Annotated in this window: 37 protein-coding genes and 9 pseudogenes; 19 read left to right on the top strand and 27 right to left on the bottom strand. The window is 35.0% G+C overall.

What is annotated here, in order from left to right:
• Window positions 1-205: 205 nt before the first annotated feature.
• The 5 genes and pseudogenes from HMPREF0493_RS05310 to HMPREF0493_RS05290 all read left to right on the top strand — a co-directional run bounded on the left by HMPREF0493_RS05310 (window position 206) and on the right by HMPREF0493_RS05290 (window position 5223).
• Window positions 206-706: an Rgg family transcriptional regulator gene (locus HMPREF0493_RS05310; RefSeq protein WP_338085301.1), complete on the top strand. Its 501-nt coding sequence runs from the start codon at window positions 206-208 to the stop codon at window positions 704-706.
• Between the two features lie 137 nt (window positions 707-843).
• Window positions 844-1905, top strand: coding sequence for a class III bacteriocin (locus tag HMPREF0493_RS05305; protein ID WP_006352289.1), 1062 nt, complete (start codon window positions 844-846; stop codon window positions 1903-1905).
• A gap of 76 nt (window positions 1906-1981) precedes the next feature.
• Window positions 1982-3289, top strand: coding sequence for an SLAP domain-containing protein (locus HMPREF0493_RS05300; RefSeq protein WP_228117003.1), 1308 nt, complete (start codon window positions 1982-1984; stop codon window positions 3287-3289).
• Between the two features lie 14 nt (window positions 3290-3303).
• Window positions 3304-3660: pseudogene (locus tag HMPREF0493_RS05295) on the top strand (tyrosine-type recombinase/integrase); the annotation flags it as partial.
• 285 nt (window positions 3661-3945) lie between these two features.
• Window positions 3946-5223: an ISL3 family transposase gene (locus tag HMPREF0493_RS05290; RefSeq protein ID WP_006352286.1), complete on the top strand. Its 1278-nt coding sequence runs from the start codon at window positions 3946-3948 to the stop codon at window positions 5221-5223.
• A gap of 72 nt (window positions 5224-5295) precedes the next feature.
• Here HMPREF0493_RS05290 and HMPREF0493_RS05285 read toward each other — a convergent pair whose 3' ends face one another.
• A complete protein-coding gene (locus HMPREF0493_RS05285) occupies window positions 5296-6063 on the bottom strand; it encodes a CPBP family glutamic-type intramembrane protease (RefSeq protein ID WP_133286292.1) in 768 nt (255 codons plus the stop codon).
• A gap of 103 nt (window positions 6064-6166) precedes the next feature.
• Window positions 6167-6388: a hypothetical protein gene (locus HMPREF0493_RS08095; protein ID WP_006352284.1), complete on the bottom strand. Its 222-nt coding sequence runs from the start codon at window positions 6386-6388 to the stop codon at window positions 6167-6169.
• 279 nt (window positions 6389-6667) lie between these two features.
• Between HMPREF0493_RS08095 and HMPREF0493_RS05280 the strand changes: the two genes are divergently transcribed.
• Window positions 6668-6853: a hypothetical protein gene (locus HMPREF0493_RS05280; protein ID WP_006352283.1), complete on the top strand. Its 186-nt coding sequence runs from the start codon at window positions 6668-6670 to the stop codon at window positions 6851-6853.
• On the top strand, window positions 6816-8744 hold the full coding sequence (locus HMPREF0493_RS05275) for an FIVAR domain-containing protein (protein ID WP_006352282.1): 1929 nt from the start codon (window positions 6816-6818) through the stop codon (window positions 8742-8744). Before HMPREF0493_RS05280 ends, HMPREF0493_RS05275 begins: the two co-directional genes overlap by 38 nt.
• A 32-nt stretch (window positions 8745-8776) precedes the next feature.
• Here the strand turns inward: HMPREF0493_RS05275 and HMPREF0493_RS08090 are convergent, their stop codons facing one another.
• From HMPREF0493_RS08090 to HMPREF0493_RS05260, 4 genes are all read right to left on the bottom strand, one after another.
• Entirely contained in the window at window positions 8777-9268 is a 492-nt protein-coding gene (locus tag HMPREF0493_RS08090) for an MFS transporter (RefSeq protein ID WP_006352281.1), read from the bottom strand.
• A 1052-nt stretch (window positions 9269-10320) separates the two neighbouring features.
• Window positions 10321-10794 (bottom strand): carbon-nitrogen hydrolase family protein, encoded by a 474-nt coding sequence (locus tag HMPREF0493_RS08855; RefSeq protein WP_228117011.1) that lies wholly within the window; start codon window positions 10792-10794, stop codon window positions 10321-10323.
• Window positions 10795-10846: 52 nt separating this feature from the next.
• Window positions 10847-11047 carry a nitrilase-related carbon-nitrogen hydrolase gene (locus tag HMPREF0493_RS08850; RefSeq protein WP_006352279.1) on the bottom strand — a complete coding sequence of 67 codons (201 nt, stop codon included), beginning with the start codon at window positions 11045-11047 and terminating at the stop codon, window positions 10847-10849.
• Window positions 11048-11056: 9 nt separating this feature from the next.
• Window positions 11057-11245 carry a hypothetical protein gene (locus HMPREF0493_RS05260; protein WP_248616641.1) on the bottom strand — a complete coding sequence of 63 codons (189 nt, stop codon included), beginning with the start codon at window positions 11243-11245 and terminating at the stop codon, window positions 11057-11059.
• A gap of 329 nt (window positions 11246-11574) precedes the next feature.
• Here HMPREF0493_RS05260 and xerS point away from each other — a divergent pair, with 329 nt between their 5' ends.
• Complete coding sequence (gene xerS, locus HMPREF0493_RS05255; protein ID WP_006352277.1) at window positions 11575-12669, top strand: tyrosine recombinase XerS; 1095 nt, start codon at window positions 11575-11577, stop codon at window positions 12667-12669.
• A gap of 496 nt (window positions 12670-13165) precedes the next feature.
• Window positions 13166-14785 (top strand): glycoside hydrolase family 13 protein, encoded by a 1620-nt coding sequence (locus HMPREF0493_RS05250; RefSeq protein WP_006352276.1) that lies wholly within the window; start codon window positions 13166-13168, stop codon window positions 14783-14785.
• Window positions 14786-14840: 55 nt separating this feature from the next.
• Here the strand turns inward: HMPREF0493_RS05250 and HMPREF0493_RS05245 are convergent, their stop codons facing one another.
• Window positions 14841-15962 (bottom strand): NAD(P)-dependent alcohol dehydrogenase, encoded by a 1122-nt coding sequence (locus HMPREF0493_RS05245; RefSeq protein ID WP_006352275.1) that lies wholly within the window; start codon window positions 15960-15962, stop codon window positions 14841-14843.
• A gap of 200 nt (window positions 15963-16162) precedes the next feature.
• Between HMPREF0493_RS05245 and HMPREF0493_RS05240 the strand changes: the two genes are divergently transcribed.
• Window positions 16163-17155, top strand: coding sequence for an AraC family transcriptional regulator (locus HMPREF0493_RS05240; protein WP_006352273.1), 993 nt, complete (start codon window positions 16163-16165; stop codon window positions 17153-17155).
• Here HMPREF0493_RS05240 and HMPREF0493_RS05235 read toward each other — a convergent pair.
• The 8 genes and pseudogenes from HMPREF0493_RS05235 to HMPREF0493_RS09055 form a co-directional block, all read right to left on the bottom strand.
• Window positions 17152-17373, bottom strand: coding sequence for a homoserine O-acetyltransferase/O-succinyltransferase family protein (locus tag HMPREF0493_RS05235; protein WP_228117004.1), 222 nt, complete (start codon window positions 17371-17373; stop codon window positions 17152-17154). The genes HMPREF0493_RS05240 and HMPREF0493_RS05235 overlap by 4 nt on opposite strands.
• Window positions 17374-17399: 26 nt before the next feature.
• A pseudogene (locus HMPREF0493_RS05230) lies at window positions 17400-17679 on the bottom strand (alpha-hydroxy-acid oxidizing protein); the annotation flags it as partial.
• 75 nt (window positions 17680-17754) lie between these two features.
• Window positions 17755-19116 (bottom strand): DHA2 family efflux MFS transporter permease subunit, encoded by a 1362-nt coding sequence (locus HMPREF0493_RS05225; protein WP_006352270.1) that lies wholly within the window; start codon window positions 19114-19116, stop codon window positions 17755-17757.
• A gap of 598 nt (window positions 19117-19714) precedes the next feature.
• Window positions 19715-20647, bottom strand: a complete 933-nt coding sequence (locus HMPREF0493_RS05220; protein WP_006352269.1) for a Ppx/GppA family phosphatase — start codon at window positions 20645-20647, stop codon at window positions 19715-19717.
• A 79-nt stretch (window positions 20648-20726) separates the two neighbouring features.
• Window positions 20727-22916 (bottom strand): annotated as a pseudogene (locus HMPREF0493_RS05215) (RNA degradosome polyphosphate kinase).
• Window positions 22913-24454, bottom strand: a complete 1542-nt coding sequence (locus tag HMPREF0493_RS05210) for an exopolyphosphatase (protein ID WP_040457274.1) — start codon at window positions 24452-24454, stop codon at window positions 22913-22915. The pseudogene HMPREF0493_RS05215 and the gene HMPREF0493_RS05210 overlap by 4 nt, the downstream one beginning before the upstream one ends.
• 179 nt (window positions 24455-24633) lie before the next feature.
• Window positions 24634-24888: a hypothetical protein gene (locus HMPREF0493_RS08075; protein ID WP_006352265.1), complete on the bottom strand. Its 255-nt coding sequence runs from the start codon at window positions 24886-24888 to the stop codon at window positions 24634-24636.
• Window positions 24889-25109: 221 nt separating this feature from the next.
• Window positions 25110-25247 (bottom strand): annotated as a pseudogene (locus HMPREF0493_RS09055) (ABC transporter substrate-binding protein); the annotation flags it as partial.
• Between the two features lie 140 nt (window positions 25248-25387).
• Between HMPREF0493_RS09055 and HMPREF0493_RS05200 the strand changes: the two are divergent.
• From HMPREF0493_RS05200 to HMPREF0493_RS05185, 4 genes are all read left to right on the top strand, one after another.
• Entirely contained in the window at window positions 25388-25720 is a 333-nt protein-coding gene (locus tag HMPREF0493_RS05200) for a pyridoxamine 5'-phosphate oxidase family protein (protein WP_040457271.1), read from the top strand.
• Between the two features lie 165 nt (window positions 25721-25885).
• Window positions 25886-27253, top strand: a complete 1368-nt coding sequence (gene brnQ / locus HMPREF0493_RS05195; RefSeq protein WP_006352262.1) for a branched-chain amino acid transport system II carrier protein — start codon at window positions 25886-25888, stop codon at window positions 27251-27253.
• A gap of 59 nt (window positions 27254-27312) precedes the next feature.
• Window positions 27313-27579 (top strand): TSUP family transporter, encoded by a 267-nt coding sequence (locus tag HMPREF0493_RS05190; RefSeq protein WP_006352261.1) that lies wholly within the window; start codon window positions 27313-27315, stop codon window positions 27577-27579.
• Window positions 27576-27905: a hypothetical protein gene (locus HMPREF0493_RS05185; RefSeq protein WP_335621974.1), complete on the top strand. Its 330-nt coding sequence runs from the start codon at window positions 27576-27578 to the stop codon at window positions 27903-27905. Before HMPREF0493_RS05190 ends, HMPREF0493_RS05185 begins: the two co-directional genes overlap by 4 nt.
• 48 nt (window positions 27906-27953) lie before the next feature.
• Here HMPREF0493_RS05185 and HMPREF0493_RS05180 read toward each other — a convergent pair whose 3' ends face one another.
• From HMPREF0493_RS05180 to HMPREF0493_RS05155, 4 genes and pseudogenes are all read right to left on the bottom strand, one after another.
• Window positions 27954-28676: a hypothetical protein gene (locus HMPREF0493_RS05180; protein ID WP_006352259.1), complete on the bottom strand. Its 723-nt coding sequence runs from the start codon at window positions 28674-28676 to the stop codon at window positions 27954-27956.
• Between the two features lie 45 nt (window positions 28677-28721).
• Window positions 28722-29026 (bottom strand): annotated as a pseudogene (locus HMPREF0493_RS05175) (DUF6176 family protein); the annotation flags it as partial.
• Window positions 29027-29778: 752 nt separating this feature from the next.
• Window positions 29779-30126, bottom strand: a pseudogene (locus HMPREF0493_RS05165) (AAA family ATPase); the annotation flags it as partial.
• Between the two features lie 590 nt (window positions 30127-30716).
• Window positions 30717-32288, bottom strand: coding sequence for an ATP-binding cassette domain-containing protein (locus HMPREF0493_RS05155; protein ID WP_040457267.1), 1572 nt, complete (start codon window positions 32286-32288; stop codon window positions 30717-30719).
• Between the two features lie 100 nt (window positions 32289-32388).
• Here HMPREF0493_RS05155 and HMPREF0493_RS05150 point away from each other — a divergent pair, with 100 nt between their 5' ends.
• A complete protein-coding gene (locus HMPREF0493_RS05150) occupies window positions 32389-33240 on the top strand; it encodes a helix-turn-helix domain-containing protein (protein WP_006352252.1) in 852 nt (283 codons plus the stop codon).
• A gap of 214 nt (window positions 33241-33454) precedes the next feature.
• Here the strand turns inward: HMPREF0493_RS05150 and HMPREF0493_RS05145 are convergent, their stop codons facing one another.
• The 6 genes and pseudogenes from HMPREF0493_RS05145 to HMPREF0493_RS05115 form a co-directional block, all read right to left on the bottom strand.
• The gene (locus tag HMPREF0493_RS05145; RefSeq protein WP_006352251.1) at window positions 33455-35038 is read right to left on the bottom strand and encodes an ATP-binding cassette domain-containing protein; all 1584 of its coding nucleotides are present in this window, start codon (window positions 35036-35038) and stop codon (window positions 33455-33457) included.
• Window positions 35035-36630, bottom strand: coding sequence for an ATP-binding cassette domain-containing protein (locus tag HMPREF0493_RS05140; protein ID WP_006352250.1), 1596 nt, complete (start codon window positions 36628-36630; stop codon window positions 35035-35037). The genes HMPREF0493_RS05145 and HMPREF0493_RS05140 overlap by 4 nt, the downstream gene beginning before the upstream one ends.
• A gap of 198 nt (window positions 36631-36828) precedes the next feature.
• Window positions 36829-38473, bottom strand: a pseudogene (locus HMPREF0493_RS05135) (peptide ABC transporter substrate-binding protein).
• Window positions 38474-38890: 417 nt separating this feature from the next.
• Window positions 38891-39268 carry a type II toxin-antitoxin system PemK/MazF family toxin gene (locus HMPREF0493_RS05130; protein ID WP_006352247.1) on the bottom strand — a complete coding sequence of 126 codons (378 nt, stop codon included), beginning with the start codon at window positions 39266-39268 and terminating at the stop codon, window positions 38891-38893.
• Window positions 39268-39510: an AbrB/MazE/SpoVT family DNA-binding domain-containing protein gene (locus HMPREF0493_RS05125; protein WP_006352246.1), complete on the bottom strand. Its 243-nt coding sequence runs from the start codon at window positions 39508-39510 to the stop codon at window positions 39268-39270. The genes HMPREF0493_RS05130 and HMPREF0493_RS05125 overlap by 1 nt, the downstream gene beginning before the upstream one ends.
• A gap of 613 nt (window positions 39511-40123) precedes the next feature.
• Window positions 40124-40705, bottom strand: coding sequence for an MDR/zinc-dependent alcohol dehydrogenase-like family protein (locus tag HMPREF0493_RS05115; RefSeq protein ID WP_006352244.1), 582 nt, complete (start codon window positions 40703-40705; stop codon window positions 40124-40126).
• 121 nt (window positions 40706-40826) lie between these two features.
• On the opposite strand from HMPREF0493_RS05115, the pseudogene HMPREF0493_RS08760 reads away from it, so the two are divergent.
• The 3 genes and pseudogenes from HMPREF0493_RS08760 to HMPREF0493_RS05100 form a co-directional block, all read left to right on the top strand.
• Window positions 40827-40976 (top strand): annotated as a pseudogene (locus HMPREF0493_RS08760) (MFS transporter); the annotation flags it as partial.
• Between the two features lie 78 nt (window positions 40977-41054).
• Window positions 41055-41303 carry a type II toxin-antitoxin system PrlF family antitoxin gene (locus HMPREF0493_RS05105; protein WP_006352242.1) on the top strand — a complete coding sequence of 83 codons (249 nt, stop codon included), beginning with the start codon at window positions 41055-41057 and terminating at the stop codon, window positions 41301-41303.
• Window positions 41303-41647: a type II toxin-antitoxin system PemK/MazF family toxin gene (locus HMPREF0493_RS05100; RefSeq protein ID WP_006352241.1), complete on the top strand. Its 345-nt coding sequence runs from the start codon at window positions 41303-41305 to the stop codon at window positions 41645-41647. The genes HMPREF0493_RS05105 and HMPREF0493_RS05100 overlap by 1 nt, the downstream gene beginning before the upstream one ends.
• Before the next feature lie 132 nt (window positions 41648-41779).
• Here HMPREF0493_RS05100 and HMPREF0493_RS05095 read toward each other — a convergent pair whose 3' ends face one another.
• Window positions 41780-42466 carry an endonuclease III domain-containing protein gene (locus tag HMPREF0493_RS05095; RefSeq protein ID WP_006352240.1) on the bottom strand — a complete coding sequence of 229 codons (687 nt, stop codon included), beginning with the start codon at window positions 42464-42466 and terminating at the stop codon, window positions 41780-41782.
• A 136-nt stretch (window positions 42467-42602) separates the two neighbouring features.
• Window positions 42603-42806 (bottom strand): bacteriocin immunity family protein, encoded by a 204-nt coding sequence (locus HMPREF0493_RS08375; protein ID WP_262361730.1) that lies wholly within the window; start codon window positions 42804-42806, stop codon window positions 42603-42605.
• Between the two features lie 329 nt (window positions 42807-43135).
• Between HMPREF0493_RS08375 and HMPREF0493_RS05085 the strand changes: the two are divergent.
• Window positions 43136-44328: pseudogene (locus tag HMPREF0493_RS05085) on the top strand (amino acid permease); the annotation flags it as partial.
• Between the last annotated feature and the right edge of the window lie 262 nt (window positions 44329-44590).

The raw sequence follows: 44590 nt of genomic DNA, 5'->3' as shown, positions 1-44590 counted from the left end.
TTTCATTGAAAAAAAGAAATACAAAGATTAATAAATTAATTGGTCCAAAATTCAAAGAAATTAGAAAAAAACAAGCATGTATCTCTTAAGGAATTGGCGCAAAAAACCGGAGTAAAATAAAGTACAGGAATTAAAAGACTATACTAATGAATTACTTAGCGCGTATTATCAAGAAAATGATAATTACTTACGATCTGAGTATTTAATTAGAGTAGCCAATGCCGCTAACTATTACATGGACTTAACTGATAAAGAGTTTAAGGCGGAATTGACTCAATGCTTTAAAAATATTAATTATTTGTTTGAAAAAGAGATAATTTTATTTGGTGATGTGCAATTATTATTAGATACCACTACTGTCTATAGATTAGCGAGAGAATTAGCCAGTAAAATGTATGGTAGAGATTTAGTAACAATGAGTGTCAGCATAACTCTGCTTAATGCAGTGTTTGTTTTAATCAAAAGAAAAGCAACAGATGAAGCAAGAAAAGTATTGAATGCAACATGTCAGTTGAACTTCTCAACCAATGATTTATTAACCGCGACAAGAATCAAATTTCTGAAGACTTTATTGAATTATATAGATTCAGGTAAAGAATATCAGATCATGCAATTTTTAAATTCCTTAGAGAATAAGCAACTAAAAGAAAGTTGGACGTTTGCTTTTCAGCAAATTAAAGATATATACAATTTGAGTAATATGTGATTACTAATAAGATTCTGACACATTAGTAAATTTTATTATTTAAGAAATCCCTAATTAGGGATTTCTTAAATAACGTAAATAACTATAAGTTCATACTGGAAAGTAGAAATGTAGTAATTAAAAATAGAGGTAGTATTATGTTTAATAATATGAAACAAGCATATAACATCAGTACAGAATTACTTCATATATTAAATAATTATAATAACGGCGATGATGATTTGTACCACGTTGTTGTTCAAAAAGGAAATGTGGGTTCAAGGTATTTATATGCTTTACAATTATTAAATGAAGGTAATAATATTTATGTGTTTCGTGGAGATAAGAGCTACAGAAGTAATTTTGACAAAAATTCACCTGTATTAAGATTGATACGTAAAGAAAAAAATGATTCTACATATTACACAGCAGGTGGTCATACTCAAACTTGGGAATATGCGTATGCTAATAAAAATGAATGGTTTGTTGGCACCAAACCCAATGATTTAAATCCAAGTGCTGCTAAATGGACAAAACAAATAGCCCGAGTTACAATTCCACAAAATAAAAAGATTAAAAGTAATACGGAATTACCTAGATTATCGAACTTAAATTATGCAGGCTCAAGTTATGGAATAGGATATTCTGGCAATAAAATGTTTAGGGTAGAGGCAGCAGTATCTTTAGATCATAACTATTTTATGGTAATAACTGGAGATAATGCTAATAATGCATATTTTTCTATTTATTCATTAAGCGCTATAAATAATGCATTAGATAGTAACGGTACATCTCCTGTAGATATAAGAAATTATGCAAGTGATTGTAAAGACGCATTCAAAATTTCAAATTTATCTGGATCTAATGGGTTAATAGGATCATTACAGGGCTTTGATTTTAGTTATGATGAAGTTACTAATCAGGGATATATTTATATATCCAGCCAATACAGTCCAAACGATGGAGATGGTGGTGAATCTAGAAAGATTGTAAAAATCCCTTGGCGAAGTACAGATCCGAGTGAATGGGAAGAAGTAGATCTTAGAACTAATCCGGGAACTCTTGATGAGGATGCAGGCTCATATAGGACAGAATTAGAAGGTATACAATTAATAGATAACAATGATGTTTATTTGACTGTAGCATATCATGATCCTAGTCAAGGAAATCTTACAGTAATGAATAGAATATATAGAGTTACATGGTCTTCTAGTATTTAAAAAGAAATGGAGAACAAATATGAAACAAGTATTAAAAATCATGCTTACTGCGGCTAGCCTATTATCAACAGGTAGTATGTTGCTTTGCACTCCTATAAATGTTAAAGCAGCAAGCAATGTATCAACGACCAATTCTTTAAATAGTGATAATCTATATTTTTTATTTAATGGTCAAAAATTAGCTGATAATGCCGTTTTACCTATGGAAAAAGGTGTTGCAGTAAGTAATGGTGATAGCTTAGAGAAAGTTTTGACAACGGCTAAAAGTTTAGTTTCTCTTAGTATGCCAAATGTTCAAATTACAACTAATGTATCTGAATTACGAGGACAGGTACAATCGCAAAATGTGCTACTTGATAATTCAAACAATATTGCCCAGATACCATCTGCTGGATTTTATGTTACCCTGACTGCTAGAAATAATGGTCAGGTAGTAAACGTAAGAGTACCATTCGGTAACGCATATACAGTTACACAAAATGCGCCAGAAGTTCAGGTTTCATTTGAGCAAAACAATGCGACTCAAAAATTGAATGTAAATAATTTAATCTTTCAGATTACTTCAGGTTCAAAATTTCATCCATTAAATTTTGTTGGAAGCAATAAAGTACAATTTAAATTGTCAGCTAGCAATAATGGTACGTTGACTGTAGACTCAGATACTGTTGATCCATCACAACCAGGAAGTTTGGGTCAAGTTAAAGTTACTGCAACTAATAGTCAGGGTCAGAAGTCTACGTCTAGTTTTGAAGTTTATGTAATGCCTCAAGGAATGCAAAGATTGGGCGTAGATATTTGGACTGATAGTTATCGCATTTCTGATGGAAGAGTTTGGAAGAATGAACAACTGAACCGTGGGGATGCCATATATGTTGGTAATGATACTCAAATTATTAATAAAGTAAGTTACACTAGAATATCGACTAAGAGCCAAGAAGATGCTAACAGTTCAAGTAATAATACTTGGATTAAAACTAGTGATTTAGTACATAAAAATGTCGACGCAGTCACTAAACGAGTAATGCATGAAGCATTAATTTATGACAGTATTGGTGGTAGTAAACTAAGAAAAATTCCGGCTTTCAAATTGATGACCTTTGAAAAGAAAATATATGTAATTAAGAATGTTAAATATTACAAGGTGATCAATGCACCAGATTACATTAAGGCTGCTAATGTTGATGGGACTAAGCGTACTTTAAAGAAGAATGCTTATATTTACGCTACAAGTAATCGCCGTGCGAATAAGAATGTTTTACGCAAGGGTACTAAAATTACAACGTATGGCAATTCCTATAAATTCAAGAATGGTAAACGATATTATCGTATTGAAGGTGCAACGAAAACACAAAAACGTTATGTTAGAGTAACTAATTTTAAGTAGAAAAAAACGTTTCTGAAAATGATCTTGAAGATTACTATGACTGGATGACGGAATACCAAGAAAAGCATCCTGATCAACCAATTTTCACAAGTGAATGGTTATTTCCATCAATAAAAAATCCAAGCAAACACATTGATGAAAGGCGCTACTACATGATTATGCACAAAGTAGGTGAAGTGATAAATATCGATTATCTTGGAACACACACGATGAGAAAAACAGGAGCTTATCGTGTCTATGAACAATCAAATCATAATATTGCATTAGTTATGCAGCTATTGAATCACTCATCAGAAAAAGTTACTTTGGCTTACCTTGGATTAGATAAGGAAGCTAGGGAACATATCTTAGATACGATCGATTTTGGCTAATGCTGAGAGGAGGATTATATGGCCTTTAAAAACATTCAAGACCAATAAGTAATCGTTTAGCTCCTTAAAATGCGAATTTATAAAAAGTACAAAATTAAAGCATCGTCTAATTGACGATGCTTTTTCTTTTTTTAATGGCTCTATAATTTTTCCTGTTGATATCTTATCTCTATGATAAGCTGTTAACAGGATTTTCTATTGCATTAAAAAAGGAGGACATAGTCCTCTTTACAATAAAAAATTCGTTCCACCAAACATTTTATTTGTATAAACAAAGGTATAACTATGTCCTCTTTAAATGATTATATTAAATTTGTTCTTGATATTGAAGACAACAACATTATTTTTAAAGATTATTTTTATAAAATTCCTGAAGCTGGTTCGAAATATAAAGTTTATGAAGCTGAGCTCATTCAACCAGCTTGCCCCTTCTGCGGCTCTGTTGATATTATTCACAACGGTCATCTTAAGACAAATATTCGCTACATTACTGCCAATGCAAGTACGCCTGTCGTAATTAGATTGTTCAAACAGAGAGTTAAATGCCGTGATTGCAGTAAAAGATCAATGGCCCAAAGTAGCCTTGTAAATAAATACTGCAGTATTTCTAATACTTCAAAGCTAAAGATCCTCAGTGCCTTAACCGAAGATCGTTCAATGACTAGTATTGCCCGTGAGCACAATACTTCAGTTAACACAGTTCAACGAGTGTTGGCTTCTTGTTCTCATCGTTTTATTGACGGGTATGATTATTTGCCTGAGCATCTTGCTTTTGACGAATTCAAGGGCGTAGATAGAAAGCTGCACTTTATCTGTTTAAATGGAGAAACACATGAAGTAATTCAAATTCTTAGAAACAGATTTAAGAAGAATCTATTGAAATACTTCGGCAGATTTACGCTTAAGGCACGAGCCAACGTCAAAACTGTAACTATGGACCTTAATTTCTATTATCAGGATATCGTTAGAGCTTGTTTTCCTAATGCTCAAATCATTATCGATCGTTTCCACATGGTGCAGATGCTCACCAGGTCTTTAAATTCATTAAGGGTCGCTACTATGAAGAAATTTGATAAGGGTACAAGAGAATATAGTCTGCTCAAATCACCTTGGAAATTGTATCTTAAGAAATTTGATGACTTAGAAAAGATCCACCCGAGATACAATTGGCACTATAAAGACTCACTTACTCAGGAACAAATCGTAATGGAAGGTATCGGTTGCAACGATGTTTTAGACAATTCCTATAACTTATTGCAGGACTTCTTTACAGCACTTGATAAACACGATACCAAATCAATGAAAGAAATTATTTATTCTAAAGAAAGGGTCGGAGCTTTAATGCATAAAACCCTTTTGACCTTCAGACATAATCTAAAAGCTGTTTTAAATGGTGCAAGTTTATCTTATTCCAATGGCTGTCTTGAAGGCTTCAACCGTAAGATAAAACAAATTGAAAGAACTGCTTATGGCTACTCTAACTTCATCAATCTCTTAACTAGAATAAGACTGGAAGAAAACAAGATAAAAGAAAAAGGATCAAGCAATTTATTAATTGCTTAATCCTAATCATTTACTCTTCATCAACAGGATTTGACAAAGAGCCTTTTTAATATATTAAATTATGTAAAGCAACTAATACATGCGTGAAAAATCGAGCTCTTGATCTGTTCCAAGCAAACGATCTACATTTTCTTCCATTACTAAACGACGCTTGCCATACATCATCCAAATTGTAACGATCAATCCAAAAATCAATGGAATAATCGTTGTAGCCCAATCATTAAAATCACCTGTCCAAGTTGATGGTGAGTTCCAACCCCATTGAATATTTATCAAATAATCGTTAAAGAAGTGAACAATCATAATAAACCACAATTTACCAATGTAAAAGTAGGCAGCAACCCACATCATCGCATCAGTAACTGCCAAAACTTGCGAGATTGTGGCCGCAACCGTTTGCCCATTCCATCCAATGTTAGAAAAATGGGGCAAAGCAAATAATAAAGTTGAACCATAGACAGCGATAGGAATACGCCATTTTTTCAAATTTCTGGAAGCGATTAGCAAAATCATAATGTTGATATAGCGTTCTGCTTCTTCAAGAACTCCTGGTTCCAACGCAGAAGTAAAACTGGGTACATTGATATATTTACTGTGAATGTCAACAATATAAGAAAATAAAATCGAGAAGATGTTATTGCCATTGCCACCAAAAGTATTCCACGCAACATTTATTACTAAAAGTAGAATTAACACGGAATAAACGACCCAGCTAAAATTAGCACTTGGTTGAAATTTCAAATTTGGATTAAACCGGAATCCCCAGCTGCGAACCAAAAAGCAAACCAGAATCAGTAATGCAAAGGCAGAAACAACGCCTTGGTTATTTATAGAATGCATTACCGGCAAGCTTTTGCTGATAAGCAGGACTTGATCGCTGCCATATTGCACATCAAGAAAGAGACCAAAAGCTATCAATCTTAAAAACCAATTTTTTATTTGACTAGCTGAGACCATCGCTACTGGCAATAGTAGAACCAACTAAACTAGCCATAAAAGCAGAATTATTAAAATCGATACTTGTGGGCATCAAATGCAGCAAATTGTTACCGGTAATTGCCCAGTATTCGCAAAACTGATCAGGCAGGATCAGCAAGTTTAACCAAATAGTTAAATAATACGTAGCTTTGTTTTTGCCTTGAAAATAATTTAAAACTAACAGCAAAAACAATTCTCCGGCAACCTAAAAATTATTCCTGCTAAAGGTTGCACCTTCATATAACTGAAATAAAATGGCATAAATTATCTCAATATTTAACAGCAACTGCCATCTAGACCGCCTCCAACTTAATATTTTCATTCTATCCCTCCTAAATATTTTCATTATACCTATTTGATAGCAAAAATAATACAAAATAATTAACTAAGGAGCGCTTGATAGAAAAAAAACAGTTTCTATCTTATAATACAGGAGTAGAAGATAGATAAGATAATAGAGGTAACGATGATGAAATTCAATAAGAAAATTGCACTTGTTTCTGTTGCTGCATTAATGGGAATTGCCCCCGTGGCAACTATTGCAATCAACAATAACCAAGTTATTACTGCTGCTACTTATAGTCAGCGGAAACTTAGCTTCAAACATAATTCTTATGTTTATAACAAAAAAGGACAAAGAGTGTATAAGTAAAAAGAAGCAAAATGCGTACTTTAAGAAAAATTCTAGCTTAAAGGCAGCTATTGTCACTAGCAATGCTAAGACCCACTATTACTTTTATGATAAAAAGGGCAGCAAAATCTACCTTAAAGTTTATACAATTAAAGGCAAGAAATATTATAACATCGGCAGTGGTTGCTACATCAACATTAATAATCTTGATCTAGTAGATAATTCAACCATTCTTACTGATCAAAATGTAAAGGTTAGAATCGATAAGACCGTTCATACCAATAACGCTGATGGTACTTTTAATAATGAAACCCTGAAGAAGGGAACAGTCATTACTGCAGATGGATTCGGTGCTATTCCGGGTGGTGAATGGATTGATTCAGGCGTACCACAAGAATATTACCGGATTGCTGGTACGAAGAATACTTATGTTTCTGCCGAATACACTACATTATTAAGTTCGGTTCAAAATGGCAACGAATTCGATGATTTATATGGTACCGCTGCTGAAGTGAAAGGTACTGCTACATCAATTTATAACATTGATGGAAAGAATATGTATCCTGGCTACACGACTTCTAAGCACGAAACTTTCGCTGTTGATGCTGCAATGTATCTTTGGGTACCAAGTGAACAAAAAGCAGAATTATTCTACTCAATCAACACTACTCCGATTGCTGTTTATGATAGCAAGCACCAACAAAAATTTGAGAGACCCAGTGAGCCTGTTTTTGTTAAAGCTTCAGCAACGATAATTTCTCAGGGAGTAACGCCAACTCCTATCAACACTGCTTCTGAAGCTGAGCAGGATGCTGAACCTGCAAGCACAAGTCAGCAAAGTGCTTTAAATGAAGAATTATCAAAAGCTGACACTGTTAAAAAGAGTTTGAAATACACCAATGCAAGCAAGACTAACCGTGATACCTATGATAAGGCCATCAGTAAAGGCAAAACTCTTGCCGATTCAAAGACTGCAACTGGTGTACAAGCAATTCTAGAAACAGCATTAATCAAACAAGCGGAAAATAATTTGAATGGTGCCAAAATCAAGGTTGCTTATCCAAACTTCTTAACCGATTATGATAAAGTTAAAATTCGCAATGCGGCAATTTCTGCAACAGGTTCTAACTCTATCCAGTGGGCAAATCATGATCGTGAATTGTGGCAAATGGAGTATGGCAAAAACGATCAAGTAAGTTACAAGAAGCTTGATCTTAATGATTACATTCAAGCCGATACCCCTAAGATTAGGAATAAGAAGGGTTATGATTCTTCTGCAACTCCTGCTTCAATTGAAAAAGATTCAACTTTAGCTAAGTATGCCAAAATGCTTGATTATGATATGCGAAAGAGTGCTTTAGTAGCCAAAAAGAATACCTATATTTATCAAAGCTCAACAAAGGTAGGCTCAGGTTCTAACTTCAACGTCAACAAGATCAGTTTGAAAAATACTGGTCGTACAATCAAGAAGGGCAACAATATTGGCTATTACACTACTTTGGTTGTAAAAATTAAAGGCCAATACTACTTCATGATTCAAGAAAAGAGTACATACTTCATTAAGGCAAGTGAAGTTAAGCTTGATAATTTCAGCACTAGCGCAACTTACAAGAAGTATCAAAACATGATTGATAATTTGATGGGCCCAACTCAATTGATTGACTTTGAAATTTCAGTTCAAGCCAAGAAGAATACTACAATTTACAACACTGATGAATACAAAGAATTAACTCCAAGCAAGCAGATCTTAAAGAAGGGTAAATATGACTTCTTTGTTGATCCATATGTTGTAAAATACAATGGTGTATATTACTTCACTGGTGGTGAAGAGTTTAACGATGACTATGATCCTGAAGGTGCAATTAGAGCAGCAGATGTAGCTAAAGTGGTTAAGGGTCAAGTATTTGAATAGAATAAAAACCGGTTAGCTAAGCTAACCGGTTTTTATTTGCTTTTTTGATAAAGGTGATTTGCTTCCCAGATAGCAAGAAAAGCAATCAGACCATAAATTGCGGCGAAGTAGCCTGAATTATTGATCGAAGTAATACCAGCAATTACGGAATCAGTAACGGATCCCAGTGAAATACCGATATTTGCAAAAATAGAATTCAATGGGGAAGCTAAATCAACGGAAGTGGGATACTTATCTTGCGCAATATCCAAAAACATAATTTGCGTGGTTGCGCCATAACTTGAATAAAAGACACAGAGAATTGAAATGACGACAATACCAATCCATGGGAAATGAAGCGTGAAACCCAAAAGCAAAGATACGACTACAAATAAAACCGCGAAAATTATTCTCTTGTCTCCCAAGATGGCAAATAGTTTTGCAGGTTGCTGCGGGTTTGTGGCGTATTTATGGGAACAATCAATAGTAATGAAACTAAAGAAATAATTGTCAAAATTGAAATAACGCCAAAACTTACATGCCAATTAGAGATCTGAGCCAGCATAGTACCAATAGGCAGGCCAACAACTGATGCGATGCTGAAATCCAGCAAAGACCCAGGAGAGCAAGCCAGCTCGTTTATCCATTGGTGCGATGTAATTTGCGAGTACTAGGACGAGTGAAATAATTGCTCCAGCCGTACATGCCGTTAGAATTCTTGAGCAAAACAATGAACAATAGTTGGTAGTCAAGGCTGTCCAAGTATTTTCAATTTTGAAAAAAAGCTAAATATATAATATATTATATTAAAATAACGAATGTAATAGTATTTTTCATTCAAATATAGGGCAGAAATGCCTTAATAACAAAGGTTATTCAATTTAGGATATACGAATATAGTCATAAGTGCAGCAAAGCAGACAGGTAATTGCTAATTTATTTATTAGAGAAAAGAAATAAAATGGCATGTTATTTCAAAATTTTTATAATGAACAGCATTTAGCAAGTATGTATATATGATTTAGACTAGTATTTTTATAATCTCTAACAAATGTCGTTATAAAAACATTTTTGCTTTAAGTGATTACTTTAATCATATTTATTTGTATTATACAAATAGACTTCGGAAGAAAAGTATTTTCTTGGTTTTTATTTAAGATTTTCGCTGATTTAAATTTTTAATTAGCATATTTAAGTCTAAATGAGAATATATTTTTTGGCATAAATCACTCAATTCTGCATTTATGTTGTTCACATATACATTTAAATAAATGAATTCACCAAACTCAGAAAATCACTCAGAAAATCGATAATACCATCAGCAAGGAATTGAATAGATTATTTTTGATTCAATATAGATAAAAACAAAACTTATAATTTATATTCTTATCAAACAACTAAACAAATGGCTGCAATAATCATCTCAACATGCAGCTTGCCTCTACAATACATGTATGACATGTTTGATTAAAACAGAAATTTTAAACATAAAAAGATATGAGGTAAATACCTGCCTTTTCAAATAAAAAACTCTGATAACCATCACAGTTATCAGAGTAAAAATAGAATATTTATTTTTAATTAAACAGATTAACAATTATGGACGACGATCAGATCTAATAAAAGGCGGATGAATCTCGTTACTGACTAATAAGCCATATTTTTCAGGGCGACGATATGCGTTGCCTTGAACTTCAGATTCACGATAGTCTCTTAAGCGATCTAGGTCAATTTCACCGATAAAAATGCCTTCTTTAGAATTTGCTTCCAATATCTTCATATCTCTTGAAACAGCCTTGTCTGATTCTTCAGCATATGCAATACCATCAAAAATAGTCGAATGACCATTGCAATCTAAATTTCCACCAGCATAATTTGCTGTTGCAATTGCACACATATTCTCATAGGCACGCGCTCTAAACTGAGACAAGCGATTAATTTCCATTGGACAGGCATTTGGTACCAAAATAATTTCAGCACCTTGAAGCATCAAAATCCTATCACTTTCTGGAAATTCACGATTATAGCAAATCATGCAGCCTATCTTCACCTTTCCTACTTTGCTACTAATTTCACAAGTGCTAAATTTCTTGCCAGGATCTAGTTTGCACTCATCACCAAAATCACAGGTATGTACTTAGCTTCTTCTTGCAACTTTTGCTCATATCCTGAAAGATATTGTAGCCAATACTCCACATTTCAGGAAAAAGTACAACATTAGCACCTTCTTCATGTGCTTTTTGACATGCTTTTATTCCTTTTTGAAGCTGCTTTTTTAAAGTTGATATTGGCAGTAGCTGCAGCAAGGCAATCTTTAGTTTCATTTATCTTTATTACTCCATGAATTGCTTAAAGTTAAAGCCATATTCGCCGCCCCAAATATAGTTAGGGTTGTAATTTGCAACACGATCCACTCCTGGATACTCACCGGCATCGCCCCAGTAAATATATTGATCCTTACCAGAGATCTTAAAGTATAATTGTAGATCACTTAAGCTGTTGTCATAAACTGTCTTGATCAACTTAACCTTTGTTTCGGCGGCAGATTGAAAGCCATTCACATTAGCAATTACTGGTATAACAGCTAAAGCTAAAGCAACAGAATAAACTGTAATTTTTTCAAATTCATTGCTTTTTACCTCTATATAAAAATAAGTTCATCATCATTATATCGTCCTAAATGTAAACCGCTTTCTTATGTGCTTTTTTTTTCTTTAGCTTTCTTTTTTTAAAAGAAAGCTAAAGTTATTTTGATTTAGTAACAACTTTTTATGTGCGATCATTACTTTACAATCGACCATATGTTCGTTATAATATCATATGTATCATACAAATTCGGAGATGAAAAGAAATGGATTCAAAACAATACGCTCGTTTGATAGACAAGGAACTACAGGACTTACCTACTTATGTTTTTTACTATACCCAGCAGCCTAACCTAGCTGTTACTACTGTCTATCAATATTTGACTGAATTCAGAAGGTTTTTTGACTGGTTAAGGGAAACGCCAGCAGACTTTGAACATCCTGATCAAGGTACAATCAGCAATGCAAAAAGCAACAAGGATATTGAACTTTCTACACTCGAGCACTTGCAAGCCTCTCAAATTCAAATGTTTTTAAAGGAGCTCAGTTTCAGACAAAATAAGCAATCTACTCGTGATAGTAAAAAGACGATCAATCGAACAATTAATGCTCTTCGTTCCCTCTTCCATTACCTCACTGTTACAGCTGATTTAAATAATGGTGAGCCCTATTTTTACAGAAACGTTATGCTTAAAGTTCCTTTGGTAAAAGGATCTAAAGAATCTATCTCTTACCGGAATGCAAAATTTTCACCGATGCTTTATACGGGTGAAAAAAAGCATGAATGGCTTGACTTCATTTCCAATCAATATGAACACACCTTGAGCAGCAGAGCACGCTCTTCTTTCCTATTTAACAAAGAAAGAGATTTGGCCGTTATTGCCATGTTGCTTGGTTCAGGAATTCGTGTTTCAGAATTGGCCCGTTTAAATTTGAAAGACCTGAATTTACGAGATCGCAGTATTCTTGTTATTCGAAAAGGTAATAAAAAAGATGCACCGCTAATTGCTGATTGGGCAATGCCATACATCAAATCCTATCTGGATATTCGAGAAAAAAGATATCAACCTGCTAAAAATGAACAGGCATTATTCCTTACCAAATATGCTGGTCATGCTAAAAGAATTGCAACCAACACCGTTGAACGTTTCGTTGGCAAATATTCTGAAGCTTTTCCTGATGGCAACAGAACAACTCCTCACAAACTGCGGCACTCTCTTGGAACTGAACTATATGATGAAAGCAAAGATGTCATGGTTGTCGCTTCACAGCTTGGACATACAGGAATTTCTGCAACCGACCAATACATTCAGCAATCACAAGTCGATAAGCAAAGAAAAGAATTAAACAAAACGGATTAAGGATAATAAACTTTCTTTTAACTATGCAAATAATATCTTTTGTATGTTACAATAGGTTTTGAAATAAATTGTCAATTGCTCCTCTTCTAGACGGTAAATCCGCCAGAAATCTGCTTGGTTACAATTCTCATTAATTAATCGATGGTAATATTCAGTCATTTTTTATTAATAGGCTTTCTGAGATTGTACGGTATATCCGTAGGATCAGGTGCGACCTTAATAAAAAATATTCAATTATTATTTATTTATGGATTTCTTTTATCTGCTAGTTTAGCTAGTGGGAACTGCAATTCGAAAATAATTAATAGTTCAAATGATTATCTGCAATCGATTGGTTAAATTCTTCTCAAAAATAGTTTTGCCACTGCATAAGGATTCAGAGTATCAACCGCTTTGAATCCTTTTTTGATATCGCTAACAATCATTTTCCACCTTGTAAACCGCTTACATTATAAGGATAATAAACTTATCAAAAATTATTTTTGGAGGAATTAAAATGACACCATGGTGGAAAAAAGCAGTTGTTTATCAAGTCTACCCTAAGTCTTTTCAAGACAGCAATGGTGATGGAATTGGTGATTTAAAGGGAATTACTTCACGTTTAGATTATCTGGAGAAATTAGGAATCGATGCCATTTGGCTTTCCCCTGTTTATCAATCACCGCAAGTAGACAACGGTTATGATATCTCTGATTACGAAGCCATTGATCCACAATATGGCACAATGGCTGATATGGATGAATTGCTGGCAAAGGCTAAAGAACATCACATTAAGATCGTTATGGATTTAGTAGTTAACCATACTTCAGATCAACATAAATGGTTCATTGAAGCACGCAAGAGCAAAAATAATCCATATCGTGATTACTATATCTGGCGCGATCCCGTAGATGGACACGAGCCAAATGATTTAAAATCAGCCTTTTCTGGTTCTGCTTGGAAATTTGACGAAGCAACCGGTCAATATTACCTGCACTTCTTTGCGGATCAGCAGCCTGATCTGAATTGGCAAAATCCAGAATTAAGAGACAAAATTTACGACATGATGAATTTCTGGATCGATAAAGGTATTGGCGGTTTTCGGATGGATGTGATCGAATTAATCGGTAAAGAGCCTGACAAGAAAATTCGCGAAAATGGTCCAATGCTTCATCCATATTTGCAAGAAATGAATAAGAAGACATTTGGCGGCAAAAACTTAATGACAGTTGGCGAAACATGGAATGCTACGCCAAAGATTGCAGAAGAATACTCTGATCCTGCTCGTCATGAACTGTCAATGGTCTTCCAATTTGAAAACCAATCATTGGATCAGCAAGAAAATAAAGAAAAATGGGATTTGAAAAAACTCGATCTGAAGCAATTAAAAGATGTTTTAGTAAAATGGCAAACGCAAGTTGATTTCAACCATGCATGGAACAGTTTATTCTGGGAAAATCATGATATCCCACGGGTAATTTCTCGCTGGGGAAATGACCAAGAATACCGCGTACAGTCTGCCAAAATGTTTGCCATTGTTCTTCATCTGATGCATGGCACGCCGTATATCTACAATGGTGAAGAAATCGGTATGACCAACTGTCCTGTTAAAGATATTAGCGAAATTGAAGACATTGAAAGCATTAATATGTACAATGAGCGATTAGCTCAAGGATACAAGAAAACCGATTTGATTCACGCAATTAATGTTAAGGGACGTGATAATGCCCGTCGTCCAATGCAATGGAATGACCAGCCAAATGCTGGTTTTACTAAAGGTAAACCTTGGCTTGCACTTAATCCCAACTATAAGAAAATCAATGTTGAAGCAGCTTTAGCAGATCCAGGTTCAATTTTCTACACTTACCAAAAACTAATAAAATTACGGCACGAAAATGATCTTGTTGTAAATGGCGATTTTGAATTAATGCCAAAAACCAGTGACTCTGTTTTAGCATACTATCGTAAACTGAATGGTCAAAAATGGTTGGTGGTTGCTAACCTTTCCGGCAATGAAGAAAGTTTCTCAGCAAAAGACCAAGTCAAAGAAAACATCATTGAAAATTATGATAAACACCAACAGCTCCAAGATTTAACACTTAAACCATACGAAGCATTTGCCGTAAAAGTTCAATAAAACAAAAAAGTCGCAGTTCAATGAACTGCGACTTTTTCATTCATTCAAATAACGATTATTCTCCTGGCTTGTAGTCCTTATCAATGATCAAAACTGGCTTAATAGTTTCACCAATTACTGAAGCATGGTTAGCTTCATTAATGTCTTCGAAATCATAGAACTTTTCAGTCTTTTGATAATCGAACATGCCCAACTTGTTAAATTTAAGCAAACGTGGGACATCAATTTGTGGAATAGCATCAACCATATTAACACCGATAATCTTGCGATCACTAGTGCAAAGGTCATTCCAGGTTGAGAATTCAAGGTTATGTGGTGTTACGGCAATAGCAGCTTCTGTACCACCTTGTGCTAAAGCGTCAATGGCTTGCTTCATAACTGCTGGCAAACCAGTCGTATCAACAGTGTAGTCAACGCCGTAGCCATCGGTCAATTCTTGAATCTTCTTAACTGGGTCTTCTTCCTTAGAATTAATTGCGTCTGTGGCACCTAATTCTTTGGCAAGTTTCAAACGTGATGGAACAATATCAACAGCAATAACTTTCGTACAACCGGAGATCTTACCGGCCATCATTGCTGCCAAGCCAACTGCACCAGTACCAAAGACAGCAATGGTTTGACCTGGACGTGGCTTCAAAGTGTTAAAGACAGTACCTGAACCTGTGATATAGCCACAGCCTAAAGGACCAGCTTTACGCAAATCGACATCTTTATCTACCTTGACACAGTTACGTTCATTAGTAACGATAGTTGTCGTGAATGATGATTGGTTAAACATGTCTGAAATATGCTTGCCATTTTCTTGGAAATGGTCGTCACCATCAAAACGAGTACCAGAAAGGTTGTATTTAGCATAATTACGACATTGAGTTGGAATACCTTGCAAACATTTATCACATAAACCATCTGCATAGAAGGCCATAACTACGTGGTCGCCAGGCTTTAAGTTTTGAACTTCAGAACCTACTTTTTCAATAATACCTGCACCTTCGTGGCCTAAAATAACTGGATAGCCAAGTGAAGCATCGCCTTTACGAATAGCTTCATCTGAGTGACAAATACCACTTGCTACCATATGAACTTGGACATCAGTTGGACCTACTTCGTGTAAATCGATATCATCCTTAATAACAAATGGATCGCCCATTTTTTCAACAACAGCTGCTTTTATCTTCATAATTTTGCCTCTTTTTAATAATCAAAAACTTGTTTTTCACTCATTTCACTTTTAATTCTATGCATAAAAAGAAACGCTTACAATATCAATTGAATGATACTTTAGTATCATTTTTTAAGATTCCTTATAATTTTGGTGCTAAAATTAGTGATAGTAAAGTATTTCACAAAATAGTTGATTAAATAGAAAAAAGTTTAAAGATGATTGATAAAAGCGTAATGCAACAATTGTTATCTTTTTCACCAATTGAAAATAAACAGTATCAAAATAAACATTTTTATCCTGATTTAGCCAATAAGTATTTAAACAAGAATCAACAAGTTCTGGTTATTAAACATAAGCTGCTCGGTCATCGTCCAGTTTATATCAGCAAGCACAATCGTTTTGCTCCCTATCCGCTTCATCAGCATAATTTTGTGGAAATCAACTACATGCTTCGAGGCAAGCGCCAGCAAATTATCAATGGAATCAAAATCAATTTGCTTCAAGGCGATCTTTTGCTGATGGATAAATATTGTCAGCATCAGATTGGGCGCTTAAATAAGAGCGATCTTTTGATCAATTTAGTCTTTAATAATCAAAATATCAGTTTCAATTTTCTAAATCAGCTGAATATGCGCAAAAAAGACAGTCTGGTATATGAATTTTTGCTAAATATATCGCTCAAAAAACATAATCAGCAATCATTTATTATCTTTCCGAATAATGCCGATATTACGCAAACAATGGATGATTTGATCAATGAATATTATTTGCATCGAACTTACAGCACTGCCATTATCAAAAATTATTTCGATATTCTGCTAGCTAAAATAATTCGCTACTACCCTATACCTGACGTATCGCAGATTGATCGCCAGCATTATCAAAGCGAAAAACAGCTAATCAATATTTTGCATGATATTTCAAAGAATTATCAAACAATCACTTTAACGAAATTGGCACAAAAATATAATTGTAGTAGCAGTTACCTCAGCAATTTAATTAAGGAAAAAACCGGCAGCAATTTCGCTCAATTAAAAGTTCAAAGCAAGTTAGCAGCTGCAGCTAGTTTATTAAGCACGACAAGCTACCTTATCAGTCAAATTTGCGAGATGGTCGGAGAAAAGAATAAAACTTCTTTTTATCATCAATTCCAAAAACACTATCACTGTCTGCCAGCTGAGTACCGTAGACAAAAACAGTATATTTAGGCGCGCAGTTTATTTAACCAGTCTTGATAGATCAATTCGCTGGATGATCGCCAATTATAATTAATTTTTTTGTGGCTACTATCCAAGAAATAGTTTTCAGGCGCTTTAATTTTCAATCCTTTTGCTAAATCACGATGATATTCTTTTTCAAGAGTTAAACGATCATATTCTGGATGTCCCATAATATAAGTACTTTTAAATGCAGAAGAATATAACAAAATGGGCTAATTTGACTGTTCTTAGCCAAAACATGCAGATCTTTAGCTGCTTTTGCTTTTTCTTGCATTGGCTTGCGTTTTTTTATTAGGCAAAACTTTGTTCAGATGAGAGACAGCCGCCAGAGTAATTGGTGAAGCGAATTCTTTTCCAAAAAATTCCGTTGTTAAGTCTGGTTGAATTGAATCGATCAAACGCATTTCTACTAAAATGCTGTCCAGATATGCACGATTATGCACGTTTGCATCGTCAGCTTTACCATCAGTGACGGAAATCATGCCTTTAGGACCTGGCAATGGGCTTTTCACCCCTTCATTTTGTTTTTCGGTTAAAGACGCACCGGTTACAGCATCATTTTTCTAACTCATGAAATTCCTCTTTTCTTATATCTTTTTAGTCCGCAAAAACTGAGCAAAAATCAAAGCAACAATTAAAATAGCAAAACAAGACATAAATCCTACTTGAATGCCTTGGGCGGAAATTCCAACATGGAAGTATTGATCTGCCAAATTGACCATTGCTACAACAAAGGCCATCCCAAAACTGGCAGCTACCATTCTCGTCGTGTTGTACATGGCTACTGCATCCGGCAGCAAATTTCTCTTCGTAACAGCTAAGGCTTGCGTTTGCAGAGGAATCAGCAGCATAACAATGCCGAACTGCCGCATCCATTGCCAAAAAGCCGCAAAGACTACATTCGTATGAACTCCTACGAAAGCCTGCATCGCCGTGCCAAATAAATCAACGATTAAACCATAGGTTACCATATAGCGCACGGGATACTTATCAAACAATTTTCCAGAAATTGGAGACAGTATTCCAGTTGAAATGGCACCAGGCAAAATGACTAAACCTGTAACAAATGCACTCTGATGCATAACATCTTGAACCAGCAGCGGTATCAAAATCGTATTGCCATACATTGTCGAAACAAGCAAACAGTTGACAATCGTTGCAATCTTAAACTGCTTGTTTTTAAACACTTTAAGATTGACGAAAGGATGCTGGCTCGACCATTGACTTTTGATAAAGATTATCAAAAAAACGAGTCCAATAATAAATGATCCTAAAACGCTAAAGCTAAGCAGTTTGCTTGTTCCAAAATTTGAAAAACTGTCCAGCAAAAACCACAAGCCTAGTGAACAAGTAATCAAGCCCAAATAATTAAATTGCAGCCGTTCCTTTTTGGCAACATTAGGCATAAGAAAAACAGATAAGATCAGGGTTAACAAAGTGAATGGCAAAATCAAAATAAACAGATAGTGCCAGCTCAAATTGTCTAATATTAAGCCAGCCACGGAAGGACCGATGATCGGTGAAAAATTAAAGGCAAGACCGACCAGACCCATTATTTTGCCTTGCTCGCCTTTTTTAGCATAAAGCATTGCCATCACATTTACTAACGGCATCATGATTCCTGTTCCCATCGCTTGGATCATGCGACCAACTACTAAAAAGGCAAAGCTATTGGCAAAAGCACCAAAAATTGTCCCAATGCCAAAAAGGCAAGTGAAACTGATAAACAGCCACTTGTAGGAATATTTTTTAATCAAATAGGCACTGACAGGAATCATAATGGCATTCACTAGCAAATATCCATTGCTTACCCACTGCGCCTGACTCGAGGTAATTCCAAAATCTTTCATGAAAACCGGCAGAGCTAGGTTGGTCATTGTTGAACACATGACACCAAAGAAAGTACCAATAATCATGATAGTTAAGACAAAACTATTTTTGCGTGACATTATTTCTTCTCATATTACTATTTTCATCATTCTTTATATTTATCTTGCCACAAAATAGAAAGAAAAGCACTAAGATAGTAGAGAATATCTTAGTGCTTATTAACCTTATTCAAAAACGATAATACGATATAGAGTGTAAAGTCATTATTAGAAAATATAGGATAAACCATATTCCTTATTAAAGGATCTAAAGTTTAAGAATGTTATTTCTTTCGGTTGTTGATTATTGCGTTTCAATAAAAGAAATAATTACAGTACTTTTATCGCCAAATGGGAACATGAAATTTAACAAAAATACGTGAAATTTCCACTCTTGAAACTAAAAGGCGACTGAATTTTCTTTTTAAAAATGGTTATTTAGACATTGAAAAGAAAGCTGAAATTCCTGCTACTTTTATTATCAATATTTATGCTGATATCGTTGTTAAAACAATTATTACTTGGCTTAAATCTGACGCCAGCATCTCGCCTCATCAAGTTAGGCATATTCTTGGTGAGATTCAAATAAAGTCACCAGTGGAACTGCTTATGCTTTTAAAACGACAACAAGACAATTAAAAAATGACTGAGTCCAAAACTCAGCCATTTTTCTTACATATTATTTCTTCTTATCCTGCAAATATTCATAAAGAAGTCCATCACGCAAACCATGATTTGAAAAGACAACTTCACTAACTTGCAAATTGCGCAAAGCCAAACTTATCGGAATCAGCCCTCCAACAATTACATCTGCCCGATTCTTGGCCAAACCAGGAATTTGCATTCTTTCTTCCCGACTCATCGCAACCAAGCGATCAAATAAATCGAAAATATACTGCGGTGGCAAATGCATCCCATGAATATCAGGAACTTCATCAATTTCATTGCTCAATTCGCGACGATGAATTTTAGCGATCGTTCGATTGCTGCCGCCTAAAGCAATAAGCGGCAAATTATGAACATTGCAAAGCCAGCGAACTGTCGACATCATTTTTCCCGCAGCATTCATTGCCTGGTAAAGGTCGGTTGCAGAAATCTTGTCTGTTAAATTGTATGTTTGCGATAGCAGAACCGCGCCAATAGGGATACTGACTCGTTCACAACACTGACCGTTTTGCACCCAAACCAATTCTGTTGATGCACCACCAGTGTCCATCATGATGCAGTTTCTAACCGGCAAAGTATTGACCACTCCGAGATAATCAAGATAGGCTTCAGTCTCTCCAGAAATGACATTAAGTTTAATGCCAACTTCTTTTTCGACCATGTCCAAAAACTCTTTTTGATTCTTGGCCTGCCTTACTGCGGCGGTTGCCACGGCCTTAACTACAAGATGATCCAAATTTTCATATTTTTCTTTAAAACTATTCAAAGCCTTAACAGTCCGTTTCATCGGGTCTGGTTTAAGCGTCTTTTCCTTACCCATATTTTCCGAAAGACGGACGTATTCTCGATAATAACCTTTGACGGTGTAACTGCCGTAATCATCAATTTCTGAAATTTGCATCCGAACAGAATTTGAACCCAGGTCAATGACAACTAAATTAATCATCTCTTCATCCCCTTTGTTTCATCCTTTTTGTTTATCTTGCCACAAAATGGCTGATTAGCAAACAATTTTGAAGTTTTTACTATTCATCTTTTTGATCGCCTAAGGTTAATTCATTGTATTCCTTGCGCATTACCTTGAAGATTTCTGGCTTTCTTGCCATTTCCTTGCGCTTTTCTTTTAAAACTCGATTTTTCTCCACTGCTTCATTAATAAAGTACTCTTGTGAGTTGACAGCTTCTTTTCCGCGAAGATCAATCATTGAATAGCTCTGATCATGCAAGACTCTGGCCTTGACATTGTCTTGCCACATCTTGTCATAAATTGCGATGGCTCTTGCTTTCAAATCTGGCTGCAAAATTGGGAATAAAGTCTCGACTCTTCTATTCAAATTGCGTTTCATCATATCCGCGCTTGAAAGGAAAATTTCGTCATTACCATCATTATAGAAATAGTAAATTCGACTGTGTTCAAGAAAACGGCCAACGATTGAGTGCACTTCGATATTGTCACTGATTCCTGGAAGATCAGTTCTTAAACAGCAAATGCCTCTAACAATCAAATGAATAATCACGCCAGCATGGGAAGCTTCATACAATTTGGCAATTATTTAAGGATCAGACAGTGAATTCATTTTCATATGAATCTCTGCATGTCGACCTGCCTTTGCAATTTCTATCTCACGATCGATCTTTTGGTTAATAAACTCGCGAATGTGTTCCGGTGAAATCCGCAACTGTCTAAAGTAAGGCGGACGTGAATACCCAGAAAGCATATTGAACAAATTGGTGGCATCGATGCCTAATTCACGCTGACAGGTAAACAGACCCATATCAGTGTAAAAATGCGCCATAACATCATTATAATTACCAGTTCCCAAGTGCAAGTAACGCCGAATGCCATCCTCATCCCTGCGAATAACCAAAGTGATTTTGGTATGAGTCTTTAAGCCTTTTAGACCATAAATAACGTGGCAGCCCATCTGCTCCAAGGTTATTGCCCAGTGCACATTGTTCTGCTCATCAAAACGCGCTTTAACTTCAACCAAAACCGTGACCTGTTTACCAGCTTGTGCAGCCTCGCCTAAATATTTAATAATTGGCGAATTGCCAGACACCCGATACAAGGTCATTTTAATCGCTAAAACTTTGTCATCATGTGCTGCTTTTTTGATAAAGTTTAGAACCGCATCAAAAGAATCATATGGATGCTGCACCAAATAATCCTGCTTGCGAATGTTGGCAAAAATATCGCTGCTTAAATCCAAGGCTGGGTCAACATAGGCTTTAAATGGCTTATAGCGTAATTCATCATGGTCCTTGACAGCACCATACAGCTTTTTCAAAAAGGTCAAATCAATTGGACCTGAAATCTCATAAACTTCTTCTTTGTCAACATCTAATTTCTTAAACAAGCGGCGACGCAGTTTTTCACTCATGCCCTTTTCGATTTCCAAGCGAACAACCTTGCCATGTTCACGATCTTTCAGTTGCTTCTGTACGCTGAACAAAAAATCGGAGGTATCTCGTTCGGCAACATCCAAATCCATATCTCTTGTGGCTCTAAAGCAAGCTGACTCCTTAACCTCATAGCCGTCAAAAAGCTTGCCAATAAATTCCTTAATAATATTTTCCAGCAAAATAAAGCTATTATCCGAATCTGGCAGTTTTACCAAACGTTTAAAAATATTTGGCACCCTTACCGTAGCATAATCATGTTCGTTTTTTTCTTCATCCTTAAGATGTACCGCGATGTTCAATGAATCGTTGGCAATAAATGGAAATGGCCGGTTAGCGTCATCTGCCATGGGAGTCAATACAGGATACAATTCATCATCAAAATAGCACCGAATAAATTCATACTGCTGCTCATTCAAATCAGCAACGTCTTTAATATAGATATTGTTTTTTTCTAGAAGTGGCAAAAGCGAGCGCAAGTATGTCGAATAGCGTTTTTTAACGGTGAGCTGTTCCTTTTTGTTAATTGCTTTGAGCTGCTTTAAAGGCGTCATCCCTGAAGCATCAGTCGTTTTAATACCAGCAGCAATTAATTTGTGTAAGGAAGCAACCCGCACCATGAAAAATTCATCTACGTTGCTTTGAGTGATAACTAAAAAATTAATTCGTTCAAGCAAGGGATTATCTTTTGACCGGGCTTCTTCAAGGACTCGATCATTAAAGTCCATCCAGCTTAATTCACGATTGGTAAAATATTCAGCCTTACGATATGGTTTTGTTTTTTCTTCTTCATTAGCTAAAAATTCTTTGCTCATCGTCTATTCATACCTTCTTGCTTTAAACTAACCTTAATGCCAAACACGTCCTGAAATAATTGAGCTCGTTTGTTAAAAGACCAGCACTCAAGAGTTATGTCAGCATTGGTTTTAGCCCGAACTATCAGCTGCTTATCCTTTTTAAGAGAAATCACGATTTTCTTGATTTTTTGCTTATGTGAAGCATCTAGTGCCGTAGCAAGGCGCAAGATTGCCGATAATTTGGCTACCTCCAGCTGAATCTGCGGATCAAGATGACGGTAGTGATGGCCTCCGATAAATGGTGAAGCTTGATCCTCTTTGACTGTTTGGTAGCAACAAATCTCACTGACTATTTCATTGTCCTGGTCGGAAAGACCAATAATATTATTAGCCTCAATGATCTCCGCGGACTGCTCATATCGTCTTACCTGGTTGACAAAACTGCCAATATCATCGATTTGAGCTGCAATTGCCAACAATTTACGGTCTTTTCCCGGCAACAAATGAACATGACGCAGCCGATCATAAAGATGCAGTGCAAATTTTTTAACGGCTTCAGAATGCTTTTGATCGACTAAATAGCGTTCAGCCATGTGCTGTGCGTAAGTCATGATAATATCATTGCCGTTTTCATCCTTGAGATACTGCTTTTGGTATTTTTCCTTCATCAACAATCCTGTAATCACAGACATATCCGTAATATAAAGTTCTGTAGGATTTAGTAGTTTTACGAATTTTTTAACAGAAACCAAGTTAGGCAGCGTATGTTCCGCAACTGCAGGCTCAAGATGATAACTTTGAATCAAAATATCCTGCGGCATCGTAATTGTTTTTTCATAAAAACTGTTGAAATCATCCCGGCTGATTCTCATTGCAGAATCGTTTTCATGCAAATAGTTATTGTTTAAGGCGTCAGCATGCTGAATAACCAAAGCGGCATTGGAATTAGCCTTGATTTGACGAGCAAGGTGATCAATTTTGGCACCTAAGTAATCGCTCATCACATCGATGGGATTATTCGGCGTTTCATTCGTAATTTCATTGATTTGATGAATTTCTCTTGGACCCAACGGCAAGCTCCAAGTAGAAATAAACTTATTGTTTTCAAATAAGGAAAGACTGATCATTGCGCTTCCCAAACTGAGTAAATAGGTTGGCGTTTGTTTGAGCTGCATGTCTTGCATATCCTGCAAGCTTTTAATACCGCTTAAGACCTTGTCATAGACAATTTGACTACTGCTCAGCCATTCGATTTCGAAACCGGTCCGGGCTTTGATCTGATCAGCAATAAAGCTGGCTGAAGAATCATTGATTAGTTGTTTGTTGCCATAAAATTTGAAATCATCGATTTTATATTCGGCCAATTTTTGTTTGAAACCATCAAGGGCAGTACAGATTTTGGTCATATCTTGTTCGAAAACCTGAGCTTTGCTGCTGGCTTGAATAAACGACGGTGAATCTAGTTTTTCGACAACTGAAAAATCTTTTAAATCAACAATATTTAACTGGATTTTGTATGAAGACATATAAATGATGCCAAATAAGCTTTTTTTCATTTTCCTCACCTGCTTGATAGTGCTCTTCCTACCCATATTGTACCCTCATTTGTTGCTTATGATTCTAAAAGAGAAGGGTTTTAATAAAAATATACTCATAGCTGAAATCTGTTCATTATTTTTGAATAAAACAAAAACAGGCGATCACATGATCTCCTGTCTCCATCAGATAAAATTTATTAATTCCAGCTTGGATTATATGAATGATCTCCCCAAGCACCATAACCCGCAGCACCTACTTGACCATCAGCCCAGCCTTTCTTGCCATCCAAAGTAATGGATACCCATTGATGACGAAACTGATTACGGTGTACATGTTTGCCATTCATGCCCATGTAATGAAGAACCATTTGAGTTGCATCAGTAGTACCAGCACATGAACAATAACCATTAATAAAGACACCATAAGCTTTGTTGTAGTATGGATGTTTCATCGAATAGCGATCAAGACCTGCAAAACAAGCAACATAGTAGGCGGCGATACCTGCTCGTTTACGATCAGTATCTCCTGCTTTTCGTCCAACAACTTTCGCTATAAGTTTAGCAATTCTTCTAGCCGAAGCTGTATGGTTGCCCCGTTTTGAACGAGAGTAGTGATAGATTTGACCATCACGACCAAAAATATATTTACGTATAACTTCTAATGTTGTTAAAGAACCATCTTTTTCAAAGTGATCGTAATGGTTTTAGCCTTTTTATTTAATTTAAAAGTAGCGGCACCCTTGTTATTGATCTTGTAATGACTATCAGTATCAAACAAAGTTTCTTTACCAAACTGCATAACGTCTTCATCAGTTTAATCTATGTTTAATATTTTGCCAACATATTTTTTAAATTAATTTTAACTTGAAACAAAATCAGTGCAATTTCACTTATTATAAGTTAGAATATAATCATAAAGTAATTATCAAAAAACAAGAGAGGAGAACATCTATGAAAAAATTAGATTCAACCAAATTAAGCAAGGAACAACAAGAATTTTTTGCAACTCACTTAGCTTACTTAGCTACTGTCAGCAAGGACGGTATTCCTCAAGTAGGTCCTAAGCAATCAATGAAGGTGAAGGATGAAACTCACCTTGAATATTTAGAGAAGACTCAACAACACGCTTTTGAAAACATTAAGAATGGTTCAAAAGTTGCCGTTGTAGTAGCTGATAAGCCAAGTCACACCAATGTTAGAATCATCGGTACACCTAAAGTCGGAGAAAAAGATGACAACGGTTGGTACCCAGTTGTTATTTCAATTGAAGAAATTGACGAATAATTAAAATATAAGTTGACAGTTTTAATTATTTCCTGTAATCTTCTAAAAAAAGAAATAAACACTATAGCAACGTATCTGATTTCTTTCATGTACGCGAATGGCGCCCTTTAAGCAATCTGCTTAGGGCACTTTTTTTATAGTGAACTCTAACAGAAGGGTGAATTTATGTTAAATTCTAAATTATCTTTGCAAAAAACTTTACTGATCGCATCCATGATTTTTGGCGTCATTTTTGGTGCAGGGAACTTAATCTTCCCCATTCACTTAGGGCAATTAGCTGGAAGCAACTGGCTTTCTGCGAGTAGTGGCTTCTTAGTTTCAAGTGCGCTTTTGCCATTAATGGCCTTTTTGGCAATCAGTATTACTAAAACCAGTGGCGTTTATGAGCTGGCTAAGCCAATTGGTGCCGGCTATGCCCTGCTCTTTCTGATATTAGTGCACGCCACGCTAGGGCCATTTTTCGCTACACCTAGAACGGCAACCGTGCCTTTTTCCATTGGCATTGCTCCTAATTTGCCTAAAAGCATGCACGGTATCGGACTACTGATTTATTCCGCTATCTTCTTTGCTATCGTCTTTTTCTTATCAATAAAAGAAGGAAAAATCACAAACCTCATTGGCAAGTTCTTAAATCCCATCTTTCTTCTTCTTCTCTTTGGCATTTTCCTGCTTGCTTTTATGAAACCGTTAGGTTCTGCACAATCTGCTGCAGCAACCACCGCATATCAAGGAAATTCTTTTGCAAATGGCTTCTTGCAAGGCTACAACACGATGGATGGACTAGGTGCCATTACTTTGGGCATCACGATTATCACCTCTGTCCGCAGCCTTGGAATCAAACGTGAAAAGGACGTTTCTATTGCTGCAGCCAAAAGTGGTGCAATCGGTGTGTTGGGAATTGCAATGATTTATATCTGCTTAATTTGGTTAGGAGCAAGTAGCCTGCATCATTTTAAACTGGCAGACAATGGCGGCACCACGCTAGCACAGATTGTTCATTATTATTTAGGACCTGCTGGTAATGCCTTGCTGGCTACTTTAACGACAATCACTTGTTTAACCACAGCGATGGGATTGATTGTGGCCTTTGCTCAGGATTTTCATAAGCATTTTCCAAAAATCTCATACAAGACTTTCTTAGCAGTCAATTGTTTAATATCTTTTGGTTTTGCCAATCTAGGATTAAACAACATAATCAATTGGTCAAAACCTGTCCTGATGCTGCTTTATCCTTTGGCTATTTCATTGATTATTATGGGAATTTTATCTCCGCTTTTTAAAAATGATCCGGTAGTCTACCGAATTACAACAGCGTTGACTTTTATTCCCGCAACTTTCGACATGATCAATGCCCTGCCAGATGTTTTACGCAATACTCAGCTGGTACAAGGGATGATTTCTTTTGCTCAGAAATCCTTCCCATTCTTTAATTTAGGCTTCGGCTGGCTTTGCTTTGCAATTGGTGGTTTTATCATTGCACTCTGCATTCACTTCACTAAGCGGAAGTTTTTTTACGCAACAATTGAAGAGTAGAAAATCCCCTCCCTTAAATAGGCTTTTATGGTAAGCTTATACTATTAAGGGAAGTTTTTATGTCTATTTTGATCATTATTGGAGCAATCGCTGTTGGATTAGTTACAGGAACGGTAACCAGTTTAATCGGGGCAAGCGGCGTCAGCATCGTTGTCCCAGCTTTAACGCTCTTTTTCGCAGTTAATTCACATTTTGCAATCGGAACTAGTTTATTAGTCGACGTTATCACAAGTTTAGTAGTAGCAATTTCCTACTTTAGACAAGCAACGTTCGCTTGCAAGCGAGTCTTTGGATTACCATTGGTTCAATTATTTGAGCTCAGATAGGTAGCCAGTGGGCCGGTATTATTTCGGATGAAAAACTAAACATTCTGTTTGCCATTATTTTGATCATTTCAGGAATTGCCACTTTGCGTCGAGGCAACAAGAGTTTTGATTCAAGCAAAGGCATTCATTTTAAGAGTAAAATTGCTCAGGGTACATTATTGCTTTTGATCGGGTTCTTGATCGGAATTATCAGTGGCTTGGTTGGTACTGGCGTGATTGGGGCAAAATTTACTAATGATGTCAGCAAAGAAAAATTAAACAAGATCGTCGCAGTAATCTTCATTTTGCTTGGTATTATGATGATTGCGATGAAATTTGTAAAATAATTTTGAAAAGCAAAAGCATTCTGCAAGAGCAGAATGCCTTTTTATTTATCATTTATAAATATAAGTATTAAAGCTTTTTTGATAATCATAATTAAACAAATGAAGTAGCGTCATTGCACACCAATCTGTCTCCTCATCTGCTTCAAAGAAAGTTTGATCATATTTTGAAAAGATACATTTCAAGACTGACTGATAGAATACAGAACAAGTTTCTTTATCACTTGAAGCGACATACGCAATTTCATTCTTTTCAGTAAAAATCACATTATCAACTCGATCGTTTATATCTAAACTGTAAAAACCACTGTCCGTTGGAACGTTCTCAAGAAAAGTTTCGTAATCGGCTGTGTAAGGTGAAACTGGCCTTGAAATTTCAATATAGTGCTGATACAAAAGCTGACAGCATTTTTGATAAATCGAATCTTCACTTGAAAAATAATGAATTGGATGATCTGATTGCAATTTATCCTTTAAATCAGTTTTAGTAAATTCTGGACAATAGCAATGACGTTTACACTCAAAACCATTGCTAGTTAAATATTTGATCAATTCTGTTTCTGAAGATTCAATCATTACCTGCAAAGGCTTACCTTCAATTTCTTTAATTTTCTCAAAAGGTGAAAAATCAGGATAAGAAATAAGTTTAATTTTCAAATAAACACAAGTATTATGGAATTCATTTTGATATGTAGAAATCGTTCCTATTTGTTCTTGATTATATAAAATCTCATAAGTTTTCGAATCAGTTTTCTTAATGGAAAATGACATCATTTATCTCCAAATTTTTCTAAAACAGCAATGGTCGTCTTCGGACGGCTATTTTTTGTTAATGATATTATTGATGTTCGGAGCAATTAAACTCTCTTTTAATTTCATATCAACTGGTCTATATGTTTCATCGATACATTCATCCCAGTATTCATTATGCTTTTATCAATATAATTTTCTGATTCTTCTACAGGCTGACCATCTTCGCCTTGAATGGAATACCAATAGAAATACATATACCCGTCTTGGGCCTTTTCAGCAAAAACAGTTTCAACAAACATATTCTCTGCAGCCATCGTACCTATAGTATCTTCATGATGACTATTGAGAAAGTCCATCCATTCCTGAGCCTTTTCTAATTAAAATGTTAGCTCAAATTTTTAAGCCTGCACTGTAAGACTCTTCTCCCCAGCTACGTTTATCATAATTACAATGTTGGCCAAGAAGTCGGGTGTAAATAAAAGGCTCTTCATCCATTGTGGTGCCTCTTTTATCATTTCTTACCATTTTTAATCTTTCGATATATGGCATTTATGATAGCTAATAAGTTAAAGCCAATTAAGAAAGGAATGCCTAATAACATCTCACTGTGCCAAAAATCTATTATTGCGTCGGCCTTATGAACACCAAAGATCATTGTCCCGAAACTATAATATGCTGAGTACAACGTGATGAGTAATAATCCAATCAAATTGATGGCAATTAAGCTTGTTAGCCATTTTGCCTTTTCCTTCATAGAGTCACCATTTACCCCTAGCTAAATTTTTAGATTCTTTAATTTTATTTTCATATTATACAGTACCTGTTATAATGACTGCAATATTAAACAGGAATTGATTTGGAAAAGACATAGGTGAGGAAAAGATCGATAATATATAAAAAAGTTGCTTACTTCTTATATTTTTTCTGCATTTTGATGTTAATAAACAATACTAGCACAGTTACTCAAGTTTTTAAAAACTTCTATTTTTTGAAAATTCAGAATTCATTTTTCCTCCAACTTTTAAAAATTCCCACTTTTTTAAAAACTCAAAGTCATTAATTTTAAAAAAAGAAAATGCACCAAGATTTCATTTTTTTCTTAACTAAATGAACCACTTTGTGGCCGTGTCTTATGGCGTTTTACAGTTTCTGCAAAAGGAATATCAAAATAATACGCGTCAATATTTTCGCCATACAAATGCTGAGCTTTTTTGAATAATGGCGTATACCATTAGCGTTAAGGATCCCTTCTAAAATCGTAATTTCACAATTATTATGGCCATATTCCAACAAATTTTCTAAAAGTGGTAAAGCACCAGTATCTTTTCCATCTTTAGCTCTAAGCATATCTCGACGTATCGTATCTTGTGAAATTAACAAATTATTTCTGGCTAATTTTTTTGTGAATTTCACGAGCTAGCGTACTCTTTCCACTTCCAGAATTACCTCTGATAATAATTAATTTTTTCATATTGAGCCAACGTTCCATTTTTCTTTACATACTTGTCGGTCAAATTGAAAGTTATCACACCAATAACCAACCACAAAATTGCATTAAACATTGAACCTACCAAAAATTTTATCAAATCATTTATCTCTCGTTTTCTCGTCATCCCTAAGCATATAGTGAGAGAAAAGTATGCTTAAAATGACAAAAGCAGTCACATAGCCAATAAGATAATCTTTCAATGTCGGCGGCCAGACAATATAATTAATATAATGCAATTGTATAAATTGTTGAATAATTGACAAAAGCACATCAAAAAGCGGCCAGAGTAAAGCAACAAAAAGTGATACCAACATACATAATCCTATAATCTTGATTTTTGCTTTCATCATGTCTCCCTTTCCCATAAGATGCTCTAATATTTTAAGCTTTTTATCAGTATATCAAAGGAATCGGCGACGATTCAATGTATGGTTACAACGAAGGCGATCATACCGATGAATTCAGTGGCAACTTCAGTTTGAGAGCTAGATTAGCGTAATAAATATTTTACATAAACAAATATAAAAGTCTTACTACTGAAAATTGCAGTAAGACTTTTATATTAGGTATTACTAATCCACAAACTCCTTTAAATCAATGACTTGATCGTATTTTTCTAATTCTTCAGGTTCATAATGGTGAATCACTTCAACAAAAGTGAGATCTGAATTCAGTAAGTAACGATGAATATCATCTGAAGTTTTCTTATCCAATGAAGCATTGATTTCATCCAGCAACAGAATCGACCGTTTAGCCAAAATTGCTCTTGCTAATTCAATTCTGGCAAGCTGACCGCCAGATAATTGATCTGCGTTATCACCTAATGAATAAGCGAAGCCTTTTTCTTCAACTAATTCGCTCAAATCGAGGCTTGCGCAGACTTTTCTAACCTCTTCTTCTAAAATTTTTGCTCCCAAGGTTAAGTTGAACCATAAACTATCAGCAAAAATCACTGGAGCTTGGCTAGCGTAAGCAAAGATCTTATCAAAACTGCCTGCTTTTTGACTGACTCCATCAAGCATAATTTCTTTGGCATGGCCGTATTTGCCATACATTAAGAACTGCAATAAAGTTGACTTACCAACGCCAGAAGGCCCAATAATCGCTGTTTTAGTACCTTTTTGAATTTCAAAACTGATACCGTGTGCTAATTTTTGCTTTTTTCTGAACAAATCAAGGTCTTTCACACTCAACTTATTAGTAAAAATACTATTTTCTTGATCTTGCTTTTCAGACAATGATAAGTATTTCTTCGTCTTTTTAACGATTTTTTTAGTCGTTGCCAGTTTGTTACGATCCTCCAAAATAATTAAAATTGGATTTACAAAGGAATTGGCCAATTGAACGATGGCAAACAATGCACCCAAAGTAGTCATTCCTTTAACAGCCATATATATGCCAACTAAAAATGGTACCAAGAAAGTAACAACATTACCTAATAACTGAATCCAGGAATTAGTATCCAAATTGAGCAAATTCATTTTTCTTAAAGCTGCTTCAAGAGAAGTGATTGTTTGCGCATTCTTGGCTGCAGCACTTGCCTGGCCGCCATACAATTTCAGTGTTTCACTTCCTGCCAAAAAATTTTTAGTTTGGTTAATGTATTTACCATTTGCTTCCGTCCATTTCTCTGAAGCTTTTTGAATTGCTTTTTGAGTAAAGCTTGAAGCAATCATTGGCACACAGGAAGAAACTAAAAACATAATGGTGATAACCCAGTTGACGGCTAAGGCATATCCTAAAGCCAGAACCATCCCAAAAAGCTGCATAATAATTTCAATTTGAGCATCGAAGCGATTAGTTTCAAGCAGTTTAAAATCATTCGTTAAAAAACCTAAACTACCACTATTTTGTTCATTGTCCTCTGCTAGCATCCCTTTAAAGATATTCATTCTTAAGTAAGTGTTGGTCTCTTTGATAGTACTTGTTTTTAACCGATTGAAAATTAGACCGGCAAGAAAAGTAATAATAAAACCGCTAATGACAATGATTAAAAATTCTTGCAAGTGAGAAAAGTTTCTTTGGGTGGCAATATTAGTTAAGGTTTGTACCACATATGCAAGTAATATTGCAGAGAAACTTGAAATAAATCCCATAAGAATCATTAAGATAAATTTGAAATGATTTGAGTATTTATAAAGCATAATTTTTCGCCCCTTTTTAGATGTTGGAATGATTATGCCATGATCTTTTCAGCCAAAAGTGATATATTGCATATATGCAAATTAATTTTTGGAGGTACAAATGAAATCATTAGGTCCAAAATTCAAACGATTAAGAAAAGAACAAAATATTACGTTAACTGCTGCTGCAAAAGGTATTTGTTCAACTTCAAATTTATCCCGTTGGGAAAACGGCAAAATTCAAATCACCTTCGATAATGTGATGAAGTTAATTAATCGTATCCATTTTACCCCTACTGAATTCATTGGCAATTCTGAAACCGATAATGATGAAACCTTACCAGCAGAAATACGACAGGTAATCGAAGCCGGAGACACCGTTAAAATGGAAAAACTGATCGCCTATTATCTTGATCTTTACCATCAAAACAGAAAATTTTTTGACCTATTTTTAGCAATTGTTCTATGCAATCAGTACTTACTAATTAAGAACAAAAACTTATTGCCTTTTTCTGATCAAATGCGGCTTTATACTCACTTATCGCAAATTAAAGTTTGGAGTTCCTTCAACCTTTCATTCTTTGGCAACTGCGTTTTTATGATCAAATCTGATCGTGTTTTTGCTATTGCAATGCAAATTATCAATAATCAAGATTTAATTCCAAAGGACCCTACTTTTTATAATCTAATAACTATGATGGGAGTTTTAGCTGATGCAAGTATTTCGCTTATCTTTCGAAAAGATTTGAAACGAGCAAAAAAACTTTTAAACGCTCTTGAGCGAATAAAACTGTCACAAGTATTTAGCTTCTTTAAAATGACTTTGAACTTTTTACAAGAGGTTGTACGATACATGGAAAATGGCGAAGAAGATGATATTTTAGAATTCATCCAAAAAACAGTTGATTTAGGAATGAATGACGCTGCCAATACCTTTATCGATGTATTTAAAAGGGCAAAAGAATTAAGGTAAATAAAAAGAGAAATTTCATATTTGTCTCAGATGCTTTACTGTTAATGCTTGGTACATTTGTCGTCAAGTTGATCAAATTCAAAAATTGGCGAAAAAAATAACTGCTTTAGCTCGGCAAAGCTAGCAGTTATTCAACAAATAATTTAATTATTTAGATTCTTTCGTAACACTAAAAATGTGAGTCTTTTTTAGCAAAAAAACATGATACTGACTTCTATTCTTTTACCAAATGGATCTCGCGATCAAACAACTGCCGCATCCCTTCATTGAAGTTATGAGCAATAAAGACAATCGTTGCTTTACTCTTCACTAAATTCTTCAAAATATTCATGGTTGCGGTTTGATCGATCGCACTTGTTCCTTCATCAATCAGAATAATGTCGCTATTGTGAACCTTGGCTCTAGCAAGCACGATCTTTTGCCGCTGACCACCAGAAATATTTAACTTATCCAAATTTAATTTTTGCTGCAAACCTTTATTAAACTTGTCGATATCCTCATCAAAGTTAACCTCTTTGACAGCAGCTTCAACTTTTCCGTCCAATTTTTCATTAAACATTGTGATATTGTCTTCAATTGAAGCCGGGAAAACAATCGGATCCTGCGGAATATAACCGATCTTGCTTAGATCAGGTTCAATTTCTTTGCCATCATGATCTTCGAAAATCACTTTACCCTTGCTTGGTTTGAGTCCGCCCAAAATTAGTTTAAACAGAGTCGACTTGCCCGAACCCGAATCACCTGTCAACAGAATCTTTTCACCTTGATTAATAGTTAAATCAGGATAAGTCAATTTTTCACCATTCGGAAATTGCAGACACAAATCCTTAGTCTTGATGATGCTTGGAATTTCCAAATCAGTTTGCGCATGTGGTTGCACTTTAGCTGCCGATTCATCGATCTCATCAAGCAGCTTAGTCGTTCCCTTCATTGAACCGCGAGCTGACGTAATCCTATTAATACCAGAATTGAGATAAAACCTAAAGTTACCAACAATAACTAGAGTTCCGATTGTCAGTTGACCGTCTTTGATCAAAAATCCAGCTAGAACAAACAGAATCAAACCAAAAATTGCAGATACAATCCCATTGAGAGCCTCTAATAACTTTTGATATGCCGTTTGTTTCACCGTTGCATCTTCAAGCTTTTTGGAAGCTGCTGATGAAACACTAAACAATTTAGCACCAGCAAAGAACTGTCTAATCTGAGCTAGGCCAGAAAGCCACTCATTTAAAGAATCAAGGTACACTTGGTTGCTATCAGAGATCATCTTGGTTGCCTTTTGCAGCGGCTTTTCAGTTAATTTTGGCAAAAGCAGAGAAACAGCCACCATTAACAAGATTGTAATTAGCAGCAGCCAATTCAAAATAATCAGATAAACGATAACGCCAACAACGAGCGTGGCCCCGTAAATGCCCATTAAAAATGGCTCATAATAGTTGCCCATTACGATTTCCAAATCGTTGGTTAAACGGTTTTGCATTGCAGCAACTTGATGTTCTTTACCATCATGATAATAATGATCGACAATTTCAGCTCTAACTTGATTGCTGATTTCTTGCATTTGTTTATTTGATAAATAATTGAACCAAGCAAAAACTCCATATGAGATGAACATAAGCGTTAATGCAAGAAAGCTGATTAACCAGTAATTGCGCAGATTTTTAGTTAAAACAATATTTGCTTCTTGTTGGGCAACATAAATATTGACGATTGAAACAGCTGGCGTAAAGATCTGCAAAATGACAAGAAGAATAAATCTCTTAGGGTTAATTCGATATAATTCTTTTAAACTCATTCTTTATTCTCCTTTCTCTTAGCAGTTAATTTGATTTCTTGATCAAGTTTTTCCTTTAACTCCGGTGTAAAGTTGTGTGCAATCATTAAAATGGTTTGATTTGTTTGAAGCAAGTTATCAATAATTTTCTCCGTTACTTCTTGATCAATCGCACTCGTAACCTCGTCCATTAAAACAAAGAGCTGCTCATGAATTTCCGTTCTTGCCAAGACAACTTTTTGTCTTTGTCCACCTGACAGATTTTCTGTCTTCAAATCAACTTGCGTATCAAGACCTGCAGGCATCTTAGCCAAATCAGGCTGCAATTGCACTGCCTGTGTTATCCGACCCAACTTGTCTGCGAGTTCTTCCTTAAACATGGTAATGTTGTCTTTGATCGAAACAGGAAAGACGATCGGATCTTGCGGCATGAAATTAAGTTTTGCTTTTTCATTTGGAATAATATTGCCAGATTGATCATAATAGGTGATCGTCCCTGTTTCAGGTTTTAATTCGCCTAAAAGTACTTTAAACAAGGTTGATTTACCCGTACCTGAATCACCGCTGAGCAAGACCTTCTGTCCTTTTTTAATTTCAAAATCCGGATAAGCAATTTCTTCGCCCTGATCATATTTAACTTTTAGATTTTTAACTGAAAGACTAAAGACTGGGACTTTTTCAGCAGCATGATCGGCAAGCTTTTTTCTTAATTCGGCAGTTTGTGCACGCAAGGTCTTGGTTGATTTCACTTTTGTCAGTGAGTCAGTAATATCCCAGATCCCGGAAAAAATAGTAAATGCAAAACCGCTGGCAACGACAAAGTCACCAAAGGAAATTTTGCCGAAAATGAAGAGCAAGCCACCTGTAATTCCTAAACCAAATTGTGCCAAAGTGTTACCGACACCGTTAATTAAATATGACCAACTGGTGATACCTTCGCTTTTAATTCCGGCTTCCGCATAGTCGCCACTCGCTTTTTTTAGTTGCCGTGAAAGACGACCATAAGCACTATAGCGTCGCAATTCCTGCAGTCCGACAAGCCAATGTTCAATCGCAGCCAATAACTTTTGATGTTTTTGATTGACTTGGTCCATTGCAGCGGAAGTTTTCTTTTCTAGCAGCTTAGGCAAGTACAAAGTCAAAACCGCTAAAACCGCAGTTACAACAATTAATAACCAATTCATGCTGACGAGCAGACCAATGGCAATGATAATTTCAAACAAACCACTTAAAATAGTGATCCAAGAATTGGCATATTTGTCCGTGAGTAACTTCAAATTGGCTGTTAATTCATTTTGCATGTTAGCTACTTTTTCATCGCCCTGAACATAGTAGTGTTGCACGATGTCTTGCCGAATTTTATGTAGATAATTCTGCGTCTGTCTAGTAAAAACAACCGTTGCAACTGGCAATAAAAGTGCTGCTAATACTTCCATCACTGCTTCAACAATTTGCCAAAAGAGATAAGTATTCAAGTGGCCAACTGTAATTGCATTTAGAGCATATTTAAATAGATATTCACCCATCGAACCAGCAATAGCATAAATTAAATATAAGAAAATAATTAAACCTGATCGCGGAATGTTTATTTTCAAAAGCTCTTTTAGGTTCATTTTTACTCCTCCTTCTATCCCTTTATTTAAAATTTGTTTTCATCTTCTTATTTGCTTTTAATTTTACCCCCTATGTTTAATTTGCAACTAATATTTTAATTGGCAATAAATAGTCTGGAGAAAACAACTGATCTCTAGATACATACAAAAATTACGTTAAGAGGAAAAGCTCTTAACGTAATTTTTAAACTTTTTTTGCTATTTTACGTAAGCATATTTGTAATTCCATTGCGTACCGGCAGTGTTATGAATAATGCCATGAACCCTTGAATCTTGCAAATAAGCCGTTGTTTGTTGATAAATTGGAGTGATCGCTTGTTCACTATTTACAATTCGAGCTGCTTTAACCAAATCCTGCCAACGGGCATTGACATTATTTGCGTCCTGGTTGGCTCCCCGATTTACTAACTGATCATATTTACTATTTGACCACTTGCCATAATTATATGAAGTGCCTGTCATTGGGATTTGCATAAAGGTCATTGGATCATTAAAGTCGCCACCCCAACCAGACAAATCAATGTCAAAATCGCCACTTTGAGCACGACTATCAAATGATTTTGCAGGAATATTTGTTACATCAACTTTGATGCCTTTTAATACTTTTGTCCATTGTGATTGTAAGTATTGCGTTAACTGGTCACTATCGGTGCTGTCATTTGAAGCTAAAAGATTAAAAGTTAAATTCTTTTCACCAATTTGCTTTAAGCCCTTTTGCCAATATTTCTTAGCCAAAGCAGCATTATAATTAGTAGTATTTTTAACACTTTGCTGTTTAGCAAAATCCGTACCGGACTTTGGATCTGAAGCCAATTGACTGGCAACGAAACCGGTTGGGATTGTAGAACCGTCACCTAAAACCTTTTTTTGTAATTACATTTCGATCAATTGCCAATGATAAAGCAAGACGAATATTGCGGTTATTCAAAGCCTTCCGATTTACTTTGTTTTTATCCTTAAAGTTATACATTAAGAAGCGAACATAAGAATATGGATATGACTTAAAATCTTTGTTGCTTTTCAAGTTTTTAACCTGTTCACTGGAAAGTGGCGTTAAATCTAATTTACCTTGTTGATATAATTGATAGCCCGTGTTGTTTGATTTAACCACCTCATAGTTTATCTTGTTCAGCTTAACTGCTTTTTTATCCCAATAATTTTTATTTTTAACAAATGACCAGGAATCATTAGTGCCATTCCATCCTGTAATTTCAAATGGACCTGAATAAACTTGGTATTGTGATTTAGTAGCATACTTACTACCATATTTTTTGACAACTTTTGCATCCTGTGGCCCAAATAGTGGATAAGCCATTAAAACCTTAAAGTAAGCAATTGGACGTGTTAATTTCACAACTACCGTCCTCTTATTTGGTGCTGAAATTCCTAAACTATTGGAATTCTTTTTGCCTGCAATAATTTGGTTGGCATTTTTCACACCGCTGAATAAGTAGGAATATGGTGAAGCAGTTTTTGGATTCAAACTACGATGCCAGGAATAAACAAAATCTTGAGCAGTAATTGGATCTCCATTTGACCATTTCGCATTTCTTAATTTGAAAGTCCAAGTTTTTCCGTTTTTAGAAACAAACCCGGACTTTGCTAAACCCGCTGTTGGTTTACCATTGCTACCTAGGCGATAGAAACTTTCGAACACATTACCTGTTTGGCCATAACCGGTGGATTTACTAATGTCAATCGTGTCCAAAGGGGCAGTTGTACTCAAATTTAAAGTTTTACTATTTCTTGAACTTTGTGAATTAGAAGTATTGCCACAAGCCACAAGTACTATCGCTGCAGAAATAGTAACTAAACTTGTCGCAAAAATCTTAAATTTATTCATGTCATTCTCTCCTTTTATATTTTTTTAGACACAAAAAACGAGCTGCAGCCTAAAATGACTACAGCTCGTTTGAATAAGAATTTCAATCAATAAAAAATAAATTAACTAAAATAATTATAGATAGAGATGCGTTGCATGTTAGGCACGTCAAATAAGATGCTGTTACAGCAACAACATTCTCTAGATTCATTTGTAAATTTAAGTGCCAACATGTTTTTCATCTCCTTTTATGTCTTACAATTTATAAGTAGAATGATATCCTTAATTCCAGAAAAATACAATAGTTTTTTCTTATTTTTGGTTAGTTGTTTAAGCCTATCAGTTCATTGACTACTCAAAATATGAACTTTAGGTGATTTTTTAATTTCTGATTAAATCTGGATACTTCAAAATTTGACAGGAGGATATCTCTCTTTTTTATTCCTTTCCCACCATGTCGTCTACATAACGTTGTAAACTATCTAATAATTTACGGTCAACACGATTAATAATTTTTCCATTTCTAGATTCAAAATCGAAATTTTGCAATTGCCATAAAACAATATATCCTTTGACGCCTGTATTGCCGTTACCATTAATTAAAATAGGTAAGTATCTAGGATTATTTTCATATTTATTCGAAGTTGTAATTGGCATACCGATAAACATATGAGTAGCCTCATTATATTCATTTGTACTCATAACGACATAATGTCTACGAATATTACCTTTTCGTGGATCATGACCACCCATTTCATGACCTGAATGTGGCTCTGCATCTGCAATAATTACATCACCTTTTTTAGGAAATTGCATTAATCAATAACCTCCCTGCCAACAGGTTTTACTGATTGCAAATCCGTATCATTCTTTACATCATTTTGATAATCATAATTTTTCCATTCTGGATCAGCAAAAATATTTTTTCTTTTTTTAACAGGAGTAAAAATGATTGTAGTACCATCATTTTTTACTGTATATTCGTCACTAACAGCCTTTATTTCTTTAGGAACAGTTAAGGTTCTTGAATTTCCAACTTTTCTTAATTTAACAGTCATATTAATCGCTCCTTTATATACACAAAGTATACACACTCAAGGACATATTATCAATTAAAAAGTAGGGAAAGCTGATTCATTATCCATAAATTAGTATTAAGTGTACTAAATGATTAATAAATTTAATTATGGAATTGATAAAAATGGCACAACGTTTGAAGCTAAATATCCTAACGAATTCAAATTACTTAAATTGAGTAAAGGTATTATCAAAGTAATCAACTTACGGCCTTTAATTGATTTTGCACGTGAATGGTTCGATCAAGAAGATCATCAATTTGGTAATATAATCTCATCGCAACCATATGTTCGTATTTAGTATAATTATTGCATTGGTAGTGAAGCTGATCGAATTTAAAGATCGGCGAAAAAAATAACTGCTTTAGCTCTGCAAAGCTGGCAGTTATTCAAAAACATTAATTAAATTTTGGATAGCACCGCCGAAGCGGCTCTACACTGAGAGGTTGACATTTGTATTGTCGACCTCTTTTTTATCTAGTGATATTATAGCAAGTTATAAATTAATCAACAAATTAATTGACCAGTATTTTTCATTCACTCGCAATTTTTATTTTCCATGCCATAAAGAAACAGATTATTTCTATATCGCACCTTATTTTTCAAAAGATAACAAAATTCTTCCTCGACTATGATGACTACTTAAATAATCTATTGCACTTTTTATATTATCAATAGAAAGGACTTCACCAATCGGAATAAACAATTGTTTTTTAGCAATCAATTGCAGTAAAGTTCGATAGTCATTGGGAAAAGACGGTTTACTAATAAATTGAACGCCTCTTAAATTATTTTGTGCAATACTATAAACTTTATCTCCACTTCTAACATGTTCCATTAGTTCTCTTGTTACACCATTGCCAGCTATATCAACTACTGTACTAGGAATCTTTTCCATATGTTTAGAAATTCTAATACCATATTCAGAAATTTTATCATTAAGATACTTTTGTGAAGCTTTAGTAGTCATCGGCACAATCGATAATTTTGTTAAATTTGTTAAAAGTTGCATGAGAATCAACCCTGTCACAGAATTTGCACCGTAGATTATTATTTGCTTTGGTGAACTCTTTCTTAATAGTTTTAAGAATGTTAACGCAACATCTCCCCCTCCTATTAATGCTACTGCTTCTTCATCCTTAACTCCTTTTGGAATAGGAATAACTAATGGCGGCAAATTCGATAAAATCTTTTCTTGAAATGTTCCTTTAGGATTTAAAACTAGTACTCTCTTACCTAACAGATTATTAGAACGTAAAAATCCAACTTTCGATACTTTTCCTACTGATCCATATCCTATTATTAACTGTATGATTCCAATTGGTTCTTTTTTAGGCGGATTAATTGTCCAACATTTTGGCAGCAGTATGGCTGTTGCTTTGGAAGGAATTGCGGAAGTATTGACAGCTGTCTTTTATCTATTGATTTTTAATAAAAATAAAGAATAAGTCATAGAAGAATAAATAATTGATATTTCCTTACAAAGCAAGGTACTATTTATTTAGAATTTATAAGGAGTGATTTTTATGCAAGTTCAAGCAAAAATTACCAGCAAAAATCAAATTACAATTCCCAAAGCAGTTCGTGACACATTGAAACTTAACAAAAATGATAAAACCATTGTTTTTAATATTAAAGATAATGAATCCGTTACTTTAGAAAAACCTAAAAATAATCTATGGGATATAGTCGACGCTCAAGAAAAAGTCTACGGCAATATTGATACTCCAGAGATAGATTGGGGACAAGATGTAGGAGAAGAAAGGATCGATTGATGTATAAGGAAGGCGAAATTTATTTCATTAATTTGGAGTCTTCTAAAGGTAATGAAGAAAGAAAAACACGACCATGCATTATAGTTAGTAATAATCAATTCAATCGTGTCTTTAATACTGTAATTGTAGTACCTATTTCTTCAGCAAAAAAATATCAAACAGAAGAAAAGTTTAGGAAATCACCACTTTTTGTTTTTCTTAATAAAGATAAAGTTTACGGTACAGCGTTATTACAACATATTCGTACAATCGATCCAAATAAACGAATTAGTGGCTCCTTAAAAGGGAAATTGACAGATGATGAGATGCAAAATATAAAGTCTGTATTACAACAATTTTTCTAATAAAAAAGTCCTTACCTACTTTTATGTAGATAAGGGCTTTTCATTCGATCAATTTATATTTTTCTGCAGCTTGATGTCAATAAACAAGCACAGTTACTCGATTTAAAAAGTACCAAGATTTTAACGCATTTTCTACAAATTTATTTTTTGCAATTCTTCAGAAGTTTTCTCTTCCGGCGTAATTAACTGATAATTTGCCAAAAATGATTTACCAAAATCCTGCGGCAGCTTATATTCTTGGTTAAAAGTATCGATCATTGCATGGAAATTCTGGTAATTACGCAAAGTAAAATCTTGCAAATCACCTTCAATTATCTTCTTTGCCTTTTCATACTTCGGCATCTTCCATCCCAAGCATTCAAACAAACGATAAGAATAATTGTCAACGACAAACTCGCCCTTACGCAAACCATACATCAAAATCACGTCAGCCGTTTCCGAGCCAATCCCTTTAATAGCTAACAATTCTTTACGCAATTTTTCTTTGGGCATTTCCTGCATCAATTCCAAATCAAAACTATACTCTTGAAAATATTTCGCTAAATTCTGAATAGTTTTAACTTTTCGAGTATAGAAGCCTGCTTTTTTAATTGCATTAGTCAATTCTTCATCCGTTAAGGCTAAGATTTTTTGCGGCAAAAATCCACTTACTTTGTACAAATCCTTTAATGCCTTAGCAACATTTTTCCAATTAGTATTTTGAATTAGAACCGTTGACCAAATTACTTCCCAATCTGAGCGACCTGGCCACCAACCAGTGGGATCCATGTTATCATACATAATATCGTAAAGCTGATTTAAAGTGATTTTAATTGCCATTTTTATACCCTAACCTCTAGCTATTAATACATAGACAGAGGTCTTTTTGCTCATATAAATTAATACTCTAAAAACTCATAAAACTAATTCCGTTCCAGCCATCATCTTGATAAGCATCATTAATTGCATGCAAATATTATTCACCAACATGCTTAGAAAGTTCACTGTGCAAAGCCATGGGACGAAGATCATTCATTAAGCCTTGTAAAATTCGTGGATAATATTCATCCTTTTCAATTCGCTTTTTTGCTTTTTCTAAAGCCTGAAGTTCCTTCGGAGCAACTGTATCATCATCAAGCAAATAATTAATCATTGCTAAAAATTGTTTTTCCTCATTAATACTTTTTTTCTTCCAAACATCTTGTCTATCCCTCTTCTTATTTTACGAAAATTATAATTCACTTACTCAGCATTAATGATTCCAAGTTGTTTACGCAAAAACTTCCATATCTTTCATCCTCAAACATAATATTGTTATTTGATAATTAGTAACACTTCATAATTAAAGCGTCTGATTTTTTCGTTGGCGTATTCTTTAATATGTATTTCTAACTAATACTATGTCTTTATTCAAATTTACAATATCTTTTTAATTTGCTTATAATAAAACACAATCCACTATTATGAAGCAAAACTCAATTTTTACTAAGGTTCAGAGGAAGTTTTTTTATGGAAGATGAAAAGTTGAATCGCGGACTCAAAAGCCGCCACGTGACGATGATTGCGATCGGCGGTGCAATTGGTACGGATTATTCTTGGGTTCAGGTTCGGCCATCAAAAGTGCGGCCCATCAATCATTCTTTCCTACTTAATTGTAGGAATCATTACCTTTTTTATAATGCGTGCCTTAGGAGAGTTGATCCTAGCTGATCCATCTAAACATTCCTTTTTAGATGCCGTAAAAGAATATTTAGGCGATCGAACAGAATTCGTCGCCGGCTGGACCTATTGGGCTTGCTGGCTAAGTTTAGCGATGGCCGATTTAACCGCTACGGGTATCTACTTAAAATATTGGTTTCCCTGGCTTCCGCAATGGGTAGGACCCTTGTTAATCGTTATTATTTTAATGTTTGTAAATATGGTCGATGTAGGGCTGTTTGGCGAACTTGAGAGCTGGTTTTCAATGATCAAAGTTATTGCAATCATTGCACTAATTTTGACAGGTTCAGTTCTATTGCTTTTTCATACAAAAGTTGCCGGGCGCACGACCTCGCTTGTAAATTTGGTCAGCAATGGTGGTTTCTTCCCGACAGGAATTAGCTGTTTTCTTACATCATTTCAAATGGTTGTCTTTGCCTTTGTTGGTGTGGAAATTGTAGGACTAACGGCCAGCAAAACAGCTAATCCAGAAAAAGACATCCCTAAAGCTATTAATACTTTGCCTGTAAGAATTGGACTCTTTTATATCGGTTCAATGCTAGCAATCACGGCGGTTTATCCATGGAATCAAATTAAAGCAACCTCTAGTCCCTTCGTTCAAGTCTTTGCTGCTATTGGCGTCATGGGAGCAGCCGAAATATTGAATTTCGTGGTTTTAACTGCAGCAATGTCGGCAACCAATAGTGCAATTTTCTCTACCAGTCGTTCACTTTATGCATTAGCCCGCGGCGGCAATGCTCCTAAAAAACTGGGCGAACTAAGCAACAAAGCTATTCCAAAAAAACGCTCTAACTATTTCATCTTTGATTTTATTCATTGTAGTTATTTTGAACTACTTAATGCCAGCAAGAATTTTTGATATTGTTTCGACGGTCTCAACAATTAATTTCGTAGTTGTTTGGCTGATTATCATGTGGGCACATATTAAATATCGTCAAGCTAACAAGAAAAAATTGGGAGCCTTTAAAATGCCAGGCTTCCCCTATTACGAAAAATGAAGAGCGCTGTTCTTATAAAGGTGTAAAAAATAGCCATCGGCAGAACATCGCTAATTAACGAGCCGTTGCGATTAATCAACAGAATATAGATTGCGTACGGAAAGCAATTCACCATGAAACTGATGATTCCTAACCAGGCAACCGATTTATTTTTTATTTCTTCAAACATTTGAAAACCAACTTTTTTAGTAAGTGTAGCATTAAAAAAGCTGGTCAGGAATTGCCCTGATCAGCTTTTTTGCAGACG

This window comes from Lactobacillus amylolyticus DSM 11664 (assembly GCF_000178475.1).
Taxonomy (GTDB): domain Bacteria; phylum Bacillota; class Bacilli; order Lactobacillales; family Lactobacillaceae; genus Lactobacillus; species Lactobacillus amylolyticus.
This window is presented reverse-complemented; position numbering and strand designations above follow the sequence as displayed.

What these genes read in the sequence shown, in the direction of transcription:
- HMPREF0493_RS05305 (WP_006352289.1), top strand. Translation starts at nt 844, where the DNA reads ATGTTTAATAATATGAAACAAGCATATAACATCAGTACAGAATTACTT.
- HMPREF0493_RS05300 (WP_228117003.1), top strand. Translation starts at nt 1,982, where the DNA reads ATGTTGCTTTGCACTCCTATAAATGTTAAAGCAGCAAGCAATGTATCA.
- HMPREF0493_RS05290 (WP_006352286.1), top strand. Translation starts at nt 3,946, where the DNA reads ATGTCCTCTTTAAATGATTATATTAAATTTGTTCTTGATATTGAAGAC.
- HMPREF0493_RS05285 (WP_133286292.1), bottom strand. Translation starts at nt 6,063, where the DNA reads ATGCATTCTATAAATAACCAAGGCGTTGTTTCTGCCTTTGCATTACTG.
- HMPREF0493_RS05280 (WP_006352283.1), top strand. Translation starts at nt 6,668, where the DNA reads ATGATGAAATTCAATAAGAAAATTGCACTTGTTTCTGTTGCTGCATTA.
- HMPREF0493_RS05275 (WP_006352282.1), top strand. Translation starts at nt 6,816, where the DNA reads ATGTTTATAACAAAAAAGGACAAAGAGTGTATAAGTAAAAAGAAGCAA.
- HMPREF0493_RS08850 (WP_006352279.1), bottom strand. Translation starts at nt 11,047, where the DNA reads ATGAAACTAAAGATTGCCTTGCTGCAGCTACTGCCAATATCAACTTTA.
- xerS (WP_006352277.1), top strand. Translation starts at nt 11,575, where the DNA reads ATGGATTCAAAACAATACGCTCGTTTGATAGACAAGGAACTACAGGAC.
- HMPREF0493_RS05250 (WP_006352276.1), top strand. Translation starts at nt 13,166, where the DNA reads ATGACACCATGGTGGAAAAAAGCAGTTGTTTATCAAGTCTACCCTAAG.
- HMPREF0493_RS05245 (WP_006352275.1), bottom strand. Translation starts at nt 15,962, where the DNA reads ATGAAGATAAAAGCAGCTGTTGTTGAAAAAATGGGCGATCCATTTGTT.
- HMPREF0493_RS05240 (WP_006352273.1), top strand. Translation starts at nt 16,163, where the DNA reads ATGATTGATAAAAGCGTAATGCAACAATTGTTATCTTTTTCACCAATT.
- HMPREF0493_RS05225 (WP_006352270.1), bottom strand. Translation starts at nt 19,116, where the DNA reads ATGTCACGCAAAAATAGTTTTGTCTTAACTATCATGATTATTGGTACT.
- HMPREF0493_RS05220 (WP_006352269.1), bottom strand. Translation starts at nt 20,647, where the DNA reads ATGATTAATTTAGTTGTCATTGACCTGGGTTCAAATTCTGTTCGGATG.
- HMPREF0493_RS05210 (WP_040457274.1), bottom strand. Translation starts at nt 24,454, where the DNA reads ATGAAAAAAAGCTTATTTGGCATCATTTATATGTCTTCATACAAAATC.
- HMPREF0493_RS08075 (WP_006352265.1), bottom strand. Translation starts at nt 24,888, where the DNA reads ATGAAACATCCATACTACAACAAAGCTTATGGTGTCTTTATTAATGGT.
- HMPREF0493_RS05200 (WP_040457271.1), top strand. Translation starts at nt 25,388, where the DNA reads ATGAAAAAATTAGATTCAACCAAATTAAGCAAGGAACAACAAGAATTT.
- brnQ (WP_006352262.1), top strand. Translation starts at nt 25,886, where the DNA reads ATGTTAAATTCTAAATTATCTTTGCAAAAAACTTTACTGATCGCATCC.
- HMPREF0493_RS05190 (WP_006352261.1), top strand. Translation starts at nt 27,313, where the DNA reads ATGTCTATTTTGATCATTATTGGAGCAATCGCTGTTGGATTAGTTACA.
- HMPREF0493_RS05180 (WP_006352259.1), bottom strand. Translation starts at nt 28,676, where the DNA reads ATGATGTCATTTTCCATTAAGAAAACTGATTCGAAAACTTATGAGATT.
- HMPREF0493_RS05155 (WP_040457267.1), bottom strand. Translation starts at nt 32,288, where the DNA reads ATGCTTTATAAATACTCAAATCATTTCAAATTTATCTTAATGATTCTT.
- HMPREF0493_RS05150 (WP_006352252.1), top strand. Translation starts at nt 32,389, where the DNA reads ATGAAATCATTAGGTCCAAAATTCAAACGATTAAGAAAAGAACAAAAT.
- HMPREF0493_RS05145 (WP_006352251.1), bottom strand. Translation starts at nt 35,038, where the DNA reads ATGAGTTTAAAAGAATTATATCGAATTAACCCTAAGAGATTTATTCTT.
- HMPREF0493_RS05140 (WP_006352250.1), bottom strand. Translation starts at nt 36,630, where the DNA reads ATGAACCTAAAAGAGCTTTTGAAAATAAACATTCCGCGATCAGGTTTA.
- HMPREF0493_RS05130 (WP_006352247.1), bottom strand. Translation starts at nt 39,268, where the DNA reads ATGCAATTTCCTAAAAAAGGTGATGTAATTATTGCAGATGCAGAGCCA.
- HMPREF0493_RS05125 (WP_006352246.1), bottom strand. Translation starts at nt 39,510, where the DNA reads ATGACTGTTAAATTAAGAAAAGTTGGAAATTCAAGAACCTTAACTGTT.
- HMPREF0493_RS05105 (WP_006352242.1), top strand. Translation starts at nt 41,055, where the DNA reads ATGCAAGTTCAAGCAAAAATTACCAGCAAAAATCAAATTACAATTCCC.
- HMPREF0493_RS05100 (WP_006352241.1), top strand. Translation starts at nt 41,303, where the DNA reads ATGTATAAGGAAGGCGAAATTTATTTCATTAATTTGGAGTCTTCTAAA.
- HMPREF0493_RS05095 (WP_006352240.1), bottom strand. Translation starts at nt 42,466, where the DNA reads ATGGCAATTAAAATCACTTTAAATCAGCTTTACGATATTATGTATGAT.